67 protein-coding genes (1 of these 67 only partly in view) are annotated in these 56,730 nt (G+C 41.3%); 19 read left to right on the plus strand and 48 right to left on the minus strand.

Features of this window, described 5'->3' with window-relative positions:
- Positions 1–107 precede the first annotated feature (107 nt).
- From AWT60_RS11160 to AWT60_RS11170, 3 genes are all read left to right on the plus strand, one after another.
- Positions 108–1,982 carry a terpene cyclase/mutase family protein gene (locus AWT60_RS11160; RefSeq protein WP_197203075.1) on the plus strand — a complete coding sequence of 625 codons (1,875 nt, stop codon included), beginning with the start codon at positions 108–110 and terminating at the stop codon, positions 1,980–1,982.
- A complete protein-coding gene (locus AWT60_RS11165) occupies positions 1,975–2,796 on the plus strand; it encodes a superoxide dismutase (protein WP_218677272.1) in 822 nt (273 codons plus the stop codon). Before AWT60_RS11160 ends, AWT60_RS11165 begins: the two co-directional genes overlap by 8 nt.
- Before the next feature lie 149 nt (positions 2,797–2,945).
- Entirely contained in the window at positions 2,946–3,896 is a 951-nt protein-coding gene (locus AWT60_RS11170; RefSeq protein ID WP_197203073.1) for a bile acid:sodium symporter family protein, read from the plus strand.
- 35 nt (positions 3,897–3,931) lie between these two features.
- Here the strand turns inward: AWT60_RS11170 and odhB are convergent, their stop codons facing one another.
- The 7 genes from odhB to cdaS all read right to left on the minus strand — a co-directional run bounded on the left by odhB (position 3,932) and on the right by cdaS (position 14,166).
- The gene (gene odhB / locus AWT60_RS11175) at positions 3,932–5,188 is read right to left on the minus strand and encodes a 2-oxoglutarate dehydrogenase complex dihydrolipoyllysine-residue succinyltransferase (protein WP_024422686.1); all 1,257 of its coding nucleotides are present in this window, start codon (positions 5,186–5,188) and stop codon (positions 3,932–3,934) included.
- Between the two features lie 14 nt (positions 5,189–5,202).
- Positions 5,203–8,037 carry a 2-oxoglutarate dehydrogenase E1 component gene (sucA, locus tag AWT60_RS11180; protein ID WP_197203072.1) on the minus strand — a complete coding sequence of 945 codons (2,835 nt, stop codon included), beginning with the start codon at positions 8,035–8,037 and terminating at the stop codon, positions 5,203–5,205.
- A gap of 224 nt (positions 8,038–8,261) precedes the next feature.
- Positions 8,262–10,178 (minus strand): vWA domain-containing protein, encoded by a 1,917-nt coding sequence (locus tag AWT60_RS11185; protein ID WP_197203071.1) that lies wholly within the window; start codon positions 10,176–10,178, stop codon positions 8,262–8,264.
- Positions 10,179–10,189: 11 nt separating this feature from the next.
- Entirely contained in the window at positions 10,190–11,068 is an 879-nt protein-coding gene (locus AWT60_RS11190) for an ATP-binding protein (protein ID WP_041109487.1), read from the minus strand.
- Positions 11,069–11,157: 89 nt separating this feature from the next.
- A complete protein-coding gene (locus AWT60_RS11195; RefSeq protein ID WP_218677273.1) occupies positions 11,158–11,736 on the minus strand; it encodes a superoxide dismutase family protein in 579 nt (192 codons plus the stop codon).
- Between the two features lie 78 nt (positions 11,737–11,814).
- Positions 11,815–13,137, minus strand: coding sequence for a C40 family peptidase (locus AWT60_RS11200; protein WP_076841070.1), 1,323 nt, complete (start codon positions 13,135–13,137; stop codon positions 11,815–11,817).
- Positions 13,138–13,539: 402 nt separating this feature from the next.
- Complete coding sequence (gene cdaS, locus AWT60_RS11205) at positions 13,540–14,166, minus strand: sporulation-specific diadenylate cyclase CdaS (RefSeq protein WP_024422691.1); 627 nt, start codon at positions 14,164–14,166, stop codon at positions 13,540–13,542.
- Between the two features lie 82 nt (positions 14,167–14,248).
- Between cdaS and AWT60_RS18530 the strand changes: the two genes are divergently transcribed.
- Positions 14,249–14,374: a hypothetical protein gene (locus tag AWT60_RS18530; RefSeq protein ID WP_008359993.1), complete on the plus strand. Its 126-nt coding sequence runs from the start codon at positions 14,249–14,251 to the stop codon at positions 14,372–14,374.
- A gap of 59 nt (positions 14,375–14,433) precedes the next feature.
- Positions 14,434–15,795 carry an MATE family efflux transporter gene (locus AWT60_RS11210; RefSeq protein ID WP_076841071.1) on the plus strand — a complete coding sequence of 454 codons (1,362 nt, stop codon included), beginning with the start codon at positions 14,434–14,436 and terminating at the stop codon, positions 15,793–15,795.
- Between the two features lie 45 nt (positions 15,796–15,840).
- Here AWT60_RS11210 and bshB2 read toward each other — a convergent pair whose 3' ends face one another.
- The 4 genes from bshB2 to rarD form a co-directional block, all read right to left on the minus strand.
- A complete protein-coding gene (bshB2, locus tag AWT60_RS11215) occupies positions 15,841–16,506 on the minus strand; it encodes a bacillithiol biosynthesis deacetylase BshB2 (protein ID WP_024422693.1) in 666 nt (221 codons plus the stop codon).
- 18 nt (positions 16,507–16,524) lie between these two features.
- Positions 16,525–16,875, minus strand: coding sequence for a YojF family protein (locus AWT60_RS11220; RefSeq protein WP_008359999.1), 351 nt, complete (start codon positions 16,873–16,875; stop codon positions 16,525–16,527).
- Positions 16,872–17,153 carry a hypothetical protein gene (locus tag AWT60_RS11225; protein ID WP_218677274.1) on the minus strand — a complete coding sequence of 94 codons (282 nt, stop codon included), beginning with the start codon at positions 17,151–17,153 and terminating at the stop codon, positions 16,872–16,874. Before AWT60_RS11225 ends, AWT60_RS11220 begins: the two co-directional genes overlap by 4 nt.
- 78 nt (positions 17,154–17,231) lie before the next feature.
- Positions 17,232–18,143, minus strand: coding sequence for an EamA family transporter RarD (gene rarD / locus AWT60_RS11230; RefSeq protein WP_237727620.1), 912 nt, complete (start codon positions 18,141–18,143; stop codon positions 17,232–17,234).
- A gap of 86 nt (positions 18,144–18,229) precedes the next feature.
- Here rarD and AWT60_RS11235 point away from each other — a divergent pair, with 86 nt between their 5' ends.
- The gene (locus AWT60_RS11235) at positions 18,230–18,703 is read left to right on the plus strand and encodes an Hsp20/alpha crystallin family protein (RefSeq protein WP_024428325.1); all 474 of its coding nucleotides are present in this window, start codon (positions 18,230–18,232) and stop codon (positions 18,701–18,703) included.
- Between the two features lie 41 nt (positions 18,704–18,744).
- On the opposite strand, the gene AWT60_RS11240 is transcribed toward AWT60_RS11235, so the two are convergent.
- Together AWT60_RS11240 and AWT60_RS11245 are read right to left on the minus strand one after the other, a co-directional pair.
- Positions 18,745–18,963, minus strand: coding sequence for a hypothetical protein (locus tag AWT60_RS11240; RefSeq protein ID WP_024422697.1), 219 nt, complete (start codon positions 18,961–18,963; stop codon positions 18,745–18,747).
- Positions 18,964–19,038: 75 nt separating this feature from the next.
- Positions 19,039–19,371, minus strand: coding sequence for a winged helix-turn-helix transcriptional regulator (locus tag AWT60_RS11245; RefSeq protein ID WP_024428324.1), 333 nt, complete (start codon positions 19,369–19,371; stop codon positions 19,039–19,041).
- A gap of 138 nt (positions 19,372–19,509) precedes the next feature.
- Between AWT60_RS11245 and AWT60_RS11250 the strand changes: the two genes are divergently transcribed.
- The 3 genes from AWT60_RS11250 to AWT60_RS11260 all read left to right on the plus strand — a co-directional run bounded on the left by AWT60_RS11250 (position 19,510) and on the right by AWT60_RS11260 (position 22,056).
- The gene (locus tag AWT60_RS11250) at positions 19,510–20,127 is read left to right on the plus strand and encodes a nitroreductase family protein (RefSeq protein ID WP_218677275.1); all 618 of its coding nucleotides are present in this window, start codon (positions 19,510–19,512) and stop codon (positions 20,125–20,127) included.
- Between the two features lie 238 nt (positions 20,128–20,365).
- The gene (locus AWT60_RS11255) at positions 20,366–20,569 is read left to right on the plus strand and encodes a DUF3311 domain-containing protein (protein ID WP_060697075.1); all 204 of its coding nucleotides are present in this window, start codon (positions 20,366–20,368) and stop codon (positions 20,567–20,569) included.
- On the plus strand, positions 20,569–22,056 hold the full coding sequence (locus AWT60_RS11260) for a sodium:solute symporter family protein (RefSeq protein ID WP_218677276.1): 1,488 nt from the start codon (positions 20,569–20,571) through the stop codon (positions 22,054–22,056). Before AWT60_RS11255 ends, AWT60_RS11260 begins: the two co-directional genes overlap by 1 nt.
- 33 nt (positions 22,057–22,089) lie before the next feature.
- Here AWT60_RS11260 and AWT60_RS11265 read toward each other — a convergent pair whose 3' ends face one another.
- Positions 22,090–23,475, minus strand: a complete 1,386-nt coding sequence (locus AWT60_RS11265; RefSeq protein ID WP_218677277.1) for a S41 family peptidase — start codon at positions 23,473–23,475, stop codon at positions 22,090–22,092.
- A gap of 150 nt (positions 23,476–23,625) precedes the next feature.
- Between AWT60_RS11265 and AWT60_RS11270 the strand changes: the two genes are divergently transcribed.
- Both AWT60_RS11270 and AWT60_RS11275 read left to right on the plus strand, forming a co-directional pair.
- On the plus strand, positions 23,626–24,324 hold the full coding sequence (locus AWT60_RS11270) for a class I SAM-dependent methyltransferase (protein WP_041085737.1): 699 nt from the start codon (positions 23,626–23,628) through the stop codon (positions 24,322–24,324).
- A 92-nt stretch (positions 24,325–24,416) separates the two neighbouring features.
- Positions 24,417–24,668: a hypothetical protein gene (locus tag AWT60_RS11275; protein WP_024422704.1), complete on the plus strand. Its 252-nt coding sequence runs from the start codon at positions 24,417–24,419 to the stop codon at positions 24,666–24,668.
- 50 nt (positions 24,669–24,718) lie between these two features.
- On the opposite strand, the gene AWT60_RS11280 is transcribed toward AWT60_RS11275, so the two are convergent.
- The 12 genes from AWT60_RS11280 to cgeC all read right to left on the minus strand — a co-directional run bounded on the left by AWT60_RS11280 (position 24,719) and on the right by cgeC (position 33,964).
- A complete protein-coding gene (locus AWT60_RS11280; RefSeq protein ID WP_024422705.1) occupies positions 24,719–25,549 on the minus strand; it encodes a M15 family metallopeptidase in 831 nt (276 codons plus the stop codon).
- Positions 25,550–25,617: 68 nt separating this feature from the next.
- The gene (gene deoD, locus AWT60_RS11285) at positions 25,618–26,313 is read right to left on the minus strand and encodes a purine-nucleoside phosphorylase (protein WP_041109512.1); all 696 of its coding nucleotides are present in this window, start codon (positions 26,311–26,313) and stop codon (positions 25,618–25,620) included.
- A 112-nt stretch (positions 26,314–26,425) separates the two neighbouring features.
- Positions 26,426–26,743 (minus strand): hypothetical protein, encoded by a 318-nt coding sequence (locus tag AWT60_RS11290; RefSeq protein ID WP_024422706.1) that lies wholly within the window; start codon positions 26,741–26,743, stop codon positions 26,426–26,428.
- Between the two features lie 54 nt (positions 26,744–26,797).
- Positions 26,798–27,406 (minus strand): phosphatase PAP2 family protein, encoded by a 609-nt coding sequence (locus AWT60_RS11295; protein WP_098677489.1) that lies wholly within the window; start codon positions 27,404–27,406, stop codon positions 26,798–26,800.
- A gap of 50 nt (positions 27,407–27,456) precedes the next feature.
- The gene (locus tag AWT60_RS11300; protein WP_065214722.1) at positions 27,457–27,627 is read right to left on the minus strand and encodes a YozD family protein; all 171 of its coding nucleotides are present in this window, start codon (positions 27,625–27,627) and stop codon (positions 27,457–27,459) included.
- A 250-nt stretch (positions 27,628–27,877) separates the two neighbouring features.
- A complete protein-coding gene (locus AWT60_RS11305; RefSeq protein ID WP_024422708.1) occupies positions 27,878–28,558 on the minus strand; it encodes a hypothetical protein in 681 nt (226 codons plus the stop codon).
- Between the two features lie 144 nt (positions 28,559–28,702).
- Entirely contained in the window at positions 28,703–28,927 is a 225-nt protein-coding gene (locus AWT60_RS11310; protein WP_024422709.1) for a YozE family protein, read from the minus strand.
- A gap of 79 nt (positions 28,928–29,006) precedes the next feature.
- The gene (locus AWT60_RS11315; protein ID WP_041085745.1) at positions 29,007–29,288 is read right to left on the minus strand and encodes a YokU family protein; all 282 of its coding nucleotides are present in this window, start codon (positions 29,286–29,288) and stop codon (positions 29,007–29,009) included.
- A 2-nt stretch (positions 29,289–29,290) separates the two neighbouring features.
- Complete coding sequence (gene kamA, locus AWT60_RS11320; RefSeq protein WP_218677278.1) at positions 29,291–30,691, minus strand: lysine 2,3-aminomutase; 1,401 nt, start codon at positions 30,689–30,691, stop codon at positions 29,291–29,293.
- A 117-nt stretch (positions 30,692–30,808) separates the two neighbouring features.
- Entirely contained in the window at positions 30,809–32,185 is a 1,377-nt protein-coding gene (locus AWT60_RS11325; RefSeq protein ID WP_041085749.1) for a sigma-54 interaction domain-containing protein, read from the minus strand.
- Between the two features lie 145 nt (positions 32,186–32,330).
- Positions 32,331–33,626 carry a glycosyltransferase family 2 protein gene (locus AWT60_RS11330; RefSeq protein ID WP_218677279.1) on the minus strand — a complete coding sequence of 432 codons (1,296 nt, stop codon included), beginning with the start codon at positions 33,624–33,626 and terminating at the stop codon, positions 32,331–32,333.
- Between the two features lie 17 nt (positions 33,627–33,643).
- On the minus strand, positions 33,644–33,964 hold the full coding sequence (gene cgeC, locus AWT60_RS11335) for a spore maturation protein CgeC (protein WP_041085753.1): 321 nt from the start codon (positions 33,962–33,964) through the stop codon (positions 33,644–33,646).
- A 207-nt stretch (positions 33,965–34,171) separates the two neighbouring features.
- Here cgeC and AWT60_RS11340 point away from each other — a divergent pair, with 207 nt between their 5' ends.
- Together AWT60_RS11340 and AWT60_RS11345 are read left to right on the plus strand one after the other, a co-directional pair.
- Positions 34,172–34,573 (plus strand): hypothetical protein, encoded by a 402-nt coding sequence (locus tag AWT60_RS11340; protein WP_024422714.1) that lies wholly within the window; start codon positions 34,172–34,174, stop codon positions 34,571–34,573.
- Between the two features lie 15 nt (positions 34,574–34,588).
- Positions 34,589–35,551 carry a CgeB family protein gene (locus AWT60_RS11345; protein WP_218677280.1) on the plus strand — a complete coding sequence of 321 codons (963 nt, stop codon included), beginning with the start codon at positions 34,589–34,591 and terminating at the stop codon, positions 35,549–35,551.
- 29 nt (positions 35,552–35,580) lie between these two features.
- Here the strand turns inward: AWT60_RS11345 and AWT60_RS11350 are convergent, their stop codons facing one another.
- Positions 35,581–36,303: an acylneuraminate cytidylyltransferase family protein gene (locus AWT60_RS11350; protein WP_041086832.1), complete on the minus strand. Its 723-nt coding sequence runs from the start codon at positions 36,301–36,303 to the stop codon at positions 35,581–35,583.
- Positions 36,304–36,554: 251 nt separating this feature from the next.
- On the opposite strand from AWT60_RS11350, the gene AWT60_RS11355 reads away from it, so the two are divergent.
- A complete protein-coding gene (locus AWT60_RS11355; protein ID WP_218677281.1) occupies positions 36,555–37,583 on the plus strand; it encodes an SDR family NAD(P)-dependent oxidoreductase in 1,029 nt (342 codons plus the stop codon).
- Positions 37,584–37,634: 51 nt separating this feature from the next.
- On the opposite strand, the gene msrB is transcribed toward AWT60_RS11355, so the two are convergent.
- Both msrB and msrA read right to left on the minus strand, forming a co-directional pair.
- Positions 37,635–38,066: a peptide-methionine (R)-S-oxide reductase MsrB gene (msrB, locus tag AWT60_RS11360; protein WP_024422719.1), complete on the minus strand. Its 432-nt coding sequence runs from the start codon at positions 38,064–38,066 to the stop codon at positions 37,635–37,637.
- Positions 38,066–38,599, minus strand: a complete 534-nt coding sequence (gene msrA, locus AWT60_RS11365) for a peptide-methionine (S)-S-oxide reductase MsrA (protein ID WP_024422720.1) — start codon at positions 38,597–38,599, stop codon at positions 38,066–38,068. Before msrA ends, msrB begins: the two co-directional genes overlap by 1 nt.
- A gap of 137 nt (positions 38,600–38,736) precedes the next feature.
- Between msrA and AWT60_RS11370 the strand changes: the two genes are divergently transcribed.
- From AWT60_RS11370 to AWT60_RS11380, 3 genes are all read left to right on the plus strand, one after another.
- A complete protein-coding gene (locus AWT60_RS11370; RefSeq protein WP_007500780.1) occupies positions 38,737–39,168 on the plus strand; it encodes a MarR family transcriptional regulator in 432 nt (143 codons plus the stop codon).
- Positions 39,169–39,222: 54 nt separating this feature from the next.
- Entirely contained in the window at positions 39,223–39,483 is a 261-nt protein-coding gene (locus AWT60_RS11375; RefSeq protein WP_024422721.1) for a hypothetical protein, read from the plus strand.
- Positions 39,484–39,604: 121 nt separating this feature from the next.
- Positions 39,605–40,270, plus strand: a complete 666-nt coding sequence (locus tag AWT60_RS11380; RefSeq protein ID WP_218677282.1) for a DUF4397 domain-containing protein — start codon at positions 39,605–39,607, stop codon at positions 40,268–40,270.
- 32 nt (positions 40,271–40,302) lie between these two features.
- Here the strand turns inward: AWT60_RS11380 and ypmT are convergent, their stop codons facing one another.
- The 7 genes from ypmT to ilvA form a co-directional block, all read right to left on the minus strand.
- Positions 40,303–40,500 (minus strand): protein YpmT, encoded by a 198-nt coding sequence (gene ypmT, locus AWT60_RS11385; RefSeq protein WP_024422723.1) that lies wholly within the window; start codon positions 40,498–40,500, stop codon positions 40,303–40,305.
- A 24-nt stretch (positions 40,501–40,524) separates the two neighbouring features.
- A complete protein-coding gene (locus tag AWT60_RS11390; RefSeq protein WP_041085768.1) occupies positions 40,525–41,091 on the minus strand; it encodes a YpmS family protein in 567 nt (188 codons plus the stop codon).
- 10 nt (positions 41,092–41,101) lie between these two features.
- A complete protein-coding gene (locus tag AWT60_RS11395) occupies positions 41,102–41,863 on the minus strand; it encodes an SGNH/GDSL hydrolase family protein (RefSeq protein ID WP_041086834.1) in 762 nt (253 codons plus the stop codon).
- A 69-nt stretch (positions 41,864–41,932) separates the two neighbouring features.
- Positions 41,933–42,523: an SCO family protein gene (locus AWT60_RS11400; protein ID WP_041085770.1), complete on the minus strand. Its 591-nt coding sequence runs from the start codon at positions 42,521–42,523 to the stop codon at positions 41,933–41,935.
- A gap of 23 nt (positions 42,524–42,546) precedes the next feature.
- Complete coding sequence (locus AWT60_RS11405) at positions 42,547–43,389, minus strand: DegV family protein (protein WP_075611538.1); 843 nt, start codon at positions 43,387–43,389, stop codon at positions 42,547–42,549.
- A gap of 187 nt (positions 43,390–43,576) precedes the next feature.
- Complete coding sequence (locus AWT60_RS11410) at positions 43,577–43,828, minus strand: YpmP family protein (protein WP_024422728.1); 252 nt, start codon at positions 43,826–43,828, stop codon at positions 43,577–43,579.
- 36 nt (positions 43,829–43,864) lie between these two features.
- The gene (gene ilvA, locus AWT60_RS11415; protein ID WP_025093104.1) at positions 43,865–45,133 is read right to left on the minus strand and encodes a threonine ammonia-lyase IlvA; all 1,269 of its coding nucleotides are present in this window, start codon (positions 45,131–45,133) and stop codon (positions 43,865–43,867) included.
- Between the two features lie 181 nt (positions 45,134–45,314).
- On the opposite strand from ilvA, the gene AWT60_RS11420 reads away from it, so the two are divergent.
- Together AWT60_RS11420 and trhA are read left to right on the plus strand one after the other, a co-directional pair.
- Positions 45,315–46,280 carry a sigma 54-interacting transcriptional regulator gene (locus AWT60_RS11420; RefSeq protein ID WP_041085773.1) on the plus strand — a complete coding sequence of 322 codons (966 nt, stop codon included), beginning with the start codon at positions 45,315–45,317 and terminating at the stop codon, positions 46,278–46,280.
- 14 nt (positions 46,281–46,294) lie between these two features.
- On the plus strand, positions 46,295–46,933 hold the full coding sequence (gene trhA, locus AWT60_RS11425; RefSeq protein ID WP_024428144.1) for a PAQR family membrane homeostasis protein TrhA: 639 nt from the start codon (positions 46,295–46,297) through the stop codon (positions 46,931–46,933).
- A 37-nt stretch (positions 46,934–46,970) separates the two neighbouring features.
- On the opposite strand, the gene AWT60_RS11430 is transcribed toward trhA, so the two are convergent.
- From AWT60_RS11430 to AWT60_RS11485, 12 genes are all read right to left on the minus strand, one after another.
- Positions 46,971–47,594: a lysophospholipid acyltransferase family protein gene (locus AWT60_RS11430; RefSeq protein ID WP_075611540.1), complete on the minus strand. Its 624-nt coding sequence runs from the start codon at positions 47,592–47,594 to the stop codon at positions 46,971–46,973.
- A gap of 19 nt (positions 47,595–47,613) precedes the next feature.
- A complete protein-coding gene (folA, locus tag AWT60_RS11435; protein WP_075623355.1) occupies positions 47,614–48,099 on the minus strand; it encodes a type 3 dihydrofolate reductase in 486 nt (161 codons plus the stop codon).
- A complete protein-coding gene (locus AWT60_RS11440) occupies positions 48,096–48,890 on the minus strand; it encodes a thymidylate synthase (protein WP_024422734.1) in 795 nt (264 codons plus the stop codon). The genes folA and AWT60_RS11440 overlap by 4 nt, the downstream gene beginning before the upstream one ends.
- Positions 48,891–48,993: 103 nt before the next feature.
- Positions 48,994–49,521 carry a phosphatidylglycerophosphatase A family protein gene (locus AWT60_RS11445; protein ID WP_024428140.1) on the minus strand — a complete coding sequence of 176 codons (528 nt, stop codon included), beginning with the start codon at positions 49,519–49,521 and terminating at the stop codon, positions 48,994–48,996.
- Between the two features lie 18 nt (positions 49,522–49,539).
- On the minus strand, positions 49,540–50,157 hold the full coding sequence (locus AWT60_RS11450) for a YpjP family protein (protein WP_218677283.1): 618 nt from the start codon (positions 50,155–50,157) through the stop codon (positions 49,540–49,542).
- 298 nt (positions 50,158–50,455) lie between these two features.
- The gene (locus AWT60_RS11455) at positions 50,456–51,244 is read right to left on the minus strand and encodes a class I SAM-dependent methyltransferase (RefSeq protein WP_041109546.1); all 789 of its coding nucleotides are present in this window, start codon (positions 51,242–51,244) and stop codon (positions 50,456–50,458) included.
- 66 nt (positions 51,245–51,310) lie between these two features.
- The gene (locus tag AWT60_RS11460; RefSeq protein WP_024422738.1) at positions 51,311–51,745 is read right to left on the minus strand and encodes a BrxA/BrxB family bacilliredoxin; all 435 of its coding nucleotides are present in this window, start codon (positions 51,743–51,745) and stop codon (positions 51,311–51,313) included.
- Between the two features lie 81 nt (positions 51,746–51,826).
- Positions 51,827–53,503 carry a dihydroxy-acid dehydratase gene (ilvD, locus tag AWT60_RS11465; protein WP_024422739.1) on the minus strand — a complete coding sequence of 559 codons (1,677 nt, stop codon included), beginning with the start codon at positions 53,501–53,503 and terminating at the stop codon, positions 51,827–51,829.
- Between the two features lie 307 nt (positions 53,504–53,810).
- Positions 53,811–54,947 carry a conserved virulence factor C family protein gene (locus tag AWT60_RS11470; protein ID WP_034280519.1) on the minus strand — a complete coding sequence of 379 codons (1,137 nt, stop codon included), beginning with the start codon at positions 54,945–54,947 and terminating at the stop codon, positions 53,811–53,813.
- A gap of 30 nt (positions 54,948–54,977) precedes the next feature.
- On the minus strand, positions 54,978–55,589 hold the full coding sequence (locus tag AWT60_RS11475; RefSeq protein ID WP_256928479.1) for an HD domain-containing protein: 612 nt from the start codon (positions 55,587–55,589) through the stop codon (positions 54,978–54,980).
- Positions 55,590–55,602: 13 nt separating this feature from the next.
- Positions 55,603–56,085, minus strand: coding sequence for a glutathione peroxidase (locus tag AWT60_RS11480; RefSeq protein WP_041109551.1), 483 nt, complete (start codon positions 56,083–56,085; stop codon positions 55,603–55,605).
- 74 nt (positions 56,086–56,159) lie between these two features.
- Positions 56,160–56,730: the 3' portion of a formate--tetrahydrofolate ligase gene (locus AWT60_RS11485; RefSeq protein WP_218677284.1), read on the minus strand. 1,112 nt of this gene lie beyond the right edge of the window; 571 of the gene's 1,683 nt are visible here — the last part of the coding sequence; its start codon lies beyond the right edge, outside the window — the gene reads right to left on this strand; the stop codon is at positions 56,160–56,162.

Raw genomic sequence — 56,730 nt, forward strand, 5'->3', positions numbered from 1 at the left:
TTTGTCTACACGCTGAGCCGGTGACCCTGTCATCGGCTTTTTTTGTGTTTGCATGTGACAGGCCAGCTCCTGAATATAGTATGAAAGGAAAGGAGCATGGCAAGCATATGCAAGATTTTAAATTGAGAGTAAACGAATTTATTGAAGAATTGCACATAGAAATGCAGCGAAGACAACGAGAAGATGGCGCCTTTGTTTTCTGCTTTGAAGGTCCAATGATGACAAATGCTTTTTTGATTATGCTGTTAAAGGCTGTTGGCGATTCGGATCAGGCTTTGGTTCATCAATTAGCAGAAGCGATACGCGAAAAACAAAATGAGGATGGGTCTTTTTCTTTGTATCATGATCAAACGGGACATGTAACAGCCACTGTGCAGGGCTATTGCGGAATGCTCGTTTCAGGCAGGTTTCAACAAGATGAGCCTCATATGGAAAAAGCAGCGCAATATATTCGATCAAATGGCGGATTAAAGAACGTTCACTTTATGACAAAGTGGATGCTCGCCGTCAACGGCATGCACCCGTGGCCGTACTTCTATGCACCACTTTCCTTTTTACTCATCCCTACATACTTTCCGCTTCACTTCTATCATCTTAGTGCATATGCAAGAATTCACTTTGTGCCAATGATGATTGCACTCAACAAACGATATACTTCTCATGAGAAATTTCCAAGCCTAGCACACCTTGATGCAAACATGTCTAAGAATCCATTTGACTGGTTTATGGCAAGAGAAGAACGTTCCACTCATCACTTTCTGACTTACATGCGATCGTATACAGCACTCGACAGCCGGCTGGACTTTTTCGGATATGAAGCAGCAAAGCGATATATGTTTGACCGCCTCGAAAAAGATGGCACACTGTACAGCTATTTAAGTGCAAGTATTTTTATGGTCTATGCACTTATGAGTCTTGGGTACTCCCCAGGACATCACCTCATTTTAAAAGCAGTCAAAGGCATGAAAAAGCTAGTCACTGACTGTCAGGGCAGAATGTATGCAGAAAATTCCACATCCACAGTTTGGGATACAGCGCTTGTCAGTTATGCTTCTCAAAAAGCTGGCAAAAAACAAGAAGACCCAGTCATCACAAAATCTTTCTCATACTTACTGAACCGGCAGCAAATGAAGAAAGCAGATTGGGCGATTCATAACCGGCATGCTGCTCCGGGAGGCTTTGGTTTTTCAGATATCAATACGAATAACCCTGATTGTGATGATACGCAAATTGTATTAAAAGCCATTCCTAAAATATACGCACCAGTTCAGTGGAAGCGAGGGTTTCATTGGCTTCTTTCCATGCAAAACCGTGACGGCGGATTCTCTGCCTTTGAAAAAAATCAAGATCACTTCCTGCTTCGACATCTGCCGCTTGAATCTGCGGAGGATGCAGCAATTGATCCATCGACTCCCGATATTACAGGCCGCGTGCTTCATCTCATTGGTCTTGAAGAGAAAAACATGTCACCGCCTATTCAGAGGCAAAAAGATCAATGTGTCAAATGGCTCCTAAATCATCAAGAGAAAAATGGATCATGGTTTGGCAGATGGGGGGTTTGCTATATTTATGGAACGTGGGCAGCATTAACAGGTCTAAAAGCTGCCGGCATCCCCTCCACCCATCCTGCTGTTCAAAAAGCATGCCGATTTTTAAAGCAGATTCAACGAGAAGATGGCAGCTTCGGAGAATCATGTAAAAGTGCAGAGGTAAAAACGTATGTCCCCCTTCCGTTTGGCACAGTGGTTCAGACGGCTTGGGCAGCAGAGGCACTTTTACAATATGAGAAGCCAGAAGACAAGACGATTTTAAAAGCCATCTCATTTTTGATCCATCATCAGCACACGAGTGAAGCCTTGCACTATCCAGTAGGCATTGGCCTGCCAAAGCAATTTTACATCACTTATCATAGCTACCCATTTGTCTTTCCGATGATGGCTTGTTCCACATTTTTAGAAGAAATGAGGCGTAAGAATGAATAAGGAAGAGTATCGAATGCAGCTCAAAGAGTGGCTTAGCTCCATTCAACCCGCGATTCAAGATGACAACATCCGTCAGAAAGTAGACCAATTATGGTTCTCAATGGATGATGAACATTCCAGTGAACAAGAGTGGTACGAACTGGCAGAACGTATTGCTGAGGACATGAACCCACAAGAAGACATGCGAGAGGTAGCAGCTGGAAGTCACAAGTTACCTCCTCTCCCTTACCGGTATGATGCACTAGAACCGTTTATTTCAAAAGAAATTATGTATTTGCATCACCAGAAGCATCATCAATCATATGTTGATGGTTTGAACCAAGCTGAGCTTGCATTAAAAAATGCAAGAAGAACCAATGATTTTAAAATGATCAAGCATTGGGAACGGGAGCTTGCCTTCAATGGTGCGGGGCACTATTTACATTGTATTTTTTGGTTTTCCATGAGTCCTTCAGGAAAACGAAAGCCCACTGGACAAATGCTTCGTCTCATTGAACAATCGTTTGAGAGCTATGATGCATTTAAATCTCAATTTTCAGCAGCGGCCAAACAAGTAGAAGGTGTTGGCTGGGCTATTCTCGTATGGGCGCCCAGATCTCAGCGATTAGAGATTTTACAAGCAGAACGCCATCAATTTTTGTCACAATGGGACGTGATCCCCCTTCTAGCCCTTGATGTATGGGAGCACGCCTACTACCTTCAATATCTGAATGAAAAAGCGAAATACGTAGATCGTTGGTGGAATGTAGTCGACTGGCGTGAGCCAGAAGCTAGGCTTAAGCAAGCACAGCAAGTGAGATGGACCCCTTTTTAAAACGATGCTCCATATAGGCTAATGCTTATATGGGGTATTTTTAGTTTACATAATTTTATTATTAACACCTTTATAAAGAATAGGTTGTTTTTTCAGAAAATTCGTTTAAAATAAGAAAGATATGTGAGGAAAGTGAGATGAAGCAATGAATGAATATTCTTTTAACCATTAGTCAATTTGCAGGAAGAACCTTTGCAATCTGGGTCATTATCTTTGCATGTCTTGGATTTGCTTTTCCTGACATATTTTCTCAGATTGGACCGTATATCCCTTTTTTACTAGGTGTCATTATGTTTGGGATGGGGCTTACGTTATCTGGTGAAGATTTTAAGGAGCTTTTTCGTAAACCTCTCTATGTGTTAATCGGGGTTTTGGCGCAGTACACACTCATGCCGCTGATCGCCTTTCTTTTAGCTTACGGATTACGGCTGCCGTCTGAAATTGCAGTAGGTGTTATTCTTGTGGGCTGCTGCCCGGGCGGTACAGCATCCAATGTCATGACTTTCTTGGCAAAAGGCAATATGGCATTATCCGTAGCGGTCACAACTATATCGACCCTTCTTGCTCCCTTTTTAACGCCTCTCTTTATCTATATTTTTGCAAGATCATGGTTACCTGTATCACCGGAGGCATTATTTTTGTCGATTGTCCAAGTTGTGCTAATTCCTATTATCTTAGGGGTTATCGTTAAGGTATTTTTGAAAAAACAAGTAAACTATGCGGTTCAAGCATTGCCGCTTGTATCTGTTGCTGGAATTGTGTTGATCATTGCAGCGGTTGTCAGTGCAAATAAAGAGCAGATTCTTCAATCTGGATTGCTGATATTTGCCGTAGTTATATTACATAATGGACTTGGTCTCTTTTTTGGCTACCTGATCGCAAAGTGGTGGAGAATGGATATCCCTTCTCGTAGAGCGATCTCGATCGAAGTAGGCATGCAAAACTCCGGGCTCGGTGCAGCGCTAGCAACAGCACACTTCTCACCGCTCGCAGCCGTACCAAGTGCGATTTTTAGTGTGTGGCATAATTTATCTGGTTCCTGGCTTTCGACGTATTGGTCAAAACGAGGACAACATGACAGTGAAAAGAAAAAAAGCTAGCACCTTAACAGGTGCTAGCTTTTTATAATTGAAGATTATCCTTCAAGTAATAGCTGCTCAGGATCTTCAAGCAGATTTTTAATCGTAACAAGGAATCCAACTGCTTCTTTACCATCGACAATGCGGTGGTCATAAGAAAGAGCTAAATACATCATCGGACGGTTCTCAAAACGTTCTTCATCAATCGCCACAGGACGAAGCTGAATTTTATGCATCCCTAAAATTCCAACTTGCGGGCTGTTTAAAATCGGAGTTGATAGCAGAGAACCAAATGTTCCGCCGTTTGTGATCGTGAATGATCCACCTTGTAACTCATTAAGAGACAATTTGTTATCTCTTGCTTTTTTCGCTAGATGACCAATTTCTTTTTCAATCCCCGCAAATGACAATCTGTCTGCATCACGGACAACCGGTACGACAAGTCCTTCGTTTGCAGCAACAGCGATGCCGATGTCATAGAATTTCTTCAAGACAAGCTCATCACCTTGAATTTCTGCGTTAAGCAGCGGATATTTCTTCAGTGCTGCTACAACTGCTTTTGTAAAGAAGGACATAAAGCCAAGTTTGACATCATTTTGTTCTAGGAAGGCATCTTTACGACGCTTTCTTAAATCCATCACCGCTGTCATATCGACTTCATTAAATGTCGTCAGCATCGCAGCCGTTTGTTGAACTTCAACTAAACGTTTTGCAATTGTTTGTCTGCGGCGTGACATTCTTTCACGTTCAATAGGCTTACCTGGTTGTTCAGTTTGCACCGCAGCATTTGCTTTTGGCGCGGCTTTCGGTGCACTTGCAGGTGCTTCATTCTTTTGATAAGAAGCGACATCCTGCTTTCGTACCCTGCCCAGCGGATCTACGGTTGGAATCTCAGATAAGTCTAACCCCTTCTCTCTCGCTAATTTTCTAGCTGCAGGAGAAGCGATGGTTCTGCCATTACCAGCTTTCGGCTCTTCTTTCACTGCTTCTTCTTTTTGAGCAGCTGCCGGTTCTTCTTTCGATGCTGGTGCAGAAGCTTGCTCAGGTGCTGGAGCTGCGGACTCGCTTCCGCCAGCTTCACCTGCTGCAATCGTTCCGATGACCTCTCCAACTTGTACAGTGTCACCAGAATCTTTCAGCACTTCTTTTAATACACCAGATTCTTCAGCAGTCAGTTCGACATTGACTTTATCTGTTTCAAGTTCTAGCAGGTACTCCCCCTGCTCCACATAATCGCCCGGCTGCTTTAGCCATTGAGCAATCGTTCCTTCCGAGATTGATTCCGCTAATTCAGGTACTTTAATTTCCGCCATTTTTCATTTCCCCCTTAGTTTTTGCGAGTCAAGCTATCAGATACAATTCGTTCTTGTTCTTTTTTATGCACAGTTGGATCACCCTCAGCCGTACTTGAACGTCTTCTTCGGCCGATGTAACGTACTTTTACTTTTTCAGGCGCAATTTCACGTAAATATGGCTCAATGTATCCCCAAGCTCCCATATTTTGCGGTTCTTCTTGCACCCATACGATTTCTTCTAAGTTTGTCAGCTTTGTTAAAATTCCTTTAATATCTTTGGCTGGGAACGGATATAGCTGTTCCACTCTTGCAACGTGAAGCCAATCTTTCGGCTCTTCCATTTGAGTAAAACGATCACTAATATCAATGGATACCTTCCCGCTAGATAGCACGAGACGCGATACTTTTTCGTGTTCATGTACAAGACCTGGCTGTTCAAGAACTGGACGGAACTGTCCATCTGTTAATTCTTGGACTTCAGACAATGTGTTCGGGTTACGAAGCAGACTCTTCGGTGTCATAATGACAAGCGGACGAATCTCTTCACGAAGCAGCATTTTCGCCTGTCTTCTAAGAATATGGAAATATTGCGCTGCACTTGTCAGGTTCGCAACTGTCCAGTTATTCTCAGCAGCTGATTGCAGGAAGCGCTCTGTTCTTCCACTTGAATGCTCAGGACCTTGTCCTTCATATCCATGCGGCAACAGCATGACTAAACCTGATTTTTGTCCCCATTTTGCACGGCCAGCTGAGATAAATTGATCGAAATACACTTGAGCCGCATTTGCGAAGTCTCCGAATTGAGCTTCCCAAATCACTAACGTTTCAGGAGAATAGACATTATAACCATATTCAAACCCGATGACTGAGCCTTCTGACAGTGGACTGTTATGAACTGTAAACGATGCATTTGCATCACTTAGTTCATGAAGAGCAATAAATTCATCTCCCGTTTGACTGTCGTGAAGAACAAGGTTTCTTTGAGCGAAAGTACCACGCTCTGAATCCTGTCCGGTCATTCGAATTGGCGTACCGTCTTTTAATATAGATGCAAATGCGAGTGCTTCCCCAAGTGACCATTCTACTTTACGGTCATCTGTAAACACTTTTGCACGTTTTTCAAGGATCCGCTTCAGCTTACCAAATACTTGGAAATCATTCGGCCAGCTGATCAATTCTTCATTCAGCTTTCGCAATACATCAAATTCTACTGATGTATCCACTGCTGGGAAGCCGTTTGATACAGGCTCTGGCAGTTCGATTTCTTGAATCGTATGCTCTTTCTTTGAAGGCACCTTTTTATAAGCTTCTTCTATTTTTGCTGTCACAGCCTGCTCGATTTCTTCACGCTGCTCTTTTGTCAAAAGACCTTCTGAGACAAGTTTATCTGCAAAGATATTCTTGACCGTTTTGTGCTTTCTAACCGCATCGTACAGCATTGGCTGAGTTGTAGAAGGCTCATCCATTTCGTTATGACCGTATCTGCGGTAACCGATCAAGTCAATAAGGAAATCCTTCTTGAAGCGTTTGCGGTATTCTACTGCTAGCTGAACAGCCGCTAAACACGCTTCTGGATCATCTGCATTGACATGAACAATAGGAATCTCAAATCCTTTTGCAAGGTCACTCGCATATTTCGTCGAGCGAGATTCATTGCTTTCTGTTGTAAACCCGATCATATTGTTGGCAATAATATGGATGGTTCCGCCCACTTGATAGCCTACAAGTTGACTTAAATTTAATGTTTCTGCCACAATTCCTTCTCCAGGGAATGCTGCATCCCCATGAATTAAGATGGCTAACGCTTTTTCAACGTCTTGAACTGGATAGCCTTTTTGAGTACGTGATTCCTGAGCGGCACGCGTGCTTCCTTCAATGATTGGATCAATGAACTCCAAGTGACTTGGGTTATTAGCAAGCGTAACTCTCGCACTCTTTGTATCTTCGTCTTTAATTTGACGGTCAGCTCCAAGATGGTACTTAACATCCCCTGTCCATCCGTAGCTGATGCCAATAGAGCCCTCTGATGGAACGAGCTCTTTATTTGGCGCATGCTGGAATTCTGAGAAAATGATCTCATATGGCTTTCCTAACACATGTGCTAATACATTTAAACGGCCCCTGTGTGCCATTCCAATGTTAATATTTGAAGTCCCTTGTGTAACAGACTCTGAAATAATTTCATCAAGTACTGGGACAAGTGCGTCTAAACCTTCTATAGAGAAGCGCTTTTGCCCAACAAATGTTTTATGAAGAAACTGCTCGAACTGCTCAACTTCTGTTAATCTCTTGAATACAGAAACTAGTTTATCTGCTGGTTTTTTCTTAAATAGTTCACCAGATTCGATTGATTTTGAGAGCCAGTTTCGCTCTTCGAAGTCATGCACGTGATCAAACTCAAATGAAATGGTACGTTTATACGTATTTCTCAAATGGTTAATGGCTTCTATGCCGTTTGAGATGTGTTTTGGTGCATCCGGACTAATAATAGATATCGGAATATTCTTGACATCTTCTTCTGTTAAACCGTACTCCTTTAAAGGAAACAGCTCTTGTAATTCCTTTTCTTTGCGAAGAGGATTGACGGAAGCATTTAAATGGCCATACGTTCTGATGTCTTCTGCCAGTTTAACGACTGATGCTATCTTTTGGATTTGTTCAGAAGTAACTACGCTATTTTCTTTTTTCCCAATTTCCTCCTTCATTTCACTCGGTGGTGCACCAAGTTCATCAAATATGCCTCTTAGATCTTCATCAACACTAGTAGGATCTTGGACATACTGATCGTAGAGCTCGAGCACATAGCCGAGGTTCGGACCATGAAATTCTTCCCAACTCAACGGTTGTTTCACATCATTTTGAAACATTTTGAACACTACCCCCAACTTTGATCATCAAGTGATTGAACACTATCTCGATATAACTTCCAGAACACAATGACCAAATTTATGTAATAAAACGCTTCCAATAATATTCTACCACTGTTTTGGATTACTTTCTACATTCTTTGTTCAATTAAAGATAAAAAATTCACAGAAAAACAAAAAATTTAAATCATTCCGAAAAATAATTTGAAGAAAGGGGCAAAACCTTATGCCCCAATGCTTTTATGCAGCAGTTTCTTCAGTAATGGATATAAAACATCTGGCAATGTATCGACATCTGGTACAAAAATGCTGAACTTGCCATACATATCTTGAATGGTTTTCATCTGTGCTTCTTCTATCGGTGAATTGGATAAAAACACATTGATCACCTCAATGCCCTTTTTCCTCGCTTCAAGAACTGCTTCATGCGTATCGACAATCCCGTTTTGTTCGTAGCTGAAAGCAGCTGGCTCTCCGTCTGAAAAGACAATCAGAAACTTTTGCTCTTCTCTTCGCTTTAAAATCATCTTTGTCATTTGACGGATCGCATAGCCATCCCGGTTATCCTCTTCTGGCTCAAGAGACATAATAGAAGGCCCTGCATCAAATAGAGAATCTTTGAACGACACGACTGTGTTGAAGTAGTTTGGCTGACTTGTTTCTGTTGCGTCGTTTGTATCTTCCCAAAACCCAACAATTTGATGTGGGACTTGCACGGATTTTAACGCTTCATGAAAGAGAACAATGCCTTTTTTCGTCTCATCCATCTTGTCAAACATGCTCGCTGAACAGTCTACTAATAAGGTGAAAACAGCATCAATCTGAGAAGACGGTGCCTGTTTTTTATAGAAAAGACGCGGGTTAGACTCTGTAAAGTAGCGAATCAGCTTTTTACTGAGACGTCCTGCATGAAGGTCTGTTTTAGGCCATGATTTTTTATGTTCAAGTGTTTTTTGGATCATTTGTTTTAAGCGTTTCTGATAAGGCTCAATTTCCTTCGCATGCTGCTTGTATGCATCGATTTGTTCTGGCTTAGGAGGATCTGGTGAAATCATGACTGGAAACGCATATTTGTTTTCTTTTCCATTCTCATGGCCATCTGCTCCGCTTTCTTCACCTTCAGCCTCTTCCAGCGCTTCAAGCTTTGAATAATCTTTTCGGTGTGTTTGCTTTGCAGAGCCTTGGACAGTTCCGAGTGCCTGATCTCCGTCATCACCTTCTCTTGCCGCATCCTTACCAAGATCACTTTTACCGCCGTGCTCTAAATCAAATTGAAGGAAGCTTTTGGATGGCGCTTCGGTTTCTCGATGCCACACTTCCATATACTCTTGGTGAATGTCTTCATCGCCTTCTTTTTCTCGGTCGACTTTGATGTCCTCACTTAATGTAGGTTTTCTTTTTAAGTCATGGAACAGCGGTTCTTTTGCCGCTTGTTCATAGTCCAATTCAGGGAAGAAAAAGTACGTATTCAGCATATCCTTTTCAAGCAGTTCATCGAACCCTTCCATCAATTCTTTGACAATAGCTGCGATGTCTGCTGTTGAACCCGCATCATACACACGTTCAAGACTTGACTCAATAAACGGAATCATCGGGTTGATCTGCTCATGAAGAGGCGGAATCTCTTCGAGCGGAGAATCAGCTGTCAGCTTCACATAAATCGCACAAAAGAGTGCATCTGTTAAAATACTTCGTTCTTGGTTAATCGTTAATTGTGTCTTAAAGTGACGCCGGTACAGCTCTCTTCTTCGTTTAAATACCTTTTTTGTTCCTGGGCGGTCATGTTTAATCCGCTCTTCAATCCGGATATCTTCAAACAGCATAAACAATTGTTTACATACATCAGGAATGGATAATGTATGAGCAAAGCGAATGATCCCCTGAAATACCGTAAGATCACTATAAACCGTGCCTACTGCACGAAGGAACACATCACTTTTCAGCCCTGCTAGCATATCTTCTTGTTTACGATCATCCCAAAAATGACTGATGAAAATTTTCTTTTCAAACGGTTCATAGTAGGACTGCACACCGTATTCAAGCTCGACATCATCACTTTTTGCTAACGTTTTGGCTAAATCCGTTAATTCCATAAATAAAAATGAATCGATTCTGCTGTCATTAAATTTGATGAATTTCAAAAGTCAGAACCTCACTCGAATAATGTTTGGGCGATATTTCTTACCGCTGCTTTTTCCCGGTCATCTTCCAGCTTTTCAACAATGCCTCGTTCAACGGCACGAAGCGGCGGAATGTATTGCGCAAGATCACAAGTATCTAGGAGCGCGCGGATGGATGCTGCTTCTTCACTCACCTGTCCGTTATGAGCTTGTGTAATGAGGTCTGATGAGAGCTGAACGAATTGATCAATTAACCGCTCATCCTTTAAAACAGATTGAGATTGCAGTACATCTTTCAGAATTCCGCCCCCGATATATGGAACGTCAATGACCACAAAACGGTTTTTTAACGCTTCATTTAGAGGCACTGTGCCGACATATCCTTCATTGATTGCCGCAATGACCCCAAAGCCTTCTTCTGCTCGAACAACCTCACCTGTAAATGGGTTTGTCATCATTTTTCTGTAGTCGAGTACACCATTTAAAATAGGCAGTGTTTCTGGCTTCGCCATGTTGATTTCATCAATATATAAAAGATGGCCTTTTTTCATTGCTTTTGTCACAGGTCCTTCAATGAATTCAATCGAAGCCACCTGACCATCATTGTGGATGGTTTTATAGCCAATCAAGCTTTCGGCATCAAGATCAACCGAGCAGTTCACACTGTGCATCGGCTGCTGAAAGAAAGCGGATAATGTTTCTGCGAGTTTTGTTTTACCTGAGCCGGTCGGTCCCTTTAAAAGAACGTTTTTTCCAAGTGCTAATGCAATCATGGCATCTTGAATGATAGAAGTATCCTGTGATTCATAGCCGCCTGTTCCAATAAGTGGACGAAATTCTTCTTCCAGCACTTTTGCTTTTGCTTTAATCATTGCTTGAATTTCTTCTGGGAGTGATTGTTCGTTAAACATGTATGATTAATTCCTCTCTTCGATCATTTTCCTCACCAAGTATACTAAAAAAACCTTTATGCACTCAATACATAAAGGTTAGACTTCTGTTATTTTACCATTTCTTTTGTGATCGATCCGCAAGCGATTCGTTTCCCTGAGTTACCAGAAGGGTTACTTAAGTAATCATCTGCTTCTGCATGAATGATAAAGCTTCGCCCATTTTGATCGATTAATTGATTCGGGCCTCCCTTTAACGTCACATCTGGTACGTTCACAACAACATCAATTTGTCCATCTGCTCCTACCTCTAAATTAGGCATATCTCCAGCATGGTGCCCCTTTGGATTGTCAAAACCATGCTCTCTATGGGTTGGATTAAAGTGAGCTCCTGCCGTTTCAAAATCTGGCGTTTCACATATTCCTGTTTCATGAATATGAAAACCGTGAGCTCCTGGCGGCAGCCCTTTCGCTTTTACATGCAGATCCAGGCCATTTTCTGAGGACCCTCTTATTTCAATGCTTCCTATTTTTTGCCCGCTTTCGTTTATGAGTGACGTCGTGACTGGTGCTTGTTTAGGTGCTGCAACTTCGCTTGTTTCTTCTGTCGTTTCTTTTTTTGGCGGTGCATGACATGCTGATGCGGTAAAGATCAAACATATCATGATCATCCACACTGACTTTTTCATTTATGACTGCCCCCTTTTGTTATCAGTATGGACAATCACAGCAGCGGGCAAACAAAAAAAGCCGAAAATCGGCTTTTTTTAGAAGAAACGTTTTGCACCTAAGTAGGCTTTTTTCCAATATGGATTGCTTAAGTTCGAGATTCCTACTCCATTGTCACTTGCATGAAGGAAATCTCCCCCGCCAAGGTATAGCCCCATATGAGAAGGGCCTGCTTTGTACGTTGTAAAATAAACAAAATCTCCAACTTGTGGTGTGCTTACAGGAGTCATCATATTCCAGTAGCCAGCTGTGCTTAATCTGGATACAGATGAAACTTTGTTAATGAGATAGTAAACAAAGCCGCTGCAGTCAAATCCTGCTGGTGTATTACCGCCCCATCTGTAAGGAACGCCTGTCAGCTTTTTCCCTTCTTGGATCATTGTCGTGATCTTTGCATTCATTGGTACATTGTTTTTGTTATTGTCGACCGGAGTTGTTGAACCGTTAGACGTAGAACCATTCGATCCAGTTGAGCCGGAAGCTGCACCATTAATTTTTAATACTTGTCCAATTCTAAGCACATCACTTTTCAAGCTGTTGGCTGTGCGGATTGATTGAACCTGTACTTTGAATTGATTCGCAATTTTCCATAACGAATCGCCTGATTTTACAGTATAAGATGTTGTTTTCCCGCTAGAAGACTGGTTACTGTTTGAATTGCTTGGTTTAGTAGGTTTGGGCTGACTTGGTTTTGATGCAGCCGTTCCTTTTACTTTCAATACTTGATTCGGATAAATCATATCAGATTTTAATCCGTTCAATGTTTTGATTTCACCAATCGACATATTTAGCGAATTCGCAATTTTCCAAAGTGAATCCCCTAATTTAACCTTGTATGTACTTGAAGATGATGAACTATTTGAATTCGTTGTCTTATTGCTTGAGCTGGAATTTGAAGATGAGTTTGAATTTGATGACTGGCTTCCGCTCGTCTTCGTGCTGCCAGAGACCTTTAGCTTTTGACCAGGACGAATCAGGTCGCTGTTTAAGCTGTTTAGGCTTTTTAAGCTTGCAACTGACATTTTATGATTTTTTGCAATCAGCCATAAAGAATCGCCAAGCTTTACAGTATAGCTGGAAGTCGTTGAAGCACTTGATTTCTTTGCTTTTGACCCTGTTGATGAACTGGATTTCTTGCTTTTTTCACCAGGAATTTTTAAGCTTTGCCCTGCAAAAATCATTGTCGTTTTTAATTGATTAAGAGATTGAAGCTCCGAAATAGTTGTATTGTACTGTTCGGCAATCTTCCAAAGTGAGTCACCGCTTTTCACCTTGATCGTCTGTGCTTCTGCCGGTGCAGCAAACACAGCTGAGCCAGCGATCGCTGAAACTGTGAGGCCGGTTACTACTTTTTTCTTCATAGAGGAATCTCCGCCTTTCGTGATTTTGTTTAATAAGACTTATGTACTAGTTTTGAGTTTAGCATTTAATGGTTCTGCTTCTCTTGCACTATTTTATCTGTATTTCTATTATATTACTCGACATGAAGACGTTGGGCAATAACAAATAGGCTAAAGCAGCCAACTCAAAATGCTAAAACAAAGCCATATCGTTTCTATCGGCTGTTTGTTGTATTTATAAACATTTTTTAAGGAATTTTTAAGTTGACGTTTAGAAATTTGTCAAAACAAGCACGGTGCTAGTTTCATAGTTCTATTCTACATGACAAATTTTTCTGTATCAAATGACTTTTTACTTAATTGGCTGATTTTTCTCCGCAAATAAAAAAGCATCCTTCCGAATGAAGAATGCAGCGTTCGTTTTTATTTTCTTATTTCCGGATCTTTTACGGTAAGCGGGTAGAGCACGCCTTCTTTCGCAAACGACATTTTTCCCGTTTCTTCTGATACGACAAGAACAAGTGCATCTGTCATACCAGAGAGTCCGATCGCTGCCCTGTGTCTTGTGCCAAGCGAAGGACTCACTTTTTTCGATGTAAGCGGCAGCACATTTGCAGCAGAGACAAGTGTATTTTCTTTGACTAAAAGAGCACCGTCATGCAGTGGATTTCCCGGGTAGAAAATGCTTTCTATTAAGGAAGCGCTAATTTTCGCATGAAGGTTTGTCCCTTTTTGAATAAAATCCTCAACCTCATCGCGTCTTTGGATCACAATGAGTGCTCCATGCTTTTGTTTTGATAAATTCTCAATGGCTAAAGAAAATTGAGCAAATCCTGGTGTGAATTCTTCCATATACGCTTGTAAATAAAACGACGAGGCCTCCGCATGCATTTCATTAAACTGATCATGCAATGCTTCGAGATCACAAAGTAAACACTGCTCTGTTTCATCAAGAGAATCAATGATGTCACTTGCATCCTTCATAATGTTCATCAAATGTGTTCTCATCCCGGCTTTAAATATCACTTCTTCGTTTGTCCGATGGATCATCCGATCTTTTCCCTCCTTCTTTCGCTTGTTGTTATAAAATAGCAAATTGTGCACATTCTATTTGTATGGAGGTGAGCTTAATATGACCATTCAGAAAATCATCCAATATGCTTGCAGCATTTTAGGTGTTGTCAGTCTTTCTTTTATTTATGCCCAAATGTTTAAAAAAACGAAGCCATCTAAGAAAAATAATCCGACGGAGAATTGATTTTTTTACATAGCATGATATAATTCCTCTCGTTATTTCTGTTCAGAGAGGAACTTATGATGAGAGAAACGAATAGCATTCGAGCAAGGCTGACACTATTTTTAACCATTTTGATTCCGATTTTAATTACCCAAGCAGGTCTTTCGCTTATTACCTTTTTAGATACGGTGATGTCTGGAAAAGTGAGTGCAGAAGACCTTGCGGGTGTTGCGATCGGTTCTAGTATTTGGACACCTGTTTATACGGGACTTGCCGGGATTTTGATGGCCGTTACTCCGATTGTGGCTCAGCTGATGGGCGCTGGGCATAAAGAAGATGTTCCCCGGGCTGTCTTTCAGGCGATTTATTTATCCTTTCTTTTAAGTATCACTGTGATTGTCATTGGTACGATCAGCGTTCCTTACATACTAGGAGGACTTGGACTCGATCACTCTGTAGAGGATATTGCCCGGCATTTTCTCAGCTTTCTTGCTTTTGGCATCCTCCCGCTGTTTGGTTATTCGGTGCTACGGTCATTTATTGATGCATTAGGGAAAACACGTGTGACGATGTTCATCACGCTCACAGCACTTCCTATTAACTTTGTTTTAAATTACGTATTTATTTTTGGGAATTTTGGCTTTCCAAAGCTTGGCGGTGCGGGTGCCGGTCTTGCATCTGCAATGACGTATTGGGCGATTTTCATCATGAGTATTTGTATTGTCATTAAAGCAGAACCATTTGCCTCATTTCGTTTGTTTCAAAAACTGCCTCGAATGAATATCTCCCGTATAGGGCAAATACTGAAAATTGGCCTTCCTATCGGGTTTGCGATCTTTTTTGAAACGAGTATTTTTGCAGCAGTGACGCTATTAATGGGTCACTTTGATACCATTACAATCGCCAGTCACCAAGCAGCGATGAACTTTGCTTCTATTCTTTATATTTTACCGCTTAGCATCTCAATGGCGTTAACGATCGTTGTTGGGTTTGAAGCGGGGGCTAAGAGGTATAAAGACGCGCAAAGCTACAGCTATATCGGCATTGGAACGGCGGTATTATTCTCATTATGTACGGCCGCCCTCATCTTGCTATTCAGACCAGAGATCGCTGGTTTATATACAGCTGAATCAGCTGTTTTACAAATGACACAGCACTTTTTGATTTACGCGATCTTTTTCCAGCTGTCAGATGCGATTGCTGCACCCATTCAAGGGGCTCTGCGCGGCTATAAAGATGTGAATTATACGCTCATTGCTGCTTTTGTCTCTTACTGGGTCATCGGTCTTCCTGCCGGTTATCTCATTGGCACATATACCTCCTTTGGGGCGTTTGGTTATTGGATCGGACTGATTGCCGGGCTTGCCGCAGGCGCCATCGTCCTCTTTATCCGTCTCAGATTGATTCAAAAACGTCAACTCAGGCATGTATCGAATCACTAAATACAACACAAAAAAGCAGCTGACATAGATCAGCTGCTTTTTTGTTTAATCATTCCATTGATACGTCCAGAAAATTTCTTCATCAAACCATTTTTGGACAACTGGTTCTTTGTTTTTGAGCTTTTGTTCAAGCTCTCTCAGCATGCCCTCTGTTTGCGTTCTATGCGCTCTCAGTGCATTTAATTTGATATCTGCAACATCTGTAATATCAATCACAATATCCGCATGTCCAAGCACTTCTTCTCTATTCTTCGTAATGGCCATGCAGTATGTGACAGGACGGTCTTCTTTTTTCTTGCGGTATAGAGCACGAATCACAGCTTCACCTGTCGCATCATGATCAGGATGTACACCGTGTCCTGGATAAAACGTCACAATGAGTGTCGGTTTGACTTCATCAATGATGGTTTCCATCACATCTGCCAAATACTCGTCGTCTTCAAATTCCAATGTTTTATCACGCAGGCCAAGCATACGTAAGTCTGTGATATCCATTTCTTTGCAGGCATTGATTAATTCCTGTTTTCTTAATTCAGGAAGTGTTTCACGGTTCGCATATGTTGGGCTTCCCATATTTCTGCCCATTTCTCCAAGTGTCCCGCATGCATATGTGACGGGAATTCCACGTTTTCTGCTTTGTGCAATGAGACCAGCAACCCCAAAAGATTCATCATCGGGGTGAGGCAGCATCACTAGTACATGTTCGTTCATGACTTGTCACCCTTTCTTCTACACCTGAAATGGTGTTTCACTAATTTGTAATGAGATCGCTAGTTTGCCGTCTGGCAAGTGTCCAGCTAATAGCAGGCGGCCTTGGTCATCAAACACATAATCGGTTAATCCTTCTGCGTAAATCCAGCCATCTTCTGTTTTCATTCCAACACGGTATGGACCTTGTCCTTTTATTTTCGCCTGTGAATAGACGACTTTCGCGTTGCGGATATACGCAACAACCGTCATATTTTGTTCATTTACATGAGCTGAATAAGAACCAGTTGTCGTTTCAAGATGAACGAAGACTGGACGATTTAAAAACGATTCAAGATGTGCTGTGACATCTTCCGTTTGAATTGGTTTCATGAGTGGTTCCTTCCTTCATTTTGAATTAATTCTCGCAGCTTTTTCGTATGTAAGCTGATCAGCTGCAGCTGATGATCATGCTTAAGCTCACTTTCTAAAATTCTCTCCACAGCAAGCACATACTTTTGGTGTAATGATTTCCTCACTCTCGGATGAGTTCGTGCATCAAGTAAATCATCACATATGGCCTCGTGTAAAGAAGACATATCATTAACATCAAGCTGACGATTTTTCCATAAAGATTGATAGGCGGCTGCAAGTTCATGAGCTGACGACATATGATCACCTCTACAGTTTTGGTAACAACTTATTATGACATGATCCGCCTGCAAAAAAAAGCAAACTGCTTGTTTGGCTTAATGAGAATTTGCTGTTTTTTTCATGCGTATTTGAGAGGTGGTAAACAGTAAAATCGCCACCCAAATACAAAGGAACGTCACAATTTTAGCTGCGGATAAGTGTTCGTGATAGACAAACAGCCCTAAAAACAGCGTAATTGTCGGTGCAATGTATTGCAAAATGCCCACTTGATAAAGTGGAATTCTTTTTGCGCCTTCTGAGAATAAAAGAAGCGGCACGGCTGTAAAAACGCCTGCAAAAAATAAGAGACCGAGCGACCCGAAGCTGTTAGGATTCATAGTCACAACAGGTTCTTTTAAGAAAAATAATAAGTACACAAGTGCAGCCGGTGCGAGAAGCAGCGTTTCAATCGTCAAACCAATCGCGCTCGTGAAGCTCATCCTTTTTTTGATCAAACCATAAAAGCCGAAGCTAAGGGCTAATAAGAAAGCAACGACAGGAAATGACCCGTATTGAACTGTTGAAAGGATCACACCAAATGCGGCAATGAGGATGGCAATGGTTTGCCATTTATTTAGTCGTTCTTTTAAGAAAATAATGCCTAATAGAACGGATACAAGCGGATTAATATAGTACCCTAAACTTGCTTCTAGCATAAGACCATGATTGACTGCCCAAATGTAAACATACCAGTTGACCGAAATTAAAATAGCAGATAAAAGTAATGAAAAAAATGCTTTACCATCCAGTATGAGACCCTTCACTGTCTGCATTGCTGGGCGGACTTGTTTTAAATACAAAAGAATACCGCACATAAACACAAATGACCATAAAATTCTGTGCGCTAAAATTTCGCCTGACGAAATATGCTCCATCAGCTTCCAATATAACGGGAATAAACCCCAGAGTGTAAAAGATGCTGCCGTGTAGAGAACACCTTTTGATTGCTGTTCGTTCAATGTAACCATCCCTTTCTAAATCTAACGTATATTATAGCACGCACGCAGGCGAATGGGCATATACTAATTCAGGGCATTTAGAAAGGATGATTCACATGTTCGACTGGAACCGATTATTCCCTTTTCAAAAGCAGTTCTCAAAAGAAGCCTTAAAGAATTCAGATCCTAAAGACGTTGAGCAGTATGTCAATCAAGTCATGGAAAGTGTATTCGGCTCCAATTATCCTGCTCAGTTCCCATTTCAGGACCCCCTTTCTCAAAATCAAAAAACGAGAGAAACTGATGCCGAAAAAGAAAAAGAGCCAGAAGTCGAAGTGTTCGAGACGACTGATCATGTGTTTGTCAAAATTGAACTTGCTCGTCCGAACACAGAAAAAGTCAAAATCAAACATACAGCCAATTTGCTGTTTATTGATCATTTTCCTGAAGAAGGAACACAGAAGAAAGTCGTCCTCCCTGCTGCTGTGAAACGAAAAGGAACGAAGGCGTCGTATCAAGATGGTATATTGGAAATTATGTTTTTAAAGCATGATGATCCAGGAATTTCAGAAATTGATATTCCATTATAAAAAGCCTGCTTTAAGAACGGAAGCAGGCTTACTCTTTTTTCTTAATAATATGGTGGATATCCGCCGCCATAAGGTGGTGGAGCAGGCGGTGGTGGTGGCGGGTAATATGGACGGGGATAATTAAAAATCGCACTTCCTAGAAATCCGCCAAGCAGTCCGCCGACTAAAGGAGCGCCAAAACCAAAAAACAAAGGGACTCTGGATTCATATGGCGGAATGCCAGGGGCGCCGCCTCGAAAATACGGAGTATGAGGGTACATGCATTTCTCCTCCTTTGTCATGTGCCTAACATCAGCATATTCATCAGGAGTCAAAATGTTTGGGCAATCCTGAAACTAGGCTTGCTCCTTTTTCCCGTGTGAGTCTGTATACTCCCCTGCCCACCGAGATACCTCATGAAACACATCATGTAACGCATTCCCTTTTTCAGTTAAACTGTAAATGACTTTGACAGGTGTCTCAGGCAGGACGGTCCGCTCTATAATCCCTTCTTGCTCGAGCTCTTTTAAACGCTCTGCAAGCATTTTTTGACTGATCGACGGGATCGTGTCTGTGAGGTCTTTAAAACGCTTTGGTCCATCAAGCAATACATGTATAATGAGACCGTTCCACCTTTTGCCTAGGAGTAAAAAAGCTTGCTGAATGTGTGGACATAATTGGAATTCCATAAATTTCAGCCTTTCTTTTCATGATTGTTTGACAAACTAACGGTGTACAATTTAAAATAACTCTAGTTACAATAAGTAAGTTTCTCACTTTTTAGTTATTGTACCATATTATTTGCAAAAACGGGAGGAAATATCCATATGGCGACCGATCAAAAAACAATTGACATCTTAAAACAAAGAGCTTCAGTAAAAGAGTATGATACTTCTCATGAAATGACAAAAGAAGAGTTAACAGAGCTTCTTGAAATCACAACAAAAGCACCATCTGCTTGGAACCTTCAGCATTGGCATTTCACTGTTTTCCATAGTGCTGAAGCAAAAGCAAAATTACTTCCAATCGCTTACAACCAAAAGCAAGTATCACAGGCATCAGCTGTTATTGCAGTTCTAGGTGACCTTGAAGCTAACCAAAATGGCGAAAAAATCTACAGTGAGCTGGCAGAACAAGGCTTCATTACAGAAGACATTAAAGAAACATTGATGACTCAAATCAATGGCGCATACCAAAGCGAGCAATATGCACGCGAAGCAGCGTATTCAAATGCTTCATTAGCTGCTATGCAATTAATGATTGCGGCAAAAGCAATGGGCTATGATACATGTGCAATGGGTGGTTTCAGTAAAGACGCGTACATCAAAGAATTCAATGTAAGCGGCCGCTACGAGCCGGTTATGCTGATTTCAATTGGTAAAGCAGCGAAAGAAGCTCATAAAAGCAACCGTTTTGACATCGAAGAAGTATCTGATTTCCTTTAAAAATTGGCAAGGCCTCAGCCTTTATGCTGAGGCTTTTTTATTTGCTTCAAATATTATTTCTACATACTTTCTTTCCCCTTTCCCCTCTTTACAACTTTACTCTTTCTCCTTTTTCAAGAATGAAAGCGTTATATTAGTATGGTATTCACCAAAATGATTGTTTTTTCTGAAAATGGTCTTGTGATCTAATCTGACAACTGCTATTATTATGAAATTACAAAATATTCAGGAGGAAATCATGAACAAAAAATTGATGCTGGCACTACTAATCGCGATTCCATTCATCGGACAGCTCGCATTGCTGCCTTTTGCGAATCGCATTCATCCATTTGTCATCGGCCTGCCCTTTTTCCACTTCTGGCTCTTGCTATGGATTGTACTCACACCAATTTGCACATTTATCATTTATAAGATGCAACATTCAAATGGAGGAACTAACTAATGCAAGGAAATTTAACAGCTTTATTGATTACTGCAAGTATTATTTTCATCGTCGTGATCATCGGATTTGCCGCTGGTCGTGACAAATCATCAAGACAGTCAGTAGAAGAATGGTCTGTCGGCGGAAGGAAATTTGGCGGACTGCTCGTATGGTTCCTCGTTGGCGCAGACTTATATACAGCTTATACCTTTTTAGGGCTTACAAGTACAGCTTATACAGCTGGAAGCGTCGCTTTTTTCGCTATTCCTTATTCAGTCCTAGCTTATTTTATTGCTTATTTCTTTTTACCGAAACTATGGACGGTTGCGAAAAATCACAACCTTACAACACTTGCCGATTATGCACGTGAGCGGTTTGACAGCAAGCTGTTATCCAGTTTGATTGCGATTGTTGGAGTACTTATGCTGATTCCTTATATTTGTCTTCAGCTGAGCGGAATTCAAGATACGTTAACTGTCGCTGGAACTAATTATATTAATGTGAATGCAGTAGTTATTATTTCATTTATTTTAGTCGCACTTTATACATTTTTTAGTGGTATTAAAGGTCCTACATATACAGCCATTATTAAGGATATTCTCGTTTGGGTGATCATGCTGTTTATGGTCGTTTCACTGCCAATTATTCATTTTAACGGCTGGACACCGATGATGAACACGTTAGCCAAAGAAGCCCCTCAGCTTCTAACGATCCCTGAAGGCGGTCCTAAGGGCATTTTATGGTTCATTACTGCTTCAGGCGTTTCTGCTCTAGCTTTGTTTATGTGGGCACACGCAGCAACTGGGGTTTTTACAGCCAAAAGCGCAGATGCCATCCGTAAAAACAGCATGTTTTTGCCTCTTTATAATATTGTATTGATTTTGGTCATCTTCCTTGGATTTATTGCTTTTTTAGTCTTACCAGAAGATACAAATCCAAGATTTGCTCTTCTTCATTTAATTCAAACATCATATGGCGGCGTGATGCAGGGGCTCGCTTATTCAACGATTGCACTGGCTTCCCTCATTCCATGCTCCATCATGGCCATTGGCGCATCAAATTTATTTGCCAATAATTTATACCGTGACTTAATTCATCCGAATGTGTCACCTAAAAGATTGACCATCATTACACGTTCGATGGTGTTTATCGTCATCGGACTCGCTCTTTTATTCGGGATGCTGTTCCCAACTGCACTTGTCACGCTTCAGCTCATTGGTGTTTCAGGAATGGTTCAAATCTTCCCAGCTATTGCCATCAGCTTGTTCTGGAAAAAACAATCGAGAGAAGCAACGATTGCCGGGTTAGTCATTGGAATCATCGTTACCTTTACAGCGAATATCTCACAAGTCACGTTCGGCCTTTATGAAGGTTTTCTTGGTTTACTAGCAAACGTCGTCGTTATCTTGATCTTGAATCCATTCTTCCAAAAGAAGGTCACATCCAATTCTGTCATGAATGATCTATTTGAAAAGGATCATGAAAAAACAGAAGCGGTCACAAGATAAGAAAAAGCAGTCCCCTGATGAGGACTGCTTTTTTTATTTCATTTCTTTTTTCAAGACTTCAATGGCTTTTTTCATTTGTGTATCGTTGTTCTTTAACTTATCTTGGATCTTTGTCATCAGAACGGTCGTTGTATCTCCAGTCAGAATACCGTCTGCCTTTAAATTGTTGTCTGTTTGGAAGCTTTTGACGATAGTCTGGAATGCTTGATCGTACTCACCGTTTGCTTTTGCTTTGTAGCCCAGCGCTTGGAACATTTTTTGAGCCGCTTTGACTTCATCTCCATTGTCATTTAGCTCATACGATTTTTTCGGGCTTAAGTACGGCAGCTTTGCATAACTTGGAAGAGCTGCTTTGATCTGTGGTTCAATTCCTTTTTTGTGAATCCAAGAACCGTCTGGAGTCAGCCATTTTGCAATGGTTAACTTGACACTAGAACCGTCATTATAGTTTTGCGCATTTTGAACAGTTCCTTTGCCGAACGTCTTTTCACCCACAATTTGAATGCCTGAAGATTGGTGCAGAGCCGCCGCCATGATTTCAGCAGCGCTGGCTGAGCCGCCATTTACAAGAACAACTGCCGGCTGATGGACTTTGCGTTCTTTTTCAGCCTTGTACACTTGTTTCTTCCCTTTTTCTTCAACCTGCATAATGACTTTCCCTTTATCGATAAAGTCATTGCTCATTTCTATGGCTTCTGTCATAATGCCGCCTGGATTATCTCTTAGGTCAATGACAAAACCTTTTGCCCCTTTTTTCTCGAGGTCATCAATCGCTTTATCCAGCTCTTTCGATGTAGTTTCAGCAAAGGACGTAATTTGGATTTCTCCTATTTTGTCTTTTGTGAGTTTGGCATACACCGTCTCAAGCGGAATCGTGTCTCTTGTGATGGTCACATCTACATTGCCAACTCCTTGACGGTTGAGATGCAGCTGGACATCCGTTCCTTTTTTTCCTCTGATGAGAGAGACGGCTTTATTGACCGACATTCCTTTGGTGCTTTTTCCATCCACTTTTAAAATATGATCATGAGGTTTCAAACCAGCTTTTTCAGCAGGAGAGCCTTTAATCGGCGCGACAATTAAAATTTGTCCATCCTTCTCTTCTACTTGTGCACCAATTCCTTCAAATGATGAAGAAATGGTATTGTTAAATCCTTCGGCTTCCTCCTGATCCATGTATGTAGAGTATGGATCATCAAGTGATGCAATCATTCCTTGGATCGCACCATCTACTAGTTTTTGATCATCCGTTTTTTCGTAATACTCATCCTTTACCTTCGTATACGCAGCCATGAGTTTACTAAACTTCTCGTCTCCAGAGACGCTGACAGCACCTTGTTTTGTGATCACAAATGTAATCGCAGAGGACAGTGCAGCAGTCACCAGAATGGCTACCACGAACTTCATTTGTTTTTTCAAAAAAACACCACCTTTATCTCCTTTCATTATTATCAAGGACGATGCTTCATCCGTCAACCAAAGGATCAACTTCTACTTGAAAAGATAAGCCATTTGCTCCTTTATTGCATAATCTTTAGAGAGGAACAGGATAAGGAAAGAAGGGATTTTATGAGTGATTATGTAGAAATGCTTGCCTATTTTGGCGTCTCAGGTGCCCATCCTGGCGGAATTGAGTTAACAAAATCAATGATTGAGCATATAAAACTGCCGCCTCATGCACGTATACTGGATGCCGGATGCGGTACAGGACAGACGGCCGCCTACTTAGGAAATATAGGTTATCAGGTGGAGGCCATTGATACGCATCCATTGATGATTGAAAAGGCGAACCTGCGATTCAAGCGGGAGGAACTGCCAACCCGCGCCTTAGAGGCATCCATTGAGCAGCTGCCCTTTCCAGATCAAGCGTTCTCTCTACTCATCAGTGAATCTGTTTTAAGCTTTACCAAGCTGCCTGCTGCACTTGCTGAGATCAAACGCGTCCTTGCTCCTGGCAGTCAATTGATTGCAAATGAAGCTGTGTTAAAAGCTCCTCTTACATGTGAAGAGATGGCAATTGTTCGAGATTTTTACGGCTTTCACTCGCTCTTGTCGCTTGAAGAATGGAAGGAGCAGTTAACAGCAGCAGGCTTCCGTGACATTCAGATTCTCTCATTCGATGAACATATGGTGCAGGAGGAACCGACAGAAATGGAATTATCTGAACACATACCGCCTTCTCTTTACGAGACACTGCAAACACACTACGATCTCATTCAAGCACACCGAAAGCAACTAAGTCACATTCTATTTGAATGTACCGTATAAAATGAGCGAATCTCCTATATGTTTTGTCCAAACTCTATGAAGTCTCTCGCATAGGATAAGAGTGAAAAGAGTTTGTCATAAGGAGGAAAAACATGGAGCGCTACTACAAGCTTTGTCAGCAGCACATGGGGAAAGTCGCTAGAATCACTGATCGTAATGGCAGAGTACATGTCGGACGCATTGAGCGTGTGACAAACCGCAAAGTTTATATTCGTCCAGTCGGCGGGTCTCGCGGGGGCTTTGGCTTTGGCTATTGGGGCGGATATTATGGCTGGGGTGCAGCGTATGGCATCGGCCTTGGGTTCATTACCGGCTTCGCACTAGCAGGATTGTTCTTTTTTTAAAAGAAGAATAAGAGAAGGCCTCCCGAATAGCTGGGAGGCCTTTTACTTGTTTAGATTTTCTTTACTTTGTTCATGTATTCTTCAAATGTTAAATCGTGATCATGCATCGCTTTTGCAGCTTCTTTTCCCACATAGCGCAAATGCCACGGCTCATATTCGTATTTGGTAATGTCTTCTTTTCCTTTTGGATAACGGATGATAAAACCATATTTGTAGGCGTTTTTAGCCACCCATTTGCCATCTGGTGTTTCACCAAACTTTTCAGAGATCTCAAAGCCGGCACTTTTTGAGGAAATGTCCATGGCTAAACCTGTTTGATGTTCACTTTCGCCTGGTAAAGCGACTGCTTCTTGTGCTTTTTCTTTGCCTTTTAATTTGACCTCACTATCAAAAATGACTTTTTGACGGTCATAAGAGCGATAGCCAGATACTGCAGCAAGCTCAAAGTTTTCCTTTTTTGCACCTTTGAATAACTTTTCAAGCGCTTCCGCTGCTTCTTTGCGGATATATCGCTTTTCAATATCTTCCGAAAAAGAGAATTCTACTTTTGGTACAACGAGATCAGAAGGTTTATAGGTTCCTGGTAATGCATATTCTTTGTTGACAAGTGCTAGCACATTTTCAGGATTTTGAATGGTTTTCAGACCGCTCACAACCTTGATGTCATTGAAATATTCACTCTTTAACGTCAGCTCTTGATTCGATGAATCTGCCTTATCGTTTGAGTTGTGCTGGGGAGATGAACTTGCTGCGTTTTTTTGTTCGTTTGTTTTGTTTGATTCAGATGTACCGCTTTTTTGATCCAGCAACTGGCAGCCTGATAGCGCGGCTGTCAAACCAAGAATCGATGCGATTGAGAGTATTTTGTAGCTTTTCTTCATGACATACCTTCCTTTTGCTCTTCTAAAAAAATAAAGATGCGCTACATTGTAGCACACCCTTTATACTATTATAAAACGGAGTCTAGCGCAATTAAGATCATTTCATCAAACGTTGTTTGACGCTCTTCAGCCGTTGTTTCTTCTCCTGTTAGAACGTGATCACTCACAGTCAAAATTGATAACGCTTTTCGATCAAATTTTGCTGCAAGAGAATAAAGAGCGGTTGTCTCCATTTCGATCGCTAGGATACCATATTGAGCCATGAGCTCAAGTGGTTTTTCATTATAAAATTGGTCTGCTGTAAATACATTTCCGACACGTACAGCGACATTTTTTTCTTGTGCCGTGTCGTAGGCTTTCTTGAGCAGGCCAAAATCAGCGCATGGCGCATAATCAATCGGTCCAAAAGCGACACGATTCATTTGTGAATCTGTTGATGATGTCTGGGCTAAAATGACGTCACGTACATTGACATCTCTTTTGATGGCTCCGCAAGATCCAACGCGAATTAAGTTTTGAACATCATAGCTTTGAATGAGTTCATTCACATAAATTGAAATAGACGGTACGCCCATTCCAGTGCCCTGTACAGAAACACGTTTTCCTTTATAGGTTCCAGTATAGCCATACATTCCGCGCACTTCGTTATAGCACTCAACATCTTCTAAATAAGTATCTGCAATATATTTCGCACGAAGCGGATCGCCTGGCAGCAATACCGTTTCTGCAATTTGTCCTTTTTCTGCTCCAATATGTACACTCATTTTTTAGCCTCCACTTACGTTTACTATGTATTTTATCCTATTTATTATAAACGATCGAGCTTAAAAAAGAAAATACCAGCTGGATCTCAAGCTGGCATCATTCATTATCTATTTAACCTATCGTCATTAGTCGTTCACTGCGTTTCCACCCTGCTGGAGAGAGCTGATAATAGCACTTCCCCTTTTTCTTATCATCAATCACAACAATATCACCTGTTGTGATAAACCGCGCATTGTAATCATTAGGGACTGTATCATGTACATTAAATGTCGAGAATGCTTTTTCCAGTACATCAAGGTGTGTTCTGCCGCCAATCTTTGTCCGGTACACAGGCTGATGCCCGCTTGCAGCGCCATATTCAGGTGTCTGATAAATGGTTAAGTGAAATGCTGAAGGTTTCTTTTGAAAAAATCTCAACGTCAATTGCATTCAAATCCCTCCCCTTTTATATAAAATTGGCTGGGATCTGTCAATTTCCTTCTTCTATTTTTGTCGAATGTCAGGCAATCTTTCGTCAATCTTTTTACAAATGAGAAATAAAGCGAGTCCTATCGCAAAGCCTCCTGCAACATCTGTCAAATAATGCACCCCGATATACATCCGGCTGATGCCGATGGCCAGAACGCAAAGCCCTGTGATCAAATAGACGATTTTTTGTCTTTCTTTCAGCCATGGGATCATTTCAACTAATAGATAAGCAATAAAAGGGTAGATTGTGGCTGCATTCATCGAATGTCCGCTCGGAAAGCTATAATACGTTTCACCTACAAGGTGATCAAAGGCCGGACGCTCTCTAGCAAACAGCCCCTTTAATTCATGATTGATTGTTTTTTCTGTGAGATATAGTAGAAAAAGCATCATGATAGAGTAGTAGCGCTTATACATAAACAAGACCACACTAAAAATGAGCATGATTGGAACGAGCAGCGCGCTGATGCCAAAGTCCGTCAAAGCCAGCATGACATCATTTAAAAAAGGGAGTCTGATGCTTTCAAACCATAAGATAATCTGGTTGTCCAAATCTTGAAAAGCCCCAGATGCCATGAGCGCAGCAATGGCGCCAAATAAAATGAAAAGAAATAGGATGTACACGTGAAGGATTCCCCTCCCTCTCTCTTCAGAATCTCTTCAAAGTATAGTGCCTACCACGCCTCTTCTTCAACTATCATTGCTTTTTTCAGCATATATTCAAATGTAATGTCAGCCAGCTCAAATGTTTCAAGCTCAGCAGGTATGTACCCTCTTTTGATCAGCTCCACGTAGAAGAACTCCGCAATTTCCTCTGTATCAATCACCAAATCTGCTTCCTTCATTGCATTCCGCCTCCTTTTTTATGATGTATGAACGCCGGCTGTTTTTTATTACAGTTTGTCATAATGGCTCATTCCATACATATAAATGCAGTAAACAAAAAGAAAAGGGGCTTGAAAGAATGAAGTGGTTAAGCATATTAGATGGAGAAACTTTTGATCAGGTGATGGGCCGTATCTTGAGGGGATGGTTTTATGTGATTGCATTTTTCTGTGTGCCTTATTTTTTATTCGTATTAGGACAAGTCTTTCTTTAACCAAAATGTTCGTGTAAACTTTCCAAAATAAAATCCATCATATCCTTATATTCTGGATCTTTGAAAAATTCATAGAGAATTTTATAATCGTTATAAATATCAAGAAGCTCATCCACTATAGATACAGCCAGAAATTCAAGTGAAGATTCGCTTTCTTGTTTCTCTTCTAGCTGCAATAAAGCCGTTTGGACCATATCTTCTTCTAACTCTTTTGAGGTTTCTCCGACGTAATGCACAAAAAGAAGCTGATGAACAAACTGGTCCATCTCATATTTTCTTAGGACAAGCGTTAGATCTTCCTCTTCTGTTTCCAGCCACTCTCCGTCTTTCAGCCTCGTGAGTTCGTAAATGACATCTTCCCAGCCATCTTCAAGGTAACGCCAAATTTCAGTCCGATGACCGATGATTTTAAATAGCTCTTTTCCGTAATCTTTTACATATACAACATCGCCAATGAGGAACTCATATTCAATGTCCAGCTTTTCTGTATCGACAATCACTCCGCTATACTCATCGTAAAGCTGAAGTGATGTTTCAAAATAAAGCACCTCATTATGATTGACCTCATATAAATAGTGCTGGTCAATTTGATGGACTTTTGTAATCGTTCCGACTGTGCCGTACATGACAACGACGACAATATCCCCTACTTGATATTTTGGTGCTTTCGCCTTCATTCTGTCTCCCCCTTGCCCGACTTTTGGTCTTAACGTATCGTATGCCGGCGCAAGGAATTCTGCATGGGCAACCACACCATGCAAAACGCCATTTTATTTCTCATGAAAAAACCGCTTCTCCCATATGGAACAAGCGGTTGTGTGTTATTTTTTTTTGACTTCTACTTCATATTGCTCAAACGCTTCGTCAAATGTTGTCATTGAGCTTAGATAATCACCATTTAATTCTAAATAAGCACACAGCTCATGATAATCTGTGGAAGCTTTAGGAAAGCTGTGATCTTCATACGCAGCATTTGCAAAATGGCTGATTTCATCTTTCGGTTTTGGATGTCTGAACTTCATTAAATAATGGTAAAACGACTTCACCTGTTTTTCCCTCCGCGACACTCTATTTTGTTGTTATATTATACAGCAATTTGATGACTTGTATAGGCGGAGGTACAACTTATGAAGAAAAGTCAAAGTAATTTCGCTTTAATAACCGCTCCATGCTCATTAATTCTTCATAGGAGATTTTTTCTGGAAGTTTTGTCTGGTCCACTAAAATTAATTGATCTTCAATCTCTTTGACCGTCTCATCCTTTTGATATGTCATACCGCAGTGCGTGCAGGAGATGGACGGCGTTTCGATGATTTCAATTGATTGTGTGCCCGTGATCAGTTCCCAATAGACTGTTGTCTGCTTAGCATTTGCTTTGTTTTCCTCACACCAATCACATGTCAGCAAGGCTATTTCTCCTCCTTCACGGTTTGTTCTTTTTTGAGCTGAGCTTGATATTTCTTCTCTTTTAATTCATCCCGTTTTTCACGTTTGTTTTTAAGTGTGTCATGCTCAGGATTTGTCTCATATGCTTCTCTACGTTTCATTCGATTTAAATTCTCAGGCGTAAACGATCTTGCTTCATCCTCAAATAGTGCGGTAATACCAATTGCTGGTTCTTGTTTTTCTTCATAAATTTCATTGAAATACGCATCTGCCTGACCTGCGACGTAATGCTCTGGTTCTGGATAAGAGGTGATGACACCTTCAAAGTTACGAAGGACGACTTTGTCAGGGCTTTGCGATAATAAATAATTTGGCTGTAAGGCAATTTTCCCTCCGCCTCCTGGCGCATCTACAACAAAGCTTGGCACTGCATAACCGCTCGTATGCCCTCTTAAACCTTCAATGATTTCAAGCCCTTTTGATACCGGCGTTCTAAAATGGCCAATGCCCTCAGATAAATCACATTGATAAATATAATATGGTCTGACCCGAATCTTCACGAGGTCGTGCATCAGCTTCTTCATAATCGGCACACTGTCATTAATACCTGCAAGAATGACGGCCTGATTCCCTACAGGGACACCGGCATTCACGAGACGTTCGCATGCTTCTTTTGCTTCTTTTGTGATTTCAATACTTGTGTTGAAGTGAGTATTCAGCCAAACTGGGTGATATTTTTTCAATATCTCGCACAGCTCATCTGTTATACGCTGCGGAAAGACAACCGGCGCGCGGGTTCCAATCCGAATGATCTCAACGTGCGGAATATCTCGTAAGTTTTTCAAAATGTATTCAAGCACTTGATCATTGATTAACAGCCCATCTCCGCCAGAAATTAACACGTCCCGCACCTCAGGTGTTTCTCTAATATATCCAATGGCAGCATCTAACTGCTTTTTCGGCACACCCATACCAATCTGACCGGAAAAACGTCTTCTCGTACAATAGCGGCAGTACATCGAGCACTGATTTGTCACAAGAAACAGCACGCGATCTGGATACCGGTGCGTGAGCCCCGAGACAGGTGAGTCCTCATCTTCATGCAGCGGGTCTTCCAGATCATATTTTGTTTTATGAAGCTCTTCTGCAATTGGCACAGATTGCATACGTATTGGACATCTTGGATCGTCTGGATTCATCAGTGAGGCATAGTAGGGTGTAATGTTGAGTGGAATGGTTTTGGTGGATATCTTCACCCCTTCTTTTTCCTCTTCTGTTAAGTTTACGATTTTTTCTAAATCCTCAAGCGTTTTCACGGTATGCGTCAGCTGCCAAATCCAGTCGTTCCACTTTTCCTCAGGTACATCTTTCCAAAGCTCAATGTCCTTCCAGTGACGTGCCGGTTCATACAATTTCTGATTCATTTCCATTCCCCCTATCAGCATTCACTTTATACTATGCAAGTTATGTGCCAACATGGGAAAATGCCCCTATTCTTTAGAAAAGGAGCTTTACCCTTCATATTCAATTGGATGCAGTGCCTACATTTCGGCATCTGCATATTTCTTTAGTTTATATTGCAGTGTTTGTCGAGGGATTTTTAAGGCGGCGGCGGTTTTTTTAATATTCCCATTATGCTGATGCAAAGCTTCTTGAATCAATGTTTGTTCAAATGAAGACACTTGATTTTTTAAGGAGGATTCAGATGTTTCCTTTTCCAGCTTTTGCTCACGTAAATGAGCCGGAAGGTATAGAGGGGTGATCTCTTCCGCTTCCTTTGGCATCATCAACACAGCATGCTCTATCGTATGTTTTAATTCTCTAACATTCCCAGGCCAGTGGTGCGCCATAAACAATCGTTCCGTTTCTTCAGAAAGCCGTGTGACGTTTTTTGAAAACTGCTGATGATAGGTTTGAATGAAGTGGCGGGATAGCAGCGTGATATCTTGCTTTCTCTCACGAAGCGGCGGAATATGAAAAGATGACACATGCAGTCTATAAAATAAATCTTCTCTTAAAATTTGCTTTTTCACTGCTTCGAATGGGTCCATATTGAGCGCAGTAATGAGCCGAACATCCACTTGAATGGACTTTGCATCACCGATGCGGCGGACAACGCCATCCTCTAACACACGTAATAATTTCGTCTGAAGCGTGAGCGGCATCGCTTGCAGCTCATCAAGAAAAAGCGTGCCTCCATCAGCTAACTCGAAAAGTCCCTTGCGATCAATTGCGCCCGTATAGCTCCCTTTGACAGATCCAAACAATAGACTTTCAAGTAATGATTCTGGCAGTGCTGCGCAGTTTTGCGGAATGAACACTTGGTTTTTTCGGTCAGATTCATGGACAATGGCTTGAACGAGCACTTCTTTTCCTGTCCCTGTTTCTCCGTAGACAACAACTGATGATGGATAAGCAGCTGCTTTTTTTGCCCTTTCAAGCATTTCTTTTAAAAGCGGGTCATTTGTTAAAAATGAAGCAAAATCATGCATTTGTTCGACCTCAGCCGCGTCATGTATCCGCTTTTTTTGACCTAAACGATTGGAAAGAGCTGACAGCTTTGATACATCTTTTGCGACTTCGACCGCACCTATTAACTCGTTATCTTCAATAATAGGCAATGTCGTGTTCACTGTTTCAATTTTTTCTCCGTTTTTATTCAAATAGGTTTGCAGTGAATGATAAATGGGCTTTCCTGTTCTCAACACATGCATGAGCGTACTTGTTTTTTCAGTTAAAGAGGGATACACATCAAGGATGTACTTACCAATCACCTCTTCTTTTTGTAAACAGTCAAACTTAGCGGCATTATGATTGTAAAAAATCGTCATCCCTCGATCATCTACAACGTGAATGGCTTCATCAATGGCTTCTAAAATTAATTCAAACCAATCTGCTCTTTCGACAACCTTCCCCATTCTTTCCCCCTCACTTTCAGTGCCAAAAAACTGGCATCAATTGCCGAGTTTTCAGCGGCTTGATCATTTTTAAATGGTTCTCTATCCTTTTCATGTTTCGCTTTATCCTTTCTACTTCCTGCAAAAATTTAAAAAAGCACCCCTCTTATGAGAAGTGCTTTCGCCCAGATGTTTGATAAAGTGACAGATCGAATTCTTGCAGCGATTCCCTATACAGCGGCACAATCGGCTTTCCTTCCTGAAATAACGTAAATTGGGACGGGTACAGCTTAATCGGCTGATGATAAAAAGCAAACCGCTTCACGACCTCAGGATCAATACGGCAAAAGGCATGATGCACAAGTAAATAAACATCTTGTTTCCATTTAAACAGCCGCCTGTTTGGCGGACTGAATAAAGGAGAAACTTTGATGATATCGCCATCCTCAAATGCCTGAAGCTGGTCATTTGAAATCGTATAGATCTCCTTTGGGTGAAACTGAAAATATTGCACGTCACGTTTTGAAGCAAACCGTCTTTTTTTCTGATCTTCAATATAAAAGAACGTTTTCCCCTGATCTGCGGTGACGACTGTATAATTGGGGACTGCCAGCTTCTCTTTCATTTCATATTTCATCTCACATAATAGCGGAACACGGATCGCACGCCTGTTCTTTTCATTTATCCAGCGCTTTTCAATTCCATGAAGTTTTCCGCCTGCGATTTGATAATAATCCCCTTCTTTTTCAATGACCGTTCCGTCAATTAAATCATAGGGCATACTCGAAAACTGATGATGAAAGGAATGAGGCGTTTTATACGTTATATCCAGTACATCTTTTAATGGAAAAAACACAGCGAAATGATTCAGCCTCATCCAAAAAACAGAATCTGCATGATGCCAGTGCTTTGGCTCATCATCCCAATATTGTCCGTATTTTTCATGAATCAGTGGAAGCAAGCGGCTTCTGTGCATGACCGAACAATGATCCACTTGAAAGGACGCATGCTCTAAGATTTGATCTGCTTCTCGAACAAAACTCATCGTTTCCACTAAATACTGATTAACATGCACGACCCGTTGCGAGGAATACACAATATCTACATGAGGCTTCGACCGAAAAACATCCACCATTTTAAGCAAACGATCTTTATGGTACACGGTATCATCGGTTAAATAACAAATGAGCTCACCTGTTATACGGGTTAATGCTTCATTAATAAGCGTCGCATATCGTGCGGTTAACAGCCGTTTTGCCGGATGAACCGTGTTCGAATACAGCCGAATGCGGTCATCACTTAAATAGGGCTGGATCTTTTGAATGGTGCCCTGTTCTGAGCCATCATCCATAATCAAAAGCTCCCAATGCGGGTACGTTTGTTCTACCATACTCTTTAGCACACGATCAATGAAATCTGGTTTATTGTAGCTTGTTAATATCACCGATACTTTCATGATCATTATCCTTTTTGATTAGATTAAAAAGCCCCCCAGCTGACAATGTTCACAAAAGGAACACTCACTCTTAGCTGATTTGTCGCGTTTTTAAAGACCGCAACCGTATCAAACAATTGCACAACAACCACGTTTTGAAGTACATCTCCATTGACTAAATGAACACGCGGCACTGGAATGCCAAGCTCAAGCCATGGACGAAGTAATTCTTTGATGTCTGACACATTCTCTTCCTCACTTTCTTCTAAAAGGCGAAGAAGAAGTAAAATCAAGATGACTTCAAGCACTCCTTCCGACTCTAGTAATTCTTCGTTCCAACCATCTAATAATTGTTCAAATTCCATTCATAATCCCTCTCTCTTCACATTTAATCTTTACTAGAGTATGAGCGTCACTTCATTTAGCCTCAGCATTTGAAAACATTTTTAAAAATGTGTGAAGTGATTAATTGAAAAAAAGAATCAGGAATCAGCGTTCTGCTTATGCCAAAAAAAATGAACGGCATATACATAGGGGTGAGTTTGAATTGATGAAGAAAGGATGGGGAAAAAATGAGCGAAAAGCGTGCTGAATTAAAAAAAGAATTATTGAAAGTGTTTTTCAAACCAATTACTCATGCATTAACAGCTAATCTCGAAGAAGGAGGAGTTCAAATGGAAGAAAAATTGAACGATTTATTAAGTGAAGTGGCAGCTGAGGCATCACCTTCAGATTCTGCTACAACACTCGATGTATCTCAGCCAGCAAGATGGATCTTTGCAAGACTTGCACCAGGAACAGTCATTAGCATTGTCACTGACTCAGGAGATTTAATTGGGCCAGTTCAATTTGTATCATTCGATGCTTCAACAGGTGTTGTATTTGTTACACAAGAAAGCTCTGTCACACCTACAGGCTCAGCAACGACTCTATTAGATGTAGATAAAGTTGAAAGTGTTACATTCACATCTTAATGTGAGAGGGTCATCATGAAGCTTCTTTATATCAGTTCTGGCTACGGCGGAATCTATCACATGTTTGATCAATGGGTAGAAGAAAGCTTCATTGATTCCCCCTTTTCATGTGTAAAGATTGATAGAGAATCTCTACCCACTAACATGCACAAAATCCGGACATTTTCTCCGGATTTTGTTTTGATGATGATCGGTGATCATGTTCCGAAAGATGTACTTCATCAATTCAAACAAGAAAAAATCCCGATCGTTCTGTGGATGACAGAAGATCCCTTTTATGCAGATGTATCAGCTGCTTGCGCACGTGATGCTCAGCTTATCTTAACGATTGATGAAGGGATTTTGCCTTTTTACAAACAATTAGGCGCTGAAAATACACACTACTTTCCCATTCCGACAAATACACGTGTTTTTCAGAAAAATGAATCGCCACAAGAGATGTGTACGTATGACATTGCGCTCGTTGGTTACCCTTATCCCAACCGCATCAAAGCCATCGATACACTCTTAAAGCAAAACAAATGGCGCATTCTCGTTGCAGGTAAGGAATGGCACCGTCATTTAAATAAATCACGGAGACAATATCGTGATTTCACACTTATAACGAATTGGCTGAGTCCTCAGCAAATGGCGGACATCTATCAGCAAACAGCGATTGTCCTGAATCCGCATAGGCCCGCTCAATTTGTGTATAACAAAAACAAAGTCATGATTCAAAATATGAGCCTCAATAACAGAGCATTTGACATTGCTGCAACTGGAAGTTTTCAATTGACGGATCTGCATCCTCCGCCTACTTTTTCAAGCTTTGCTTTTTACAAAGACGAGGATGATTTGATCAAACAGGTGGAATACTATGGATCAAATGCAGGTGAAAGAAAGGCGGCCGCACTGAACAACTACGAGCAAGCCGTTCGCTGGAATACATTTGATACGATGCCGCAAAGGCTTTATGAAATTGTAAAAAGCGCCCTATAACTGGGCGCTTTTTCTCGTTGAATGCTAGCTTATGCATGATCTTCCGCATCTCGGCGAGCCAATAAGACGTTCTCAGCTTCTTTCCGGTCTCTTTCCTGTTTCACCACAAGCGACCGCGTGTGATCCATCATATATGCTCCGACAGATCCTTCTAAAAAGGAATGAATGCATTCTTTTGCATAATGAGCATGAAAAGCATATACCGCACCATTTAGCCGGCCATACGTATATGGCTGCTCATGCTTTGGCATAAAAAAGTAATGATTGTCCTTATATAAAGTAGCTTCATTGTTTTCATGAAGTGTCCAAGTTTCATTTGGGTTTTCTAACGCCTCTGTAAAAGATGCGGTGCAATCATATCCCCCCTCCACTAAAAGCTGCAAGCACTTCTCGATATCTGCCGGCTGTCTTAGAGGAGACGATGGTTGCAGATACAGCACAATATCAAAGGTTTTCCCCTCCCGCTCTAAATAAGCAAGCGCATGCTTCACAGCTAACAGCGACGGCGTTTGTTCTGTTACATGTGTGCTTGGCAGTTCAATCACATTTGCTCCGTAGTGAGATGAAATGATTTGCGTATTGACATCCTCCGAAGAGACGATGACTTCATCTAACTCAATCATTTGCAAAAGCGGCTGAATGGTCCAAAAGATAAGCGGCCGCTCTGCCAATATGCGTATGTGTTCATCATGCTGGCCGTCGTGACTTCTAAATGCAGGTATCATGGCTAAAATACGATTTCCCCTATACATGTCTTCTCTTCTCCCCTCGCGCACAGCTCCCATACAATTTTCTTCACTGCCCGAGCTGACCGCAGTACTGAAGTATTCAGGTCTCTCGTTTTTCTAGTTGATCTCTTTTCTCTCCATATTCTATTAAGACGACAAGGAGATGGTTATAATTTGTTCACCTAATTTATACATGAAGTGGTTCTTTTCCTCAAACGAATGCCGCTCTTTCACATATGATGCAAAGTAGAGAAATGAGAGTTGGGGGATTAGATATGTCCAATCAGATAGAAACGACTTTGAAGACCTTTTTTCGCGACAAGACGATATTAGTTACAGGCGGTACAGGATCCATCGGCCGGCAAATCGTGAATAAATTAACAAGCTGCTCTCCAAAAAAGGTGATCGTCTTCAGTAAAGATGACAGCAAACAATACATGATGAAAAATGAGTACGCAGATCATCCAAATGTCGTATTCGCTTTAGGAGATGTCCGGGATGCAAGCCGCGTGAAACAGCTCGTCAAAGGTGTGGATATCATTTTCCATGCAGCAGCCTTAAAACAAGTACCCACTTGTGAAGATAATCCGTTCGAAGCCGTTCAAACGAATATCATCGGCGGGCAGCACGTCATTGAAGCAGCCCTCGAACATGAAGTGAGTCATGTTGTCAACATTTCAACTGACAAAGCGGTTTCTCCGACTAATGCCATGGGTGCAACAAAATTGATTTCAGAAAAACTATTTTTCCAAGCAAACGAAAGTATTCCGAATCAAAAAACCAGGTTTTGCTCTGTACGTTTTGGCAATGTTCTTGGATCTAGAGGTTCCGTTATTCCGATCATGCTCCAGCAGCTATTAAATGAAAAACCTTTGACCGTGACTGATCCTCATATGACACGTTTTTTTATGTCCATTGAAGAGGCTGTTTCCCTCACACTTCAAGCAGCAATTATGATGAAAGGCGGCGAAACCTTCATTCTCAAGATGGAGTCCTTACAGCTTGCCGATCTTTTAAAAGCGTTTCATGAATATGCCGCTCAAATCAATGCTAAATCTCCAGATGTTCTTGTAGTCGGAAAAAGACCTGGCGAAAAGCTTCACGAGGAGCTCACATTCCCGCACGAAGCAGATGCACTGTTTGAACATGAACAATTTTATGCCATTTTACCGAGACCACATTTGCACCCTGCCTTTCAAAAAGTCGACTTAACGAATTACACCTCAAAAGAAGCACCGCTCATTACAAAAGAAAAGCTGTTCCACATCATCGAACAATTACATCATACACATCATAAAAAATAAAAAATCGTCACACGGAAGCAGCTGCTTTCCATGTGACGATTTTTAAATGGATCAATCAAATAGATGTTTCAAATCCCCGTAGCCTTCTTTTTCAAGATCATCCTTTGGGATAAACTTTAAAGCGGCTGAGTTTATACAATACCTAAGACCGTTTGGCCCTGGTCCATCAGGAAAAACATGACCTAGATGAGAATCAGCTGTTTTACTGCGAACCTCTGTCCGCACCATTCCATGACTCGTATCAACCTTCTCTGCTACTTCTTCCTCTTCAAGCGGTTTTGTAAAACTTGGCCATCCGCAGTGGGCATCAAACTTATCTAAAGAAGAAAAAAGCGGCTTTCCTGAAATGATATCCACATAAATACCTTCTTCTTTATGATCCCAAAATTCATTTTGAAATGGCGGCTCTGTACCATTATTTTGCGTGACTTCGTACTGCATGCGGTTTAATTCTTTTATACGCTTTTCTTTTTCATTTGCCATTATTTATCACTCCAATGGGACTCAATAAAACCGGCTCTGCCCGAACCGACATGATATCGTTCGTAGTGCATTTTGTTTTTCTTATAATAATGCTGATGATATTCCTCTGCTGGATAAAAAGGACCTGCATCTAAAATTTCTGTCACGATTGGTTTTTTGAAAATCCCGCTTTGGCTCAGCTGCTCTTTCGATGCTTCAGCTAGCTTTCGCTGCTCGTCATGATGAACATAAATACCTGTACGGTAAGATTCCCCTCTATCGCCAAATTGCCCGCCATCGTCTGTTGGGTCTATTTGCTGCCAATACAGCTCTAGCAGCTTCTCATATGGAAACACGTCAGGATCAAACGTAATTTGAACCGCTTCTCTATGTCCCGTTGTATTTGTACATACTTCCTCATAGGTCGGATTCACTGTATGTCCGCCAGTATACCCTGATTCAACTTTGATAATGCCCGGCTGTTCATCAAAAGGTTTAACCATACACCAGAAGCAGCCTCCTGCAAATGTGGCTAATTCTTGTTTTTCAGACATATTAGTGCCCCCTTCATTTAAAAAATGGTATCATCATATTATAACATGATAAAAAATAATGAAAATGATACGACTTGTATACCAAAATAAAAGAAAGCATTACGTCGTATCTTTAAAATATAATGGGGGTTTAATGATTGGAACAAAGAAAACAAATGATGTACGAAATGGACACTTTACTGAGAACCGTATTTAAGCAGATCCGTTATGAAATTAACAGCCTGCTCGAAAACGAATTATCTCGGAATGAATTTCTTATTTTAAATCTGCTGCGTGAGCAAGGTGCAAAAAAAGTAACGGAATTCGCTTCCATTCTTGGAGTGTCAGCAAGTCATATTACCGCTGTGACTGACACACTCGTAGAAAAAGGCTGGATCACCCGTATCCGCTCAAAAGAGGACCGCCGCATCATCAAAATCCACTTAACCGATAAGGGTAAGGAAATTACTGAGCATTTTGAGAAAAAGAAAACGGAATACTTTATGGAGCGATTTGAATCATTTGATGACGAAGAACTAAAAACAATGATCAAATTATTTAAAAAGCTGGATAAAAGTCAAAAGGATTAAGCATAGATTTTAGCGCTCAGGACATGCTACGGATAAAAAGAGGTGGAATGAACCATGACAAGCCCTTACCTTTGTCCAAACTGTAAAACAAACAGAACGCGCTTTAATCTCATTGAGCAGCTTTCAGAACCTGTCAAGCTAGATCCAGCAACAGGAGCAGTTGTCGAAAGATACGAAGGAGAACAGCTGTCTCCTTTTCACTTGAGCTATCAAGGTCCTCAAATGAAAGTCCAGTGCGGTGTTTGTGGTTTAATTGAGGATGAAAAAACGTTCATTAAACTAGCTGAATATCATCAATATTCTTCTCCTTCTTAACATGCCGGCCTGACGGAATACGTCAGGCTTTTTTCTTTGCTTCTTTTGCCTATACAGATCGTCTTTTTCATGCATACGCTACAAAAAACACCATTTGCATAAGAAAGAAGGGATTGATGACATGCAGCAGCTCTTTTATCATGACTTTCCATATCGGCCATTCACTGCCGCCTATGAGCATCTTCAAAGCAGCCCTTCATCAAGAGCCTTTATTCGATTATTTCACGCTGCACCAGATCTCAGTGAGCTCGCTGTTTATGTGAACCGGAAGCAGCTGATGAAAACAATGCCTTACAGCCATTTGACCGCTTATATGGAGTGGGATGAGGGAATGTATGAAATAGAAGTGTTCAAACTGGCTACAAATGAAAAAATTCTTCATTCTCGCATTCAATTTAAGAGCGGCGAGGTCTACACACTCTGTATCACAGGTGCTCGTTCAGGATTTGCACTGCTGACTGAGCAGCAGACTACTTTGATCAAACAAGAAGACCTGTCAGCACTTACATTTGTACAGCTGTCTCCGGACCTTCCTTCTATAGATATATATGAACGAGACCAAGGGATCATATCGAAGGAGCTTGATTATGTAAACAGTACCCACATTCATCATTTCTCCCCGAATAAATATCATTTTGAATTGAAAGCCGCCGGCACTCAAAGTATACTGCTTGATATCCCAAAAGTTCATCTGCAAACAAAGCGTGCATACCTGATCCTGCTTCATGGTTTTGCTAACGGAGAACCTGAACTTATGGCAAAGGTGGTCTTGTCTCGGCAACTATAAAAAAGAGCCTTTCCTACAATGGAAAAGGCTCCTTACGAGACATCTTCAGCTTTTTCTTGCTTTTGAAAATCAAAAGCAAGAATCATCGTGCCAAGAAATAATGCACAGTAGGCAATATTTAAGTAAAACTGATCGATATTTTCTGCTTTTAAAGCATTGGCAGCTGTTATACCAAAGTACGCAGCAAATAAAAACGACAGTAAACTAAAATATTGATAGACTCGCTTCATGATAACACTCCTGACTCACACGTTCTATTGCTTTGGATGATAATATGAAAATTCAATTTCATCGTTCTGTAGATCAATTTTGTTTGCTTTCACATACATATCATTCGTCAGCGGCATTTCTGAAAGACGCACTTCAACCGTTTTTTGATCCGGTTTTACATGAACGAACTCTGGCAGCTCATAGAACTGACCCATGTAGCTTAAAACAAAACTAATCGGAATGCTCAATTGTCCAATTGAAAAGTCATCCACTTTCAAAAGCACATCACCATTATCTTCAACAGTTGGCGTAAATGAGACGTTTGCATCAATCGTTGAAGAGAAAGCTTTAATTGCGCCTGTTACTTTCACATCTTGATCGATCGCTACATGAAAGTCTGGCATATCATTTGATCCTTGATTTTTTAAATAATCATTCACAAAGCTGGTGAGCGATTCTTTTGAGCTGGATATATTAAAAGCATATTCGCTTTTCACTTCTTTGGTTGAAGCGGATTGACCGCCTGGCAGCAGCATTAAAATACCGCAGGCAATCACAATCAATAGATTGATTGCAAGTAAAATAAAAAATAAGCTTTTCCATTTTTTCATCTATTTCACCCTATTCCTTCGGCAGTCCTTCTTTTTTCACTTCGGAGAATAAACGATTTGCCATAAGAGAGTACCCCTTTTGGTTTGGGTGGAAATCATCTTCTGCCAGTAATTTTTCATCAGAACCTTCTTCAAATAAATCTGCTACATTGACCATATCCGCATTGCCGTCTTTTTTGAGTTCCTTTTTGGCAGCGGCATTCCAGTCTTGAACGACTTCATCAATATCTCGCAGCTCAGACAAACTGAATTTAAAAGGATTGTACATGCTGACATACATGATTTTCGCATGATCATTCTGTTCTCTCAGTTGAGCAAGAATGGTTTTAAAGCGCTCTTCAAAAGGACCCTGCTCTTTTTGAAAAGGAGCAAACGTCAAATTAAGCACATTTTGACGGACAACATGCATGAGATCATTCCCGCCGATCGTAAAGAAAATATAGTCAGCGTCTTTCAGTCCGTCCTGCACCTTTTTTTCTTTTAATCTTTTTAATAAATCTACTGTTCTACTGCCTTTAATGGCATAGTTTTTTAATGTGACAGAACTCACGCCGTCCACTGCTTCTATCTTGTCACGGGTCATGCCTGCATAGCCTTTTTTATCTTGATCTCCGATTCCTTCTGTTAAGGAATCTCCAACCGCTGCGATGGTAATATGTTCTTTTATTTTTGGTGTGTCTTCTAGTTTATCCTTTATGCCAGCCTCTTGCGCGGAACATGCAGAAAGAACAAAAGCTAGAGACATCACAATCAAAATCAAACGAGCCTTCAAACGATGATGTCCCTCCTTTTTCTGATTAAAAAAGTGTATCATGTTTTCGCCCATTTGAACATCCTTATGCTAGCTTCGGTTCAGCGTTTTGATGTCCTTGATGATGTCATCATATGGTGTGTTTTGCACCCCATCATAGTTTTTCATCACTTTCCCATCTTGATTGACAAGAAAAAACAGGGACTGATGAATCACTTGGTCTTCATCTTCAGGTTTTTTGACAATGGTTTTAAAGCTTTTCATTGCGAATTTTTCAATTTCTGACTGTGAATACCCAGTGAGAAAATCCCAATTTTTAAAGGACAATGGATAGGCTTTTGCAAACTTCTTTAGCTTTTTCGGTGAATCGACCTCTGGGTCCACGCTAAAGGAAATGATATGCGCATCCAACTTGTCTTCTTTTAACCGTTTTTGCAGCTCTGTCATATGAGCGGTCATCGGCGGACAGATCGTTTCACAGCTTGTGAAAATAAAATCTGCTACCCATACTTTCCCCTTCAAATCATCCAATGACACCTTTTGACCATCTTGGTTTTCAAACTCAAACGGTTCTATTTGATAATTTAACGCATCCTTGATTTGTCCATTTGAACATGAGACTAAAAGAAGCACGCTTATCATCATAAGCGCACCAAGTAAGGCTCCCCTTTTTCTATACATGATATGTCCATCCCCTTTTTCTATCAATCGGTATAAAAAGTAAAGCCTATTGCGCCCTTTCCAGTATGACACGAAATAATCGGTGTTGTGTAGGCGATGTCAATCAGTGCTTCAGGTGTGTGATCAAGCAGCGCTTTTTTTAGCTTTTCAGCGAGTTCTAATGCATCTGCGTGTGCTATCCCAATGGCTTGAACTGTTTTTCCCTTCACCGCCTGTACATACTGTTTTGTCAGATGGCGGACAAGCGCAGAGTAGCTTCTCACATTCGCTTCTGGCGTATATACCCCGTCTGTTAAGCTGGCAATTGGTTTGATGTGAAGAAGTGAGCCGATGAGCGCCTTTCCTCTTCCAATTCTGCCGCCTTTGACAAGATTTTCTAATGTATCGATCGTGACATATAGCTTTGTTTGATGACGGATTTTATCTAATTCTGTGATAATCTCTTCACGGCTTGCACCCTTTTTGGCTAGTTCTGCTGCTTTGATGACTTGAAATCCTAATCCATAGGAAATAAAATTCGAATCAATCACCGTGATATTTCCATCCACCATTTTCGAAGCGCTTTCAGCAGTTTGAACAGTACCACTCATTCCACCAGTTAAATGGATACTGATCACTTCGCTTCCATCTGCCGTCAGCTTTTCATATAATTCGACGAATTGACCGATCGCAGGTTGAGACGTTTTCGGCAGTTCCTCAGCGGCCTCCATTTTTTCAATAAATTCATCTGGCTGTATATTCACTCGGTCAATATAATCAACTCCAGAAATGGAGATATTGAGCGGAATCACGTGAATGGAAAGATCATTGATTTTTTCTTGCGGAAGGTCCACAGTTGAATCTGTTACAATTTTAATTTGTTTCACTATCGTCTCATCCTTGCTGTCTTAGTCTTTACTTATGATATTACCTTATTTCCTGCACACTTGAAAACAACTGACCTAACGTTTTTGAAATTGTCACATTTTCTTCTTGTCACGAAAAAAATCCTTGCCAAACTGAGCAGCAGCCGTTTCAAAATGGCTACTTACCCCCTTTGACAAAGATTCCTGCTTACGCATTGTGTTTCAGTGTAGGCTCCTGATAGATCTGTTCATATGTGCTCCACTTGACGTTACGTTTCACATCCTCTCTGAAAGAGTACACAGCTCTCTTTCCTTTAGATACATAGACTTTTTTCAAGAAAGCTTCAAGTCTAAAGGTGAGCATGAAACGATACGTCTCATCTCCCTTTAGAACAGGGACTTCTGTTACCTTGATCTGAGCTCCATCCATCCGTCTAAAACATATTGTTTTGAGCAGCACAAACGATCAATCCTCTTTTCCAATTATCTGTTAAGCCTAAATAAATAGGTGGAATAAATCTTGATCTTTATTCACTTCAACATAGTGGAAGCCTTTTTTATCCATCCGCTCAATCAGCGCGGCATAGTCATCTCTTTCTTTCAATTCGATGCCAACTAGCGCAGGACCTTTGCTTCGATTATTCTTTTTCGTATATTCAAAGCGTGAGATATCGTCATTTGGTCCTAACACTTCATCTAAAAATTCTCGAAGTGCTCCTGCTCTTTGCGGAAAATTGACAATAAAGTAATGTTGAAGCCCTTCATAGATCATCGAGCGTTCTTTGATTTCCTGCATTCTGCCGATGTCATTATTTCCTCCACTGACAATGCAGACAACATTTTTGCCTTTAATCTCCTCGCGATGGGCATCTAATGCTGCGATCGGCAATGCGCCTGCCGGTTCTGCTACAATCGCACATTGATTATACAGCTCCAAAATTGTTGTACATACTTTCCCTTCTGGTACTAGACTGATTTTATCGACAACAGACTGAAGCGATGTAAACGTCTTTTCGCCAATCCGCTGAACCGCTGCTCCGTCCACAAACTTATCAATCGAATCAAGTGTCACAACCTCGCCCTTCTCATGTGACGCATGCAGTGAAGCTGCGCCAAGCGGTTCGACTGCAATGATTTCGGTTTCTGGTGAGATATTTTTGATATATGTACCAACACCAGATAACAGACCTCCACCTCCGACACTTGCAAATAAAAAGTGAGGCTCCACTTCGATATCATTTAATATTTCGACAGCAGTCGTTCCTTGTCCTGCCATCACATCCAAATCATCAAACGGATGGATAAATTCGCGCTTTTCTTCATCTCCGCATTTTACGGCTTCATGATACGAATCATCAAACGTATCTCCGGTTAAGATAATTTCAACATATTCTTTTCCGAACAGCTCCACTTGTGATACTTTTTGCCTTGGCGTCGTAGCAGGCATAAAAATTTTCCCGTGGATGCCTAAATATTTACAAGAATAGGCAACACCCTGCGCGTGATTTCCAGCACTTGCACAGACAATGCCATTTTCTAGTTTATCTTTTGGAAGCTGGCTCATTTTATTAAAAGCGCCTCTTAATTTAAAGGAACGAACTACTTGAAGATCCTCTCTTTTTAAGTAGACATTACATTCATATCGTTCAGAAAGTCGCTCATTTTTTTGAAGTGGTGTATGAATGACTACATCCTTCAAATTTTGATGGGCTTTTAAGATGTCTTTCACTTGAATTAGCGTATTTTCTTTGAGCAACGGTTTCATGTACAAGATCCTTTCTCTTTAACCTTATTTAATTTGTCATTATAACATGAATATTCAAAAAATAAACCAATAGATCATGTATCCATCATAAATTTTAAAAACTTTTTCGTTTTCCTGTACATTTGTTTTAATTGGGTGTTACAATTGAACCAATTAGAACCACAAAGAAAGGAATCACCCTATGGCTACACATTCGTTCACGTCTATATATGGAGATCATCAAGACATCAAGCATGCAATTCATCTGGCAAAACAATTCTCGAAAAACGAGCAGCCGGTCTTGATAACAGGAGACACCGGCACTGGCAAAACACTATTTGCCCAAGAAATGGCGAACGCATCTATTCCACACGCAGCAATGACACACATGTATTGCCCCATCTTGAATGAAGAAATCTTACAGAAAGCCTTCACAGAAAAAAACAATCAAATTCTTTATTTAGATGAGGTCGCCGTATTAAGTATTCCTATGCAGCACAAGGTCATTCACTTTCTAGAAACGTCTGCAACAAAAGTTATCGCTTCTTCGTCTTTATCAATAGAGGCACTCAGGGTTTCTTCTACCTTTTTACCCGAGCTGTTTTATCGTCTGAATGTTCTTCATTTGGCTCTTCCGGCTTTAGCTGAACGAAAAACAGACATTCCTGTGTTAACAAATGCTTTCTTTCAAGAGCTGAACATGGCTCCTGACATTGATCCAAGCGTTTGGGAAGCCTTGCAGCAGTATCCATTTGAAGGAAATGTGCAAGAGCTCAAAAATATCGTTCATTACGCTGCGTCCATACTCGAGGGCCACACGGTATTTTTACATCATTTACCTCCCTTTGTATTAGCACCTCTTCCCTCAGCCGTGAAAGGTAAAAAGGAAGAACACCAGCTTACACTAATGGAAAAACAAGAGTTTGTTTTCTTGCTGGAAGCCATTAAATCTCTTAATGAAAAAGGAGAAGCGGCCAGCAGACGCATCTTATCTGAATTAAGCAAACAAGGAGACATTCCGCTCACCCCTCAGCAGGTGAGAAACCGCTTAGATGATCTTGAGAAAAAAGCATACGTGACGAAAGGAAAAGGCAGGGCCGGAACGAAAATTACACTTGAAGGTCTTTCATTCCTGAAGTCGCTTGATGGTTATATACCTGTTCAATAAAAGGAGGACATCCATTGTTTACTGTAAAAGAAGAAATTGCAAACGCCATTACACATGGCATTGGTGTTATTTTATCCATACCAGCTATTGTGTTTCTCGTCTTATTCGCTGTTCAATACGGCACCGTCACAGACATTATCAGCTTTTCGATATTTGGTGCATCCATGCTGCTGCTCTATTTAAGTTCAACCTTGCTTCATAGCATTCGGCACAAAAAAACAAAAGATATTTTTGAAATCCTCGACCACTCGGCTATTTATGTATTGATTGCTGGTACATATACACCCTTTTTACTTGGACCACTAAAAGGTGCACTCGGCTATACGCTTCTTGCGATTGTATGGGCGCTTGCTGCTGGTGGGATTGTCTTTAAAATCTTTTTCGTCAAACGTTTTATTATCGTATCTACTCTCGTCTATTTATTAATGGGCTGGATGATTATCATTGCCATCAAACCGCTTTATATCCAATTAACAGGTGCAGGATTTGGACTCTTACTGTTAGGCGGCATATTATATTCAGTCGGAACCATCTTTTATATTTGGCGGAAAATCCCCTATCACCATGCGATTTGGCACAGCTTTGTTCTCGGCGGCAGTGCATCGATGTTCTTCTGTATTTTATTCTATTGCGTAAACATTCCTGCTGCATGAAAAAAACCAGCATCCACTATCCGGGTGCTGGTTTTTTCTATGCACGTTTTTGTGCGTAATCACTGATCATGACAGGTGCTTTAATATGAATATCGACATTGACAGGACGCAGTCTTTTCACGATCTTCCCAGTTAAAAGACGATCCGTTCCGCTCGTTTGAATCGGTACAAGCGGACAATCGAATTCTGCAGCAAGTGCCTCTGCAATATGACGATACTCTTCTGAAAGCAGTAGACTCTGCCCAGACATGATTCTTTCCTTTGCTTCTTCTAATAAGACCTCATCCGTTTGATTCTGATGAATGACCGCCATTTTTTTAAGCCATTGTTTTAAAATCGGATACCGAAAGAGCTTCGGCTTTGCCATGAAAGCAAATGGCTGCTCAAGGTGGCCAGTCAATAATGTCGTCGTGACTGGATTCAGCTCTTTTGTGACATAGATAACCGGACCATCTGGTAGCTTCTTTTGCTGATGAATGGTCATGACTGATCCTGATTGATCAATACATCCCCGGGCAAACCTTTTTGCATGCTCATGAATGAGATGCATTCGTTTCGTATAAGAAATGCGTGGATCTGTTAATTCATGATCGTACAAATGCCTCATACTTTTTAAAAAGGATACAACAACATAAATCGTTAAAAACCAATAACGAAACAACCGGACTCCTCCTACTCACTTATCCTTTTTTGTCATAGACGACAAATTCATAATTGTAGGGGTTCTTTTCGTCACGATGGCCTTTTTCGCGTGATACAATCGTCCATTCATCTTCATTGTAATACGGGAAATAGCGGTCTCCTTCAAACGCATGGTGAATGTGCGTGATATAGAGACGATCCGCATATGGCATCATTTCTTCATACAGCTTAGACCCGCCAATGATAAATAACTCTGTCTCGTGTTCCCCAATTGCCAAAATGTCAGCAATTGAATGAACAACCTCGCATCCTTCAGCTTTAAAAGAAGAACTTGTGGTCAGCACAATATTTCGGCGGTTAGGCAGCGCTCGTCCAATGGATTCAAAGGTTTTTCTGCCCATGACAATCGTATGACCGCCTGTGACTTTTTTAAAATACGCTAAATCTGCTGGTAAATGCCAAGGCATTTGATTATCTTGACCAATGACTCTATCTTCTCCTGTCGCCGCAATCATGGAAATCATACACTGACTTCTCCTTTAATATGCGGATGCGGATCATAGTTCTCAAGCACAAAATCATCAAAGGTAAAATCAAAAATGCTTTTTACATCTCTTGTAATACGAAGCGTAGGAAGCGTGCGTTCCTCGCGCTCTAGCTGCATTTTCACCTGTGGAAGATGATTTTGGTAAATATGAGCATCTCCGAGTGTATGAATAAACTCTCCTGGCTCAAGATTTGTGACTTTGGCAATCATCATCGTTAGAAGAGCATATGAAGCGATATTAAATGGCACGCCTAAAAAGATATCTGCCGATCTTTGATATAGCTGGCAGGAAAGCTTCCCGTTTGATACGTAAAATTGAAACAGACAATGACAAGGAGGCAGCGCCATTTGATCAATTTCCCCCGGGTTCCAAGCACTGACGATCAGTCGTCTTGAATTCGGGTTGTGCTCAATATCATGAATCAGCTTTGCGATCTGATCCACTGTCTCGCCGTCTCCGCTCGCCCATGATCTCCACTGTGCACCGTACACACGGCCCAGCTCTCCATTTTCATCTGCCCATTCGTTCCAAATCCGGACACCATTTTCTTGAAGATATTTGACATTTGTATCACCTTTTAAAAACCAAAGCAACTCATGAATGATTGATTTCAGGTGTAATTTCTTTGTGGTTAAAAGAGGAAACCCTTCCTGTAAATCAAATCTCATCTGGTAACCGAACGTGCTGATTGTACCTGTACCCGTTCTGTCACCTTTTTCATCCCCGTGCTGTAATACATGACGGCATAACTCTTTGTATTGTTTCATTTTTTTCATCCTTTATTTATGTTCTTGTTGTAGTTTACCTTATTTCAGCTTTTCTTGAAACCAAAAAAACATGCCTGCATGATGAGCAGACATGTTTTTCTTTTTATGCTTGATTCACTCGTTCCTGCTCTTCATCCTTAATATCTTGGTGTGAGTGAGCAATGCGGCTTGCAGCTGCTGCGGCAAGTGCAGCGACTAGGTCATCAAGGAAAGTATGCACTTCCCCTGGACGGCCTTCATCTAATTCACGAATAATACCAAATTTCTCTTTATCTAAATAACCGAAGTTGGTCAAACCGATTGATCCATATACATTGACAATGGAAAGCGGAATAATCTCATCAATTCCATATAGCGGCTCATCTGTTTCAACTAAGTGCTGTAAAGGTTCTGGCAAAAGCTTTTTTTCTGCCAGCTGATCAAGGGCAAGTCCTGTTAAAACTGCATGGACAATTTCTCTTTTATTCAGCACTTTTTCAACATTTTCAATACAGACACTAAGTGGAAGGTTTGGATGATATTTTTCTTGGAGCTTCAGCACAATGTGTGCGATATCTTCAATTTTCACTCCGCGATCGTTTAACATTTGTTTTGTAATCTGCACCATTTCGTTCATTGTATATTTTTTCAATTGGCATGACATCTCCTTCTAGTGGCTCATCCAGCTCGGCGGGGTGTTTTTGTCCCAGTAAATATTACCGAGTTCATGATGCGTCTGGAATCCATCTTCTGCTGTATGGTAATGAAAGTTAAACCAATATCCGCTGTGAGGCGGCTGATCTCTTCTGACATGAAAACGGAGCAAATCTTCTCCGGTCTTGCGGTTGTAAATGTGGAAGATTTTTTCGCCATTTCCGCTTGAAGGCTGATCAGTTATCACAACATCTTGAAATTTTTCGTCATCTTTGAAATTTGTTAAATAGTCGGTTAACACTTGTTCAATCTTCGGCTGAATCTCTTCTCTGTACTCGTCCTCAATGACAGGTGTGATTTTACGGCCAAATTTGAGAAAGGATTGATTTTCTGCACTTGACAGCACCTCTTGCTTATATTGCTCAAAGGGGTCTATCTGCTCTTTGCTTTCCTCTTGCGTTAGTTCCCAGCTGCGCAATTCATCTGATGTATCATAAACAGCTGTATAAGGCGTTTGATCAGATGAAGAAAGTTCAGAGGGCTTGTCTGTCATCAAAGCCGACGGAGGAGAGACTAAACCAAAAGTTGCAATCGTAAAGAGCGCAACAAGCGTTTTTCTCATCCACATCTTCATGATATCTAATTCCTTCCATAAGTTATCATACTGCTATTTTAGCATATAATGAATTTTCAGTCATTCAATTTGGTCACCGATTTGAGACTTTCTTTTTTATAATAAAACGTTTACAATGGCAGTAAAGGCGACTAAAATTTGGGAGGAATGGGTATGCTTGAAGGGTTTTTTATTACGGCTTCCTTGCTGACATTATTTTATTTTGTCTATATGGAGATTACAGATTAAAAGCCCTGAATAAGGGCTTTTTTAGATGATTGACAAGGAATTAAAAAGAATTGTCTGCACACCTGAACCTTTAGCGAGGGCTTTTTTCTTTCTCAATATATCCATAATGAAATTGGGCGGTTTTTCGTTTTAAAACGTGAAATTGATAGGAGTCTGCTAGAAATCGGGTACTTTTCCAATGATCTTTTAAAACCACTCTTTTTCTCGCCACTCTCAGTGCTTCTTGGACGGCTGTTTCGTGGTCAAAGTGGTGCTCTGCCGCATGACGGAGCGGTGCGATACTTGCAGATTCTTGAATCGTCTCCTCAAACATCGGGTCAAAATAGACGACATCAAATGATTCATCAGAGAGCTTTTTTAGCTGCTCGATACTGTCTCCACTTACAACAGATATCCGCTTCATCGCTTCATCGGCCTCTCTTACCCCTGTCTCCCATGTGTTTAATCCTTCTCGGACTAACAATGCTGTCATGGGATTCTTTTCGATACCGACGACCCTTCCATCCGTACCTACTCGCAGGCTTGCTGTAATGGCATCTGATCCTAAGCCAAGCGTACAATCTAAAAAGGAATCGCCCGGCTGAAGCTGCGTGGCTTCGATTAAAGGATCCTTTTCTCCGCGCATGAGCCGCTTCACCCTGAACATCGCTGAGCTTGGATGGAAGAAGAACTTTTCACCATTTGGCTGATACCATTCGAATCTTTCTTTCCCCACAACAAGGACGTCTCCTCGTTTCATCGCAAGCTGCTTGACGGATTGTTTGCGCCTTTCTACATACTCACCATGTAAATCCTCTGCAAGGGCTTTTGCTGTTTCAATTGTTTGTTCATTTGCTCTAAAGCTTGTTGTGATAAGCATGCGGTTCCTCCATCATGATCAAGAAAAAATGCCCTGATTTGATCACAGGACATTTCAACATGTGTATTAGCAATGTTTTTCGAATGCAGATAAGACGTTGTTCATGATGTCTTCCATTTCATGACCTTCAATTTCGTCACGCGGAATAAAATGAACGAGTTCATTTCCTTTTAAAAGTGCCATAGATGGAGACGATGGCTCTTCGCCTGTGAAGTATTCTCTCATTTTTGCCGTTGCTTCCCTGTCCTGACCAGCAAAAACTGTGACAATTCGATCTGGTGTTTTTTCTGCCTTCATCACAGCTTGTGTAGCAGCTGGGCGTGCTAAGCCGGCAGCGCACCCGCATACAGAATTGACAACGACAAATGTCGTTCCTTCTGCTTCTTGCATCGTTTGTTCTACTTCTTCTTCCGTTGTTAGTTCTTGAAATCCTGCACTTGTCAGCTCTTGACGCATCGGTACAACGAGCTGGCGCATGTATTCTTCATATGCCATTGACATAAAAAAGCCCCCTCTATAATCCTTATGTTGTGAATAAAGGATACTATAGAGAGAGCCAATTTTCAAATGTTCGATATCAGATTAAATTTTCATGATTCCGCCTGTATTGGCTGATGTCACAAGTTTTGAATATCTAGCAAGATAACCCGTTTTTACTTTTGGCTCAAAGCCTTTCCAGTTTGCTTTTCTTCTTTCCCATTCTTCCTCTGGAACATCTACGCTTAAAATGCGCTGCTCGATATCGACAACGACATGGTCACCATTTTCAACAAAGGCAAGCGGGCCGCCCTCAGCTGCCTCTGGAGAGACGTGTCCAATAGACAATCCGCGAGAAGCGCCGGAAAAACGTCCGTCTGTAATTAAAGCAACCTTTGGTCCAAGACCCATGCCGACGATTTGTGAAGTAGGTGCAAGCATTTCAGGCATGCCAGGTCCGCCTTTAGGTCCTTCGTAGCGAATGATGACAACATGTCCTGCTTCTACTTTTCTATTAATGATACCTTCAAGGGCTTCTTCCTGGGATTCAAATACGATCGCAGGCCCCTCGTGGCGTGTGATCCCGTCTTGTACCCCGCCCGTTTTAATGATGGCTCCATCTGGCGCAAGGTTTCCAAATAAAACGGCTAAGCCGCCTTTTTCAGTAAATGGCTTGTCAATTGGATAAATGACGTTATAATCTTTTACCTCATGCCCCGCAATGTTCTCGCCAAGCGTTTTCGCAGTGACGGTCATTGTATCTAAATGAAGAGCTCCTTCTTTTTTAGACAATTCATTTAGTGCCGCTGTAACGCCGCCTGCTTCATGTAAATCCTCAATATAAACGTCTGAAGCTGGAGCAAGTTTCGATAAATGAGGCACACGTTCTGCTACCTCATTGATACGTTCAAGTGAATATTCAACACCTGCTTCATTCGCAATTGCCAATGTGTGAAGAACGGTATTGGTTGAACCACCAAGTGCCATATCTAATGCAAATGCATTATCAATTGCTTTTTCAGTGACAATATCCCGTGGTTTAATATCTTTTTTGATGAGCTCCATGAGTTGTTTTGCAGACTTCTTCGCAAATTCTCTTCGCTCTGGTGATGTCGCCAAAATCGTTCCATTTCCAGGAAGAGCAATCCCGAGTGCTTCCGCTAAACAGTTCATTGAGTTAGCTGTAAACATACCTGAACAAGATCCGCAGGTTGGACAGCCAAACTGCTCTAATTCATTTAATTCCTCTTCATTGATTTTACCTGACTGGTATGCACCAACGCCTTCAAACACAGAAGAAAGAGAAATTTTTCTGCCATCACTTGTTCTACCCGCTTCCATCGGTCCCCCGCTCACAAAGACAGTCGGGATATTCACGCGCATCGCTGCCATCATCATTCCTGGTGTGATTTTATCGCAGTTAGGAATACAAACCATTCCATCAAACCAATGAGCAGATACGACGGTTTCCACAGAGTCAGCAATGATTTCACGGCTTGGCAATGAATATCTCATCCCGATATGACCCATGGCAATTCCATCATCGACGCCAATCGTATTGAATTCAAATGGCACTCCGCCAGCTTCACGAATGGCTTCTTTCACAATCTTCCCGAATTCCTGAAGATGGACATGTCCTGGGACAATATCAATATAGGAATTACATACGGCAATAAATGGCTTGCCGAAATCCTCATCCTTTACCCCCGCCGCTCTTAGTAAGCTTCGGTGAGGTGCTCTGTCGATTCCCTGTTTAATCATATTACTGCGTAGTTCTGCCATCTGTTTAAAAAGCCTCCTATACTACAAGTCTTGTTGACTGCATGATTTTGAGTTGATTTTATTTTACAAATTTTCTGTTTATTTAGCCACCTATGAATGACCGATGACTAACATGGCTGCTGAAGCAAGCGCTCAGCAAGGTTCGTGTCATAAAATCTGACCTCCAATATTCTATATTGGTACTACTATATAGAGTTTTTTCGCATATTTCAACAATATTCAAAATAATTTTTCTAAAAAAATTTTTCTGTCTATCGTTTTTAGAAAAACAAGCTGCTTTTCATTGGCAGCTTGTTCATCTTTCTCATCATTCTGATGCATTCTTTCTACTTTCTGTCATTTGCTTCCACACAGAGCCTTTTGCTTCTTCTCCATGCTCAATGCGCTCAATCGCCATTTTCACTTGGAGACTGACTTCAAACTCAGGGTCTTGCTCTGCTTCTTTTAATGCTTCAAGTGCCGTTTCGTCCCCTTCTTCATAAAGGAACATAGCTGCACGCCAGCGGACAAGCTTACTCGGGTCCTTTAATGCTGCGATCATGGCTTCGATAGCACTTGGATCACCAAGGTCAGAAATACAGTCGCCAGCCGTTCTGCGGACCGTCACTGTTTTGTCTTCGAGCCCTTTATATAAAATAGGCAGAATGGCAGGATCTTCAATCATGCCAGCATTCACAACAGCTTGTCTGCGAATAGACGTTTTGGGATCCTCCATTGCTTTCATTAAAACAGGTATATCCTTTAGCTCTGGCTGCATTTGCTCTAAATGGGCAAAACGTTTTTTCCAATCTTCCTCTTGCAGCATGTCTTCTGTTACATCATATGCCTTTCGGTTCACCTGTCTATCTACAGCTTCCTGCCCTTCTTTAACCGCCTCTGTTAATCGAGCTAAACGCTCGTCATCATAGGCTGCTTGCAGCTCTTCTGTGACTTCCTGACCGATATCAGCAAATTCTCCAAAACGAACGCCGTGTTCTTTCCACACACGTTCAAACACGACATTGTCTGAGCTGCTTCTAAGCTTTAAAATGGCTGCTTGAAAACGTTCAGGCATGCCAAACCGCTCTTCTCTTTCACCGTCTGACAGTTTGACCTGCATTGGAATCCCATTAAACATTTGGACAAACACTTTCACTTCACCAAATGTGTCATCGCCTGACTGCGATCCTTCCTGAAGACCTTCTGTTTCTTGTCCAAAGGCTTCTCTGACCTGTTGTAAAATTCCCTGCCAGTCAAACTTTGCATTTCGCTCAACCGCTAAGAAATCTGCAACATGATAAACCCCTTTTACACCTTCAATGCTTAAAATACGCTTAATCATTTCTGGCGCTTCGTCTTTTTGATCCTTTTTGTAGTTGTTGCTTTTACCACCGGCAAGTGCTTCTGTCAAAATAACCTTCATGGTATTCGGACTTGGCGTTGGTTCTATTGCTGTTATTTTCATTGATATATCCTCCTTACATACATAAAGACCCTACTCATCTGTAAGGCCGCATTCTTCTTTCCACTTCTTGATAAATAAACTCATCAATTCATGCCGCTCATCAGCAAGCTGCTTTCCTGCATGAGTGTTCATCAAGTCTTTTAATTTGAGCAGTTTTTCTTCCATATGCTTTAGCACAGAGCCCTGCTGCGTGTCCTCTGTATAATGAGGCTCACCTGTTGCGCCAGCATACGTAAACACTCTAGCGATACCGCTTGCTCCTATCGCATCCAGCCTATCCGCATCTTGAACAATGGCCCCTTCTAACGTCATTGGCCTAAACTGCTTATGCCGATGACGAAAAGACATCGTTGTAATAATGTCCATGATATAGCGGACATCCCGCGTGTCCAATTCCCACAAAAGGAGCTGGTTCTCAAGCTGCTTTTCAGTGACCTTCCATTCACTTGACAGCTTTTCATCAATGACATCATGTACAATCGCCGCCATTTCGATGATAAAAAGAGAGCCGCCTTCCTGATTTGCAATACGAACGGCAAGCTGGCGCACACGAGCAACATGAGCCGCATCGTGTCCAGTCGGTTCATTCTTCAGCCTGTCTGAAACAAAGGAGGCAGCTGCCTCCAATTGTTTTCGCTGCATGACTGTCAGCATCTTATTTGTTAAGCAGAGCAATGATTGAGCTTTCTAATTCTTTTGGTGGTGTTTTCGGCGAGAATCGTTCAATAACTTCTCCGTCTTGGTCCACGATAAATTTTGTGAAATTCCATTTCACTGTTTTTGTCCCAAGCACACCTTTCGCTTCACTTGTTAAATGCTTGAACAGCGGGTGCGCCTCTTCGCCATTGACATCTACTTTCGCAAACATAGGGAAGGTCACTCCATAATTCAAAGAACAGAATTCTTGAATGGCTTCTTCTCCTTCTGGCTCTTGGTTCATAAATTGGTTACACGGAAATCCTAAAATTTCAAGGCCCTTTTCATGATATTGATCATATAGCTCTTGTAATTGTTTAAATTGAGGAGTCAGCCCACATTTGCTTGCTGTATTTACAATAATGAGCACTTTTCCTTTATAATCTGCCATCGATTGTTCCTGACCATTAATGGTCTTGACCTGAATATCATAAATTGACATCTCATAGCCTCCTAGGATTCACTTTTTCCTATCGTAACATGCTTCTTTTAGAAAATCGCTTTTTATGCTCCCGTTTAAAAGAGTCCTGTCACACTGCCGTCTTTTAATAAATCCATTTCGAGAGCCGCAGGTTTTTTAGGTAAGCCAGGCATTGTCAAAATGCTTCCGGTTAAGGCTACAATAAACCCTGCTCCTACAGATGGTTTTAACTCTCGAATCGTAATGGTAAAGCCTTTAGGTCTGCCGATTAAAGCTGGATCATCCGAAAGAGAATATTGTGTTTTTGCCATACAAACCGGCAAATGAGCCCAGCCGTTTTCCTCCATGGCAGCCAGCTGCTTTCTTGCTTTAGTTGTGAGCGTGACCCCATCTGCCCCGTAAACCACTTTGGCCACTTTAGATAACTTTTCTTCGATGGAATCGTTCTCTTCATACAAATAGGTAAAGTTGTTCTTTTTCTTTTCAATGAGTGACGCTAGTTCCTCGGCAAGATCTGTCCCGCCTTCGCCCCCTTCTTCCCATACATTCACGGCTTTGACTGGATGGCCATGTTTGCCGCACCAATCTTCTATCACTTGAATCTCTTCTTTTGTATCCGTCATAAACCGGTTTACCGCGACAATATATGGAAGACCAAAAGCTTGC

The sequence above is a fragment of the Bacillus sp. F2HM genome (assembly GCF_019266135.1).
Classification (GTDB): domain Bacteria; phylum Bacillota; class Bacilli; order Bacillales; family Bacillaceae; genus Bacillus; species Bacillus safensis.

Coding starts and splice junctions, on each gene's coding strand:
- AWT60_RS11160 (WP_197203075.1), top strand. CDS start 108: ATGCAAGATTTTAAATTGAGAGTAAACGAATTTATTGAAGAATTGCAC.
- AWT60_RS11165 (WP_218677272.1), top strand. CDS start 1,975: ATGAATAAGGAAGAGTATCGAATGCAGCTCAAAGAGTGGCTTAGCTCC.
- AWT60_RS11170 (WP_197203073.1), top strand. CDS start 2,946: ATGAATATTCTTTTAACCATTAGTCAATTTGCAGGAAGAACCTTTGCA.
- odhB (WP_024422686.1), bottom strand. CDS start 5,188: ATGGCGGAAATTAAAGTACCTGAATTAGCGGAATCAATCTCGGAAGGA.
- sucA (WP_197203072.1), bottom strand. CDS start 8,037: ATGTTTCAAAATGATGTGAAACAACCGTTGAGTTGGGAAGAATTTCAT.
- AWT60_RS11190 (WP_041109487.1), bottom strand. CDS start 11,068: ATGTTTAACGAACAATCACTCCCAGAAGAAATTCAAGCAATGATTAAA.
- AWT60_RS11195 (WP_218677273.1), bottom strand. CDS start 11,736: ATGAAAAAGTCAGTGTGGATGATCATGATATGTTTGATCTTTACCGCA.
- AWT60_RS11200 (WP_076841070.1), bottom strand. CDS start 13,137: ATGAAGAAAAAAGTAGTAACCGGCCTCACAGTTTCAGCGATCGCTGGC.
- cdaS (WP_024422691.1), bottom strand. CDS start 14,166: ATGATCCATCGGACAAACGAAGAAGTGATATTTAAAGCCGGGATGAGA.
- AWT60_RS18530 (WP_008359993.1), top strand. CDS start 14,249: ATGACCATTCAGAAAATCATCCAATATGCTTGCAGCATTTTAGGTGTT.
- AWT60_RS11210 (WP_076841071.1), top strand. CDS start 14,434: ATGAGAGAAACGAATAGCATTCGAGCAAGGCTGACACTATTTTTAACC.
- bshB2 (WP_024422693.1), bottom strand. CDS start 16,506: ATGAACGAACATGTACTAGTGATGCTGCCTCACCCCGATGATGAATCT.
- AWT60_RS11220 (WP_008359999.1), bottom strand. CDS start 16,875: ATGAAACCAATTCAAACGGAAGATGTCACAGCACATCTTGAATCGTTT.
- AWT60_RS11225 (WP_218677274.1), bottom strand. CDS start 17,153: ATGTCGTCAGCTCATGAACTTGCAGCCGCCTATCAATCTTTATGGAAA.
- rarD (WP_237727620.1), bottom strand. CDS start 18,143: ATGGTTACATTGAACGAACAGCAATCAAAAGGTGTTCTCTACACGGCA.
- AWT60_RS11235 (WP_024428325.1), top strand. CDS start 18,230: ATGTTCGACTGGAACCGATTATTCCCTTTTCAAAAGCAGTTCTCAAAA.
- AWT60_RS11240 (WP_024422697.1), bottom strand. CDS start 18,963: ATGTACCCTCATACTCCGTATTTTCGAGGCGGCGCCCCTGGCATTCCG.
- AWT60_RS11245 (WP_024428324.1), bottom strand. CDS start 19,371: ATGGAATTCCAATTATGTCCACACATTCAGCAAGCTTTTTTACTCCTA.
- AWT60_RS11250 (WP_218677275.1), top strand. CDS start 19,510: ATGGCGACCGATCAAAAAACAATTGACATCTTAAAACAAAGAGCTTCA.
- AWT60_RS11255 (WP_060697075.1), top strand. CDS start 20,366: ATGAACAAAAAATTGATGCTGGCACTACTAATCGCGATTCCATTCATC.
- AWT60_RS11260 (WP_218677276.1), top strand. CDS start 20,569: ATGCAAGGAAATTTAACAGCTTTATTGATTACTGCAAGTATTATTTTC.
- AWT60_RS11270 (WP_041085737.1), top strand. CDS start 23,626: ATGAGTGATTATGTAGAAATGCTTGCCTATTTTGGCGTCTCAGGTGCC.
- AWT60_RS11275 (WP_024422704.1), top strand. CDS start 24,417: ATGGAGCGCTACTACAAGCTTTGTCAGCAGCACATGGGGAAAGTCGCT.
- AWT60_RS11280 (WP_024422705.1), bottom strand. CDS start 25,549: ATGAAGAAAAGCTACAAAATACTCTCAATCGCATCGATTCTTGGTTTG.
- deoD (WP_041109512.1), bottom strand. CDS start 26,313: ATGAGTGTACATATTGGAGCAGAAAAAGGACAAATTGCAGAAACGGTA.
- AWT60_RS11290 (WP_024422706.1), bottom strand. CDS start 26,743: ATGCAATTGACGTTGAGATTTTTTCAAAAGAAACCTTCAGCATTTCAC.
- AWT60_RS11300 (WP_065214722.1), bottom strand. CDS start 27,627: ATGAAGGAAGCAGATTTGGTGATTGATACAGAGGAAATTGCGGAGTTC.
- AWT60_RS11305 (WP_024422708.1), bottom strand. CDS start 28,558: ATGAAGGCGAAAGCACCAAAATATCAAGTAGGGGATATTGTCGTCGTT.
- kamA (WP_218677278.1), bottom strand. CDS start 30,691: ATGAATCAGAAATTGTATGAACCGGCACGTCACTGGAAGGACATTGAG.
- AWT60_RS11325 (WP_041085749.1), bottom strand. CDS start 32,185: ATGGGGAAGGTTGTCGAAAGAGCAGATTGGTTTGAATTAATTTTAGAA.
- AWT60_RS11330 (WP_218677279.1), bottom strand. CDS start 33,626: ATGATCATGAAAGTATCGGTGATATTAACAAGCTACAATAAACCAGAT.
- cgeC (WP_041085753.1), bottom strand. CDS start 33,964: ATGGAATTTGAACAATTATTAGATGGTTGGAACGAAGAATTACTAGAG.
- AWT60_RS11340 (WP_024422714.1), top strand. CDS start 34,172: ATGAGCGAAAAGCGTGCTGAATTAAAAAAAGAATTATTGAAAGTGTTT.
- AWT60_RS11345 (WP_218677280.1), top strand. CDS start 34,589: ATGAAGCTTCTTTATATCAGTTCTGGCTACGGCGGAATCTATCACATG.
- AWT60_RS11350 (WP_041086832.1), bottom strand. CDS start 36,303: ATGTATAGGGGAAATCGTATTTTAGCCATGATACCTGCATTTAGAAGT.
- AWT60_RS11355 (WP_218677281.1), top strand. CDS start 36,555: ATGTCCAATCAGATAGAAACGACTTTGAAGACCTTTTTTCGCGACAAG.
- msrB (WP_024422719.1), bottom strand. CDS start 38,066: ATGGCAAATGAAAAAGAAAAGCGTATAAAAGAATTAAACCGCATGCAG.
- msrA (WP_024422720.1), bottom strand. CDS start 38,599: ATGTCTGAAAAACAAGAATTAGCCACATTTGCAGGAGGCTGCTTCTGG.
- AWT60_RS11375 (WP_024422721.1), top strand. CDS start 39,223: ATGACAAGCCCTTACCTTTGTCCAAACTGTAAAACAAACAGAACGCGC.
- AWT60_RS11380 (WP_218677282.1), top strand. CDS start 39,605: ATGCAGCAGCTCTTTTATCATGACTTTCCATATCGGCCATTCACTGCC.
- ypmT (WP_024422723.1), bottom strand. CDS start 40,500: ATGAAGCGAGTCTATCAATATTTTAGTTTACTGTCGTTTTTATTTGCT.
- AWT60_RS11390 (WP_041085768.1), bottom strand. CDS start 41,091: ATGAAAAAATGGAAAAGCTTATTTTTTATTTTACTTGCAATCAATCTA.
- AWT60_RS11400 (WP_041085770.1), bottom strand. CDS start 42,523: ATGTATAGAAAAAGGGGAGCCTTACTTGGTGCGCTTATGATGATAAGC.
- ilvA (WP_025093104.1), bottom strand. CDS start 45,133: ATGAAACCGTTGCTCAAAGAAAATACGCTAATTCAAGTGAAAGACATC.
- AWT60_RS11420 (WP_041085773.1), top strand. CDS start 45,315: ATGGCTACACATTCGTTCACGTCTATATATGGAGATCATCAAGACATC.
- folA (WP_075623355.1), bottom strand. CDS start 48,099: ATGATTTCCATGATTGCGGCGACAGGAGAAGATAGAGTCATTGGTCAA.
- AWT60_RS11440 (WP_024422734.1), bottom strand. CDS start 48,890: ATGAAACAATACAAAGAGTTATGCCGTCATGTATTACAGCACGGGGAT.
- AWT60_RS11450 (WP_218677283.1), bottom strand. CDS start 50,157: ATGAAGATGTGGATGAGAAAAACGCTTGTTGCGCTCTTTACGATTGCA.
- AWT60_RS11455 (WP_041109546.1), bottom strand. CDS start 51,244: ATGCTTATCACAACAAGCTTTAGAGCAAATGAACAAACAATTGAAACA.
- AWT60_RS11460 (WP_024422738.1), bottom strand. CDS start 51,745: ATGTCAATGGCATATGAAGAATACATGCGCCAGCTCGTTGTACCGATG.
- ilvD (WP_024422739.1), bottom strand. CDS start 53,503: ATGGCAGAACTACGCAGTAATATGATTAAACAGGGAATCGACAGAGCA.
- AWT60_RS11470 (WP_034280519.1), bottom strand. CDS start 54,947: ATGAAAATAACAGCAATAGAACCAACGCCAAGTCCGAATACCATGAAG.
- AWT60_RS11475 (WP_256928479.1), bottom strand. CDS start 55,589: ATGCAGCGAAAACAATTGGAGGCAGCTGCCTCCTTTGTTTCAGACAGG.
- AWT60_RS11480 (WP_041109551.1), bottom strand. CDS start 56,085: ATGTCAATTTATGATATTCAGGTCAAGACCATTAATGGTCAGGAACAA.